Here is a 55,151-nt window from a genome sequence, read left to right on the forward strand (position 1 = left end):
CATCAGCTCGGCCGGGATCACCGCCTTCGAGCGGCGGTTCTGGGTGGTCTGCCACTCGATCGCGGTGTCGGCGGCGCGCCGGCGCGTCGCGTCGAAGCCGAAATCCACCGTCTTGCGGGATTGCGGGCCCCAGTACTCGACCTTGCCGAGGTCGTAGAACTTGCGCTCGAATCCCGCCTTCAGGAACGCCTTGAGGCAGCCCAGCAGGTAGCGGCGGCGCGCGCCGGATCCCGACCAGGGATAGGAGAACAGCGCCTTCCTGAAGTAGAACCGGCGGTAGTTGTTCATCACGCGGTCGAGCAGCTCGCCGCGGTCCATGGCCTGCGGCTTGATGATCGGCGTGACGAAATTGTACTTCTCGTAGTCGAAGATCTCGACTCTGTCGCCGAGGTCGCGGAACAGGTCCGAGAACGGCCAGGGCGTGTACATCGACCAGTTCGCGAGGTCGGGCGCCCAGTCGCGGGCCATCCGGTAGGTCTCCTCCAGCGTCTCCGCCGTCTCGTTCTCGAGCCCGACGATGAACTGGGCCTCCACGACGATGCCGGCCTCGCGAAGCAGCTGGATGGCCTTCTTGTTCTGGGCGACGGTGGTCTCCTTGTTGAAGAGGTCGAGCTTCAGCTGCGCCGCCGCCTCGGTGCCGAGCGAGACGTGGATCAGCCCCGCCCGCCGGTAGAGCGGCAGCACGTCCTCGTCGCGCAGGATGTCCGTCACCCGCGTGTTGATGCCCCACAGGATGTCGACCTCGCGCTCGATCAGCTCCTTGCAGAAGGCGATGAACTTCTTGCGGTTGATGGTCGGCTCCTCGTCGGCGAGGATGAAGAAGCCGACGCCGTATTTCTCCTTGAGCTCAACGATCTCGTCGACGACCTTCTTGGGGTCGCGGATGCGGTAGTCGCGCCAGAATTTCCACTGCGAGCAGAAGGAGCAGGTGAACGGGCAGCCGCGGGCCATGTTGGGGATGGCGACGCGAACGCCGAGGGGGATGTAGGTGTACTTTTCCCATTCGAGCACGCTCCAATCCGGGGACAGCGCGTCGATGGCCTTGACGGTGGGGGCGGCGGGGGTCGCGACGACGCGGCCCTCCTCCAGGTAGGCGAGGCCCCTGATCGCGGCGCGCGCGGCCGGCCAGCGTCCCTCGGCCACGGCGCGGGCGACCTCGACCATGATCTCCTCGCCCTCGCCCCGCACCACCGCGTCGATCCAGGGCGCCTCCGGCAGGACTTGGCCGTACATGAAGGTGGCGTGCACGCCGCCCAGCAGCGTCACGGCGCCGGGGCGGACCTCGCGGGCGATCTGGAGCACCCGCTCGGCCTTGTAGATCGAGGGCGTGATGGCGGTCGCCCCGACGATGTCGGGCGCGAGCGCGGCGATCCGGGCCCGCAGGACCTCGTCGTCGAGGTCGTTCGTCATGGCGTCGATGAAGTGGAGGTCGTCGAAGCCCGCCGCGCGCAGCGCCCCCGTGAGGTAGGCCACCCAGGCCGGAGGCCAGTTCCCCGCGATCTCGGCGCCGCCCGAATGGTAGTTGGGGTGAACGAAGAGGATGCGCATGGGTCGACACTCCCGAGTGTCAAGTTAGATTGACACATGCGCGCCGCCGCGATTTGCGCTGGATCAAGGCGGCCGGGATCCCGGCCCCGGCGCGGCCGGGCCGGACGCGGAATCGGGCGAACTCGCCGGCGCCCGCGGGAGCGCCGGACCCGCCCCGGGGCGCCCCCGCTCAGGCGCCCGGCGGCACCGCGTTCACCCACAGCACCACGGCCTCGTCGGTCTCCGAGGGATTGCCGTAGCGGTGGGGCCGCCGGCTGGCGAAGCGGAAGCTGTCGCCCGCGGCCAGGGACAGGGCCGCGTCCTCCACCCACAGCGCGAGCCGTCCCTCCAGGACCAGCCCCGCCTCCTCGCCGCCATGGGTCAGGGCCTCGTCGCCCGTGCTCGCGCCCGGCGCCAGCCGCATCAGGAACAGGCTGAGATGCCCGTCCGCCCCCGGCCGGGTGAGCAGCTGCTTGGCGATGCCGGAGCGCCACAGCGTCAGCTCCGCGCGCTCGTGCGGCCGGGTGACGATCGGCTCGGCGGGCCCGGGCGCCGCGCCGAACAGGCTCGCCAGCCCGACCTCCAGCAGGTCGGCGAGCTGCGTCAGCACCCGCAGGGACGGGGAGGACAGGCCGCGCTCGACCTGGCTCAGGAAGCCGATCGACAGGCCGGTGCGCGCCGCGATCGCCTTCAGCGACAGGCCGCGGGCCTGGCGCAGGGCGCGCAGGCGCCGGCCCATCGCGAGGTCGGCCGCCCGCTCGCCGGCCCGCGGCGCGGCCTGCCCGTTCCCTCGACCCGTCCCGGCCTGTTTCATGTGCGTGAAATCTGGTTGCGCTGCGCGGCGCATTATGCCCAGATGTTCACGTTCATGAAATCCGCCGCGGAAGCCCGCGCGACGGCGCGTCCGCCCCTCAGAGGAGCACCGAGATGAAGCGTCTCGTCCAGGCGGCCTGCGCGGCCCTCGCGCTCGCCCTCGCGGGGCCGGCCGGGGCCCAGACCGCCCTGAAGGTCGGCTCGACGCCGACCGGCATCCCCTTCACCTTCCTGGACACCAAGACCAACTCCATCCAGGGCGTCATGGTCGACGTCATCACGGCCGTCGGGCGCGAGGCCGGCTTCACGGTCCAGGTCGAGCCCCTGCAATTCTCCACCCTCATCGCCGCACTCAACGCCAAGAAGATCGACATCATCTCGGCCGCGATGTTCATCACGCCGCCCCGCAAGGAGGTGATCGACTTCTCCGCCCCGGTCTACACCTACGGCGAGGGGATGATCGTGGCGAAGGGCGACACCAAGGACTATACCGGCTTCGCCGACCTGAAGGGCGAGACGGTGGGGGCGCAGGTCGGCACCGCCTTCGTGGAGCCCCTCAAGAAATCCGGCCTGTTTTCCGAGGTGAAGATCTACGACACGATCCCCGACATCCTGCGCGACGTGAATTCCGGCCGGCTCAAGGCCGGCTTCGCGGACGGGCCGATCCTGGCCTACAACCTCAAGCTCGGCCTGTTCCCGAACGTGCGCCTGGTCGACAGCTACAAGCCGACCGTCGTCGGCTCGGTCGGGATCGGCCTGCGCAAGGAGGATAGGGACCTGCGGGAGAAGATCGACGCGGCCCTCGCCAGGATCAAGGAGAGCGGCGAACTCGCCCGGATCCTGGACAAGTGGGGTCTGAAGCCGTCCGCGAACCCGTCCTGAGCGGCCGGGCGCCATGGACAGCTTCCTGGCGGATGCCCGCGAGTTCGTTCCGATCCTGCTGCAGGGCGTGCAGCTGACGATCCTGATCACGCTCGGCTCCCTCGTGGTCTCGACCGTGCTCGGGCTCGTCTGGGCGATGATGCGGGTCTCGGGCGTGCGCTCCCTGGCCTTCGCGAGCGCGCTGTTCATCAACGTGATCCGGGGCATCCCGATCATCGTCCAGCTGTTCTACATCTACTTCGTGCTGCCGGATTTCGGCATCGCGCTCACGGCCGTGCAGGCGGGCGTGCTCGGGCTCGGGCTCGCCTACTCGGCCTACCACGCCGAGAATTTCCGGGCCGCCATCGAGGCGATCGACGGGGGCCAGATCGAGGCGGCCCAGACCATCGGCATGGGCTGGGGCCTCACCATGCGGCGCGTGGTGCTGCCGCAGGCCCTGCGCATCGCGCTGCCGCCCTACGGCAACGTCATGATCATGATGCTGAAGGATTCCTCGCAGGCCTCGACCATCACGGTCGCGGAACTCGCGCTTCAGGGCAAGCTGATCGCCTCGGCGACCTTCAAGAACACCAGCGTGTTCACCCTGGTGGCGCTGATGTACCTGGCGCTCAGCCTGCCCCTGATCCTGATCGTGCGGCACACCGAGAAGCGGGCGGGGCGGCGGTGATCGAGCTCGACGGCGTGCGCAAGGCCTACGGCGCGGTGCCGGTGCTCAAGGGCATCACGGCGCGGGTGGCGCGCGGCGAGGTGGTCTGCATCATCGGCCCCTCCGGCTCGGGCAAGTCGACGCTCCTGCGCTGCATCAACGGGCTCGAATCCTACGACGGCGGCGAGATCCGGGTGAACGGGCGCCGGGTCGACCGGGCGAGCCCCACGATCCGCGCCGTGCGCATCCAGGTCTCGATGGTGTTCCAGCGCTTCAACCTGTTCCCGCACCGCACCGCCCTGGAGAACGTGATCGAGGGGCCGGTCTACGTGAAGGGCGAGGACCGGGCCGAGGCGACGGAGCGCGGCCGCGCCCTGCTCGCCCGCGTCGGCCTGTCCGGCAAGGAGGAGGCCCGCCCGCCGCAGCTCTCGGGCGGGCAGCAGCAGCGGGTCGCCATCGCCCGCGCCCTCGCCATGCGGCCGGACGCGATCCTGTTCGACGAGCCGACCTCGGCGCTCGATCCGGAACTCGTCGGCGACGTGCTCGGGGTGATGCGCGGCCTCGCCGAGGACGGCATGACCATGCTGGTCGTCACCCACGAGATCGGCTTCGCCCGCGAGGTGGCCGACCGCGTCCTGTTCCTCGACCACGGACTCGTCGTGGAGGAGGGGGCGGCCCGCGCGGTGCTCACCGCGCCCGAGCATCCCCGCACCCGCGACTTCCTCCGCCGCGTCCTGCATCCCCTGTAGGCTTCGATGACCGAACCTTTCCCGCTCGCCCCCTCGCTCTGGGCCGCCACCGCCGCGCCCGCCCCCGCGACGGCGCCCCTCGCCGCCTCGGGGCGGGCCGACGTGGCGGTGATCGGGGCGGGCTATGCCGGCCTCTCGACCGCCCTGCACCTCGCCGAGGCCGGGCTTCGCCCGGTCGTGCTGGAGGCGCGCGAGATCGGCTTCGGGGGATCGGGCCGGAACGGCGGCCAGGTGATCCCGGGCCTCAAGTACGATCCGGACGAGCTGGTGGCGAAGTTCGGCCCCGAGCGGGGCGAGCGGCTCGCCGCCTTCGCGGGCGCCACCGCCGACGCGGTGTTCGACCTGATCGCCCGCCACCGCATGGAGGTGCCGCATGTCCGCGCGGGCTGGATCCAGGGTGCCCACACGGCGGCGGGGCTGGCCCAGGCGGAGCGGCGGGCCGCCCAATGGGCGCGCCGGGGGGCGCCCGCGCGGCTGCTCGACCGGAACGAGGCGGAGCGGCTCCTCGGCAGCCCGCGCTACCTCGGCGGCTGGCTCGACGGCCGGGGCGGCGCGGTCCAGCCGCTCTCCTACGCCCGCGGCCTCGCCCGCGCGGCGCTCGGGGCCGGCGCGACGATCCACACGGACACGGCGGTCACCGGCATCGCGCGGCGGGACGGGGCCTTCGTCCTGCGCACCGCGCGCGGCCCGGAATTGCGGGCCGAGAAGGTCGTGATCTGCACCAACGGCTACACGGGCGGGCTGTGGCCGGGCCTCGCGCGCACGATCATCGCGGCGAACTCGTTCCAGGTCGCCACGGTGCCGCTCTCCGACAACCTGCGCCGCACGATCCTGCCGGAGGGGCAGGTCTCCTCGGACACCCGCAAGCTCCTGCTCTACTTCCGGCTCGACCATACGGGCCGGCTGCTGATGGGCGGGCGCGGCCCCTTCCGCGAGCCGCGCGGCCCGGCCGACTGGGCGCATCTCGAGCGCATCGTCGCCAAAGTCTTCCCGCAGGCGGCGGATGTCGGCTTCGACCATCGCTGGTGCGGGCGGGTGGCGATCACCCGGGACTTCCTGCCCCACCTGCACGAGCCGGTGCCGGGCCTCGTGATCGACATCGGCTGCCAGGGGCGGGGCGTCGGCCTGCAGACGAGCATGGGGCGGGCCATCGCCGCCTACCTGGCCACGGGCGACGCCGCGGCGCTGCCGCTGCCCTTCGGCCCGGTGCAGCCGCTGCCGCTCCACGGCCTGCACCGCCTCTACGCCTCGGCGGTGATCGCGTGGTACCGCATCAGCGACGGGGGTCTGTGAGGGCGCCCGGGGGCGCCGCTCAGGGGCCGAGCATCGCCGGGTCGAGCCCGTTCGCGCGGGCGAGCCGCAGGAGGTCGGCGCGGGTGTCCTCGGGCAGCAGCACGCCCTCGCGCAGGTTCTCGGCCTCGGCCCGCGCCTCGATCTCGCCCGGGTAGAACACCGCCTCGGCGCCCTCGGCGAGGGGCACGGCCCTCATCTCGGCGATGAAGCGCTCCATGCGGGCCTCGAACTCCGCCAAGGGCTGGATCCGGGCGATGTCGATCGCGAGCGCGAGGTGGCCGGCGCCGCTGCGCCGCTCGGCCTGGTAGGGGCCCGCGACGCCCGCCCCGAAGGCGCTGCCGGTGAGCACGCCGGAGAGCACGTCCATCACGGCCGAGATCGCGGAGCCCTTGTGCCCGGCCATGGGCAGGATCAGGCCGTCGATGGCGGCCTGCGGGTCGGCGGTCGGCCGGCCGGAGGCGTCCATGGCCCAGCCGAGGGGGATCGCCTCGCCGCGCTGGCGGGCGAGGTAGATCTTGCCGCGGGCGACCGCCGTGTTGGCGATGTCGAGGACCAGGGGCGCGTGCCGGCCGGCGGGCGCGGCCCAGGACCAGGGATTGTTGCCGAGCGCCTTGCGGCGCCCGCCCCAGGGCGCCATGGCGGGGCTCGCATTGGTCGACAGGAAGCCGATGCAGCCCGCCCGCGCCGCCATCAGGGTGAAGTACATGGCGGTGCCGAAATGGTTGGAGTTGCGCACCGCCACCGCGCCGATCCCGTGCGCCGCCGCCCGGGCCATTGCCTCCGCCATCGCCTGCGCGGCCACGACCTGGCCCATCGCCTCGCGCCCGTCGATCACCGCGAGGCCGCCGGCATCGACCACGCTCTCCGGCACGGCGCGGGGATCGCAGACTCCCGCGGCGAGGCGGGCGGCGTACCAGGACAGGCGCATCATCCCGTGCGACTGATGGCCCCACAGATCAGCCTGGACGAGGCTGTCGGCGCAGAGAGCGGCATCCTGCGCGCCCATCCCGGCGGCGCCGTAGACCGCCGCCGCGAAGGCCCGCAGGGCCTCGGCGGGGATGCGCGGACCGGTCACGCCGGATTCCCCGGCGGGCGCGTGCGGAAGGCGAGGTGGCGCCCGAGGAAGTCGGCGCGGATCTCGGCCGGCCCCTCGACCGTGAAGGGCCGCGACACGGTGCCGGTCGAGACGATCTCGCCCGCCCGCAGCGCCAGGCCGCGCTCGCCCGCCACCGCGATCAGGTCCGCGAGGGCGGCCGCCGGGTCGGTGGCGTCGTCGCCCGCGAGCGCCCGGGCGCGCAGCTCGCCGTCGACGGCGACGCGGAGGTCGGCGGCGAGCGCGGCGAGCGCCTCCGGGTCGACCGCCTCGCCGACCACCAGCGCCTCGAAGCCGGCATCGTCGGCCGCGAAGCTCGGCCAGCCGGCGGCGCGGCAGTCCACGAAGCGCGACAGCACCACCTCGAAGGTCACGCAGGTCTCCGCGACGAGGTCCCGCAGGGGCGGGGGCGGCGCGCCCGGAGCGACGTCGCGGGCGAGCCGGAAGGCGATCTCGCACTCGATCGTCGCGGGCGCCGCGTGCGACAGGGGCACGACGGCGTCGGGGCCGTGGCAGCGGGCGGCCAGGACGCGTCCGGCGACGGAGCGCCCGATGCCGAGGTCGCGCTTCTGCGCCCGGCTGCCGAGGCCGAGCTTCCAGCCGCTGCAGGGCTCGCCGAGCACGGCGATCAGCCGGTCCTGCACCGCGTAGCCCTCGGCCAGGGTGGCGGGCCGGATCTCCGGCGGCAGGGCGGTGATCTGGCGCCCGCCGCGCCACGCCTCGGCGAGGAGCGCGGCGGCGGGTTCGGGATCGAAACTCATCGGTGCTCGCTCCTGCCGGCTCCGGACCCGTCCCCCTCGCGCGGAATCGCCGCGGCCGCAAGGGCGCGGAGCCGGCCGGTGCGGCGACCGCCCTATTTCTGCCCGGCCGGCGCGGGGTCGCCGCCCCTGAGGACCCGCATGGCGTTCAGGATCACGGAGGCGTCGATCGCCTCCTGCAGCAGGGCGCCCTGGATGGGCGAGAGGTAGCCCAGGGCGGCCGCGACCATGCCGGCGAGGGAGAGGCCGAGCCCGACCCAGACGCTCTGAAGGGCGATGGCGCGGGCGCGGCGCGCGATGGCGATCGCCCGCGGCAGGGGCGCGAGGCTGTCCACGAGCAGCACCACATCGGCCGCCTCCGCCGCCGCGGCCGCGCCGCGGGCGCCGAGCGCCACCCCGAGATCGGCCGCCGCGAGGGCGGGCGCGTCGTTGACGCCGTCGCCCACCATCGCCACCGGGCCGTGGCGGCGCTCGGCGGCGATGATGCGGGCCTTGCCCGCCGGGTCGAGATCCGCCGCCACGGCGTCGATCGGCAGCCCGGCCGCGAGGTGCTCGGCGATCGCCCGCCGGTCGCCGGTGGCGAGCACGATCCGGTCGATCCCGCCGGCGCGCAGGGCCGCGAGCGTGCCGGCGCCGTCGCCGCGCAGCGGGTCCTCGACGTGCAGCGTCGCGGCGGGCGCCCCGTCGATCGCCACCAGGACGCGCGCCCCGCCGGGCGCGCCGCCGCGATCCGGGGGGAAGGCGATGCCGAGGCCGCGCATCAGCCGCGGACCGCCCACCGCCACGGCGCGGCCCTCGACCGTGCCGGCGATGCCCTCGCCCGGATACTCGGTGACGGCGGCGGGGGGCGCGAGGGAGAGCCCGCGCGCGCGGGCCGCCTCGCCGAGCGCCCGCGCGGTCGGGTGGGCGGAGGCTTGGTCGAGGGAGGCGGCGAGCCGGAGCGCCTCGGCGGCCTCGGCGGGGGGGACCGCCTCGATCCCGGCGAGGCGGGCGCTGCCATGGGTGAGCGTGCCGGTCTTGTCGATGACGAGGACGCGCAGCGACGCGAGGCATTCGAGGGCGCCGCCGCCCTTGATCAGGACGCCGATCCCGGCCGCGCGCGACAGGCCGGAGACGAGGGCGACCGGCACCGCCAGGATCAGCGGGCAGGGGGTCGCGACCACCAGGACCGCGAGGGCGCGCAGCGCATCCCCGCTGGCGAGCCAGGCGGAGCCGGCGAGCAGGATCGTGCCGGCCAGGAAGGCCACGGCGTAGCGGTCGGCGAGGCGGCTCATCGGCGCCTTCCGGGCGCGGGCCTCCGCGACGAGCCGCAGGATGCCCGCGTAGGTGCTCTCGGCGGCGCGGCGCTCGGCCGTGAGCGTGAAGGGCGTGCCGACATTCACGGCGCCGCTGAGCACGCGCGCCCCCGGATCGTGCGCCACCGGGAGGGCCTCGCCGGTCAGCGTCGCCTGGTCGAGGACGGCCCGGCCCTCGGCGACGCGGCCGTCGACCGGCAGGACGTCGCCCACCCGCACCAGGATCGCGTCGCCCGGCTCCAGGGCGGCGAGCGGGACCTCGCGCACCACGCCCCCCGCCTCCCGGCGCAGCGCGCTGCGCGGCTGGCGGGCGAGGAGCGCCGTCATCTCCCGCGAGGCCCGCGCCGAGGCGAAGCTCTCCAGCCCCTGGCCGCCCGCGTACATCAGCGCGATGATCACGCCGGCCAGGGGCTGCTGCAGGGCGAGGGCGCCGCCCATCGAGAGCAGGGCGACGAGGTCGAGCCCGACATCACCCCGGGCGAGGCTGGTCACCACCTCCGCCACCAGGACCGCCAGCACGATCAGGGTCGGGACGGCCCAGGCCCAGGCGGCCATCTGGGGCGCGCCGAGGGCCTGGGCCGCGAGGCCGAGACCGAGACCGAGGAGCGGCAGCCCGACGAGGCCGCGCCGCAGCACGCCCCGCCACGCCGCCGGCGCTTCGGGGACCGTTTCGGGGGAGGACCGCGCCGCCCCGCTCTCCGACACTGCCTGCATGGCTTGCCCTCGCCCGCGCCCCGCGCGGCCCGCCCCATCAGCCCGGTTCCGGGAGGGCGGGCCATGATCCGTGTCAAGACCGCCCGCGGCCGCTGCCCTCGAGCCCGCCTCGGAGCAATTGATCAGGCACAAAGACCTCCAGGGGCCGGCGCGCCACATTTCCGGGGAGACGCCGAGGCGATCAAGTTTCGGGGAGCGAGGGAGAACGCCGATGACCACGATCTTCGACGAGCGCGAGACGATGTTCGAGCAGGAATTCGCCCATGCCGAGGAGGTGCGGTTCCGGGAGCGCGCGCATCGCAACCGGCTGCTGGCGGGATGGGCCGCCGGGCGGATGCGCCTCGACGGCGCGACGGCCGAGTCCTACGTCGCCGCCTTCGTGGGCGGCAGCGTGCTGGCCACGGACGAGGAGGTGCTCGCGCGCCTGCAGGCCGATCTCGCGGCGGCGGGCGCCGCCGAGGCGCTGCCCGGCCTGCGCGCCCAGCTGGAGCGCTGCGCCGCGACCGCCCGGGCGGAGCTGATCGTCGGCGAGGCGGTCGACGGGGGCCAGTAGGGTTCCGCGCGAGGCCGCGGCCTCCGCACGGAGGCGGACGCGGATCGACTCCGAGGGGCGGGTGCGGCCGGACCCGCCCCTCGCGCGCCGGGAATTCATGCGACATCCGATCGATGGCTTCGCCATCTCCGATTTCGGCGATGCGGAAGTCGGCTTCGCTCAGGCGCCGCTCAGGCGCCGCGCGGGCTGGTGATCCGGGATCCGCTTCGATCAAGCGGGTCCCGGATCAGGCGGCGCGGGCGTGGGCGGCCACGCGCGCGACCCGGAAGGTGTGGAGCTCCTCCGTCTCGGCATCCCGCAGCGAGACGTACTCGCCCTCCACGAAGCGGTGGGACCCGAGCCGGTAGCCGGGCTCGTCGTCCTGCGTGCTGCGGTCGTCGTAGTCGATCAGCCAGGTGGCGCCCCCGCTCCCGCCCGCCCGGTGGATCAGGCGGCCGTGCCGGTCGGGCTCTCCCGTCCAGAAGCGGCGCACCCGGCAATGGTCGCGCCGCGCCTGCCACTGCGCCGCGTCGAGGTGCCCGTCGGCGTCGAGGGGCGCGACGATCTCGTAGCCGCGCCCCGCGCTGCCTTCCGGGAAGTCCGGGCAGCGGGCGAGCGTCAGGGTGATGGTCGAGAGCATGGCATCCTCCTTCGGGGGCCGGGCCGTTCCGGCGGCCGCTCGGGGCCCTCCTCGCCCCAGCACAGGCCGGCGCGCCGCCCGGGGCCTTGAGCGAGATCAATCCGGTCGCCTCGATCGGGGCGCAGGATGGTCGGAATTCAGCGGAATTGCATCGGGCAATTCGGCCGATGTCTTGTTACCGCATCATGTTTGCCGCCGAACCGGTGACCGTCTCGGCGAATGATGCGTCGTTCAACCTTGGCTCAAGCCGGAGGTATGCCATGCGCGCGCGCGACATCATGCACCGCGACGTCTTCACCGTGCGGCCCGAGACGCCGCTGGGAGCGCTCGCCCGGATCTTCGTGGAGAAGCGGATCAGCGCGGCCCCCGTGGTCGACGAGTCGGGCGCCCTCGTGGGAATCGTGAGCGAGGGCGACCTGCTGCACCGGGCGGAACTGGCGACCGATCGCCGCCGCTCGTCGTGGCTGAGGTTCTTCGCCTCGATCGAGACCCTCGCCCATGAGTACCGGGAGGCCCATGGCCGCACGGTCCGGGACGTGATGGCGAGCCCGGTCGTCACCGCGACGCCGGACACGCCCCTGCCGGAGATCGTGGAGATCCTGGAGCGCCGCCACATCCGCCGCGTGCCGATCGTCGAGGCGCGGCCCGGCCTGCCCGAGCGGCTCGTCGGGATCGTGACCCGCAGCGACCTCGTGCGGGCGCTGGCGACCCTGCTCCCGGCGGCGCCCGAGCCGAGCAGCCCGCGCGATCTCACCGATCAGCGCATCCGCGACATGCTGCTCGCCGAACTCGGCCGGCAGCCCTGGACGGAGAAGGGCGAGAGCAACGTCACGGTGCTCGACGGGGTGGTGCATCTCTGGGGCATGGTGAGCCACGAGGCCGAGGCGAAGGCCCTCGTCACAGCGGCCGAGACCATCCCGGGCGTCGTGGCCGTGCGCGACCACACCTTCGTTGGCACGGTGGGCGCGGAGCCGGTGATGCTGTGAGGCTGGCCCGGGCGGCCCGGGCGGCTCCCTCGGGGGCCGCGCGGGGGCGCGGCCCCGATGCCGCCGCGGCCGGGCCCCGGCCGGGGCCTCACCCGACCAGCCGCTCCAGCGCCGGGGCGAGCGGCAGGTCGAGCAGCGTGATCCCGGCATCGTCCAGGAAGCGCCGCTCGTTGCGGGTGAGGTCCGCCCCGGTCATCACCGCGAAATGCGGCCCGGCCGAGCGCTTCATGATCTGGCGGGCATAGGTCCGCAGCATCTGGTCGTGGAAGCGGCAGCCGAGGAACAGGAAGCCCCGGCTCACGCGCCGCGCGCGCACCTCGACCGGGATCGGCGTCTGGATGTCGATCTCGGTCATCACCTCGACGTAGTCGCTGTCGGCGACCAGGGCCTGGCCCGGCGGGCGGGCGGCGCCGTGGGGCTTGTAGAGCAGAGTGACCCAGCCGCGCGAGGCCGCCTCGTCGACCGGCGTCCCGGCCGCGTCGAAGCCCCGCGTCCAGACGTCCCGATGCGCCCCGGCCCGGGTGATGCCCTGGATCTCGCCCCAATCCGTCCGGCCGCTCGCCGCGAAGGCCGCCCGCAGCGCGCCGTCGTACCAGGTGTCGACGATCAGCCCGAGGCCGCGCCCCGCCAGCGCGGTCTGGAACGGGGTCGGGGCGAGCGGGGGCGCGAAGATCTCGGCCATCCAGGCGGCGAGGGTGCGGCGGTGGCGGCGCTGCTCGATGAACTGCGCCACGGCCCAGAGGTTGGTGCGGATCCGGCCCGGCGCCGCCTGCCGCTGGCCGAGCGCCGCCGCGAGCGCCTCCGGGCTCAGCGGCACCGTGCCGCCCGCGCCCGCGGCGGCCTGGAGGCCGGGCCCGAGATAGGGCACGAGCCGGTCGTCCGCGAGCAGCGCCGCGGCCTCCCGCAGCGGCGCGAGGCCGTCCGGCGCGGCGAGGGAGCGGGGCGCGGCGAGCGGGGGCGGCGCCTGGATCGACGGGTCCATCGGGTCACTCCTCCTCGTCGCCGAGCTTGCGGGCGTTGACGGTGATCGGAAGGCGGGTCTCGGCCGGCAGCGCCGGCAGCACGAAGGTCCAGCCGTTCTTCAGCCGCACCCAGCCGCCCCAGAGGGCGTCGTGCTCCATGGCGACGATCGGCTCCTCCAGGTCCTTCTTGGGCGCGTAGGCCGAGAGGCCGCCGCGGGGCGATCTGCGGATCATCAGCTTCACGGGCGGGCCTCCTCGCTGGCGGCGCGCGCCGGCGCGGCGCCGGACGCCGTCGGCCGGTCGAGGCTGACCAGCTCCTTGCCGCGCATGCCCACGATGGTGCCGCGGTCGACCCACTCGACCGCGTAGATGTAGAATTGCTGCAGGAAGACCCCGATGTCGCGCACGTAGCCGGTGTCGCCCTTGCGCACCAGGGTCTCGCCGATCTCCCTGTGCGGATAGGTGCCGTCGTTCTTGACGTGCTTGGTCGCGCGGACCTTCTCGCCGGGCCGGAAGGCGGGCTCCCGCCGGATCTCGATCTCCTGCTCGCGTCCCAGTCCCATGCTCTCCTCCTCATCCCCCATCCGCTCGATCCCGTCGGGATGGCGGAATGGGGCTTCGCTCAGGCGCCGCGCGGGCGCGCGATCCGGGATCCGCTTGGATCAACCGGGTCCCGGATCACTCGGCGAGGCGGCGGGACGCCGTCTCGCGGATGGCCGGCACCTCGTCCGCGAGGAGCGGCGCGAGGTGCCGAGGATCGATGCGCTCGGCCACCGCGTGGCGCACGCGCATGTCGGGGTCGCGGATCAGCGCGACGAGGCGGGGCGCAGGCAGCCGCCCGGCCGCCGCGCGCCGCACCAGCGGGTCGGGATCGGCCGCGAAGGCCATCAGCGCCTCGGGCACGACCCGCGCGGCTGCCGCGCGCCGCACCTCGGCCTCGGGGTCGCGGGCGAGCAGCAGGAGCGCGGCCGGCGGCGCCCGGCGGGCCGCCGCGAGCCGCACCGCGTAGTCCGCGTCGCCGAGCAGGGGCACGAGGTCCCGGCCCGAGAGCCGCTGCGCCACCGCCATCCGCACCCGCCGGTCGGGATCCTCCCGCATGGAACCGGCCCGGGCGAGCGGCAGCTGGAAGGCCACCATCGCGCGCACCTCCGGCTCCGGGTCGTCCCGCAGCCGCCCGATCAGGAACACGCTCGCGTGCTTGGCCGCCAGCGCGCGCACCTCGAAATACGGGTGGTCGAGATAGGCCGCCGCGAGGTCCGGGTTGCGGGAGAAGAAGCGGTCGATGCGCTTCCCCCGCCGGTCGAGCACGCAGGCCCGGCCGAGGTCGCAGCGCCCCTCGGCCTGGAGATCCTCGTGGGGGCAATCCTGGCAGCGCAGCGGCCGGCCCTGCCAGTCGAGCGCCTCGGGACCCGGCTCGGCTCCGCCCGCCATCGCCGCCTCCTTGGCATGAAGAGACCAAGCAGAATTGCCCCATGCCGTTCTGCTTTGGCGCATCCCGCGCCGGAGCGTCCGCCGCGCCCGCGTCGCCGAGGGTGAGGGCGAGGGTGAGGGCGAGGGTGACGGACCCGCGACGCCCGGCAGACCCGCCCGGCGGCCCGCTCAGGCCGCCGGGGCGGCCTTGACGCAGGTGTTCGGCACCGGGCAGACCGCCGCGCATTGCGGCTCGTCGAACTGGCCGTCGCATTCCGTGCACTTCTTGGGATCGACGATGTAGATGTCGCCCTTCATGCGGATGGCGCCGTTGGGGCATTCGAATTCGCAGGCGCCGCAGACGGTGCATTGCGAGGCGATGATCTTGAGGGCCATGGCGGTCTCCTGGTGGAAGGGCCGGGCGCGCCCGGCGGGGAAGAGGGGAGGGCGAGGGGAGACGGGGACGGCGCGGGCGGCCCCGCGCCGGGCGCCGCGTCAGGCCGAGAGCATCAGCGGCGCGTCGGTGACGCGGCGGCCGAACTGCTCCGCGTAGACCGCGCCGATCGCCGCCTCGATGTAGTCGAGGGCGTAGCGGTCGGTGGCGCGGATGCCGGCGGCCTCCAGGCTCTCCTTCGGGCAATCGCCGATCTTGGCGCAGAGGACGACCTCGACCCCCTCCAGCGCGGCGATTACGCCGTCGAGCGTCGCGTCCTCGCCGAATCCGCCCAGGCAGTAGGAGTCGACCTTGCGGTGGCCGACGAAGGTCACGCCGCCCGGGCCCGCCTCGTAGACCTGGAACTCCTTGGCGTGGCCGAAATGCTCGTTGATCCGGCCGCCGCCCTTGGTGGCGACCGCGACGAGGAGCGTCTGCTCCGCCCCGAGCGCCCTGAGCTGCGCCACCACGGCCTGCTTGTTGACCTGGTGGTCGCCGCGCTCGTGCGCCACGACCTCCCGGTAGGCGGCGCGCTTGCTCGGATCGTAGCGGATCTGCGCGGGCAGCTGGTCGAGGGTGAATTCCTGGCCGCGATCCTCGCCGAGGAGCCCGACCGCGTCGGCCCGGCACTGGCGGCAGTGGCGCATCAGCTTGGCGCCGCCCTCCAGCTTGTCCTGCAGGGCCTTCAGCTCCATGGCGGTCGGGCCGCGCTGGCCGGTCAGGCCGAAATGCGTGCCGTGCTCGGGCGCCGAGATCAGCGGCATCACGTTGTGCAGGAAGGCGCCCCGCTCCTTCACCCACGCGTTCACGTCGAGCAGGTGCTCGTCGTTGATCCCGGGGATCATGACCGAGTTCACCTTCACCAGGATGCCGCGGTCGCGCAGCATCTCCAGGCTCAGCATCTGCCGCTCGTGCAGGATGCGGGCGGCCTCGACGCCCGTGTAGCGCTTGTGCTGGTGGAAGATCCAGGGATAGATCTTCGCCCCGATCTCCGGATCGACCATGTTGATGGTCACCGTGACGTGATCGACGTTCATCTCGGCGATCTCGTCGACGTGGTCGGGCAGGGCGAGCCCGTTGGTGGAGAGGCAGAGCTTGATGTCGGGGATCTCCCGGGACACCGCGTCGAAGGTGGCCTTGGTCTTCTTCCAATCGTAGCAGCTGTCGCCGGGGCCGGCGATGCCGAGCACCGACAGCTGCGGCACCTCGTTGGCCACCGTCACCACCTTGCGCAGGGCCTGGTCCGGCGTGAGCTTCTCCGACACCACGCCGGGCCGGCTCTCGTTGGCGCAATCGTACTTGCGATTGCAGTAATTGCACTGGATGTTGCAGGCCGGCGCCACCGCGACGTGCATGCGGGCGAAGTAGTGATGCGCCTCTTCCGAGTAGCAGGGATGATCCTTGATCTTGTCCCAGACGTCCTCGGGCATCTCGTCCGGCTTGGCCGAGGAGCCGCAGGACGTGGACGAGCAGCCGCCCTCCTGCAGTTTCGCCCGCATCGCGTCGACCGAGATCGGTGCCGAGACGAGGGCCTCGAGGGAGAACACCGGGGAGGACATGTCTTCACCTCTGCGTCAGTCCGGTGAAGGTTCCGCAAGCGCCGTGCCATCCATCAAGTCATTGTAGTAGTTGGAAAATCGACGATCCGCGGCGGGTACACGGATGTCTCGTCCTGTCGGATTCGCGACATCGCGCGTCGGGCCCCGACGCGCCCGCGCGGCGGGCCGGGGCGGCGTGCGCCGGGCGCGGCTCAGCCCAGGGCAGGACCCAGGGCAGGACCCAGGGGCGGACCCAGGAGCGGGCCCGGGGCGCGGGCGGCCTCGCCGGGCGGCGACAGGAGCGGCATCGGCCGCGCGAAGCTCCGGCGCCCGTTCTTCATGCCCTGGAGCGGCCAGGCCAGGGTGCAGACCGCCTCGGCGGGGCTGCGCGCGTCGAGCACGACGAGGTCGGCCCGGCGGCCCGGGGCGAGGCCGTAATCGGCACACCGCATCAGCCGCGCCGCCTGGTCGGTGACGAGGTCGAGGCAGAGGGCGAGGTCCGGCTCGGACGAGACCTGGGCGACGTTGGCGTAGAGGTTCGCCATCCGCAGCAGCGAGGCGTCGCCGTAGGGCGTGAACGGGTTGAGGACGTTGTTGGTGGCGATCGAGCAGGTGACGCCGGCCCGCGCCAGCCGGTGCGCCGCCGCCACGCCGCGCGGCACGTTGCAGGCGGCCTCGCGCCCCATCAGGAACAGGTCGGTCGCGGGCAGGACCGTGACGGCGACGCCCGCCCCGGCGAGGCGCCGCGCCGCCCGTCCGAAGGCCTCCGGTGGCAGGGCCGAGAGCTTGGTCGCGTGGCCGATGGCGACGCGCCCGCCCCAGCCGGTCCGGTCGGCCCAGCGGCAGACCTCGTCGAGGCGCAGCCAGGTCGGGTCGAGGTCGAAGTCGAGGTGGAAGTCGATGTCGACGTCGAAGCGCCGGGCGAGCGCGAAGATCCGCGCGACGTGGCCGTCCGCGTCCCGGTCGATGTAGGGGACGCCGCCGACGAGGTCCGCCCCCTCCTCAAGGGCCGCGACCAGCACGTCCTCGCAGCCCGGATCGTCGAGCAGTCCCTCCTGCGGGAAGGCGCAGAGTTCGAGATCGACCGCCCAGGCGTAGTCGGCCTTGAGGCGCCTCAGCGCCCGGAAGCTCGTCAGCCCGATGCGGGGATCCACCTCCACGTGGGTGCGGATGCGGGTGGTGCCCTGCGCGACGGCGCGCTCCAGCACCCGGCGCGCCCGCTCGTAGACGTCCGCCTCGGTGAAGCCGCGCTTGGCCGCCGTGACGGCCGCGATCGCCTCCCCGACGCTGCCGGCGCCGCAATCGCAGCGCCCGAGGAGGCAGGCCTTGTCGAGGTGGAGATGCGTCTCGACGAAGCCCGGGATCACCAGCCGCCCGCCGAGATCCTCGCTCGGCCCGTTCGGCGGCAGCCCGGGCTCGACGGCCGCGAAGCGCCCGTCCCGCACCGCGAGGTCCACGAGGCCGTCGCGCCCGGGCAGGCGGGCGTTGGTGAACAGGTGATCGAAGTCCATGGCGGTCAGGCGCCGAGGCTCGGGTCGAGGATGCGCTCGGCGCTGTCGTTCCAGACCTCCTGGCTGACGATGAGCCCGTCGCGCACCACGAAGCGGTCGACGTAGCGGTTGCCCTCGAAGGGGCGCCCGTCCGGCCACGCGCCGTAGAGCGTGCCGAGATTGTACACGACGGTCTCGCCGTCGCCGGGCACCACGTCGTTGCGCAGGATGCGCTTCTTCACCCAGCGATAGCGGCCGGCATTGAAGGCGGTGGCCTCCCCCGGATGGCCCAACACCCGCCCGCCCGTGAAGACGATGCGCACGTCCGGCGCCATGAAGGCGGCGGCGGCGACGGGATCGGGGCGCATCGAGGCCTCCAGGAAAGCGTCGACGATGCGGGCCGCCTCGGCGGGATCGGATGTCGGCATGGCGGGTCTCCTGAGCGGGCGGCGGCGCGCCGCCCCGGCCCGCGGCCGACGCGGCGGCGCCGAGTGTAAGGCCCTGTCCCGGCAAATCGTATACCGTTTGTGCGGCAAATCGTGCTCGAAAATTGACACAAGTGCCGCTTCGGCGAGCGGACCGCCCGCTTTCCAAGCCCAAGCTTGGCCGCGCGCGCGGCGGAAGACCGGCCTGCGCCGCACCTCGATCGTATACGCTGGCACGGAACCTGCCTTGCCGGCGGCATGAACGCGACCGCCTCGCTGCCCCGGCCCCCCGACGAGACGTCCTTCGCGCCCGGCCGCGTCAAGGCGGTCGAGCTGGAGGACGCGTCCGTCACCTTCGGGCAGGGGGCCTCCGCGGTCGCGGCGCTGGCGCCGACCAGCCTCGACATCCGCGAGGGCGAGTTCGTCGCCCTGGTCGGCCCCTCGGGCTGCGGCAAGTCCACGATCCTGCGGCTCGCCGCCGGCCTGATGCGGCCGGGCGCCGGCGCGGTGATCGTCGGCGGCCGGGAGGCGAGCGCCAAGGCGCTGCGCATCGGCATGGCCTTCCAGAACCCGACGATGCTCCCCTGGCTCACGATCGAGCGGAACGTGATGCTGCCCCTGCGCATCGTCGCGCCGTACCGGTCGGAATTCCGCGCCAAGCGCCGCGGCGCCTTCCGGGACCGGGTCCACGCCCTCCTCGACCAGGTCGGGTTGAAGGACTTCGCCGGGAGCTACCCCTGGCAGCTCTCGGGCGGCATGCTCCAGCGCGCCAATCTGTGCCGGGCGCTGGTCCACGAGCCGCGGCTCCTCCTCCTCGACGAGCCCTTCGGGGCGCTCGACCAGTTCACCCGCGAGGAGCTTTGGGGCATCCTCCAGGACCTCTGGATGGCGCGGCGGCCGACGGTGATCCTCGTCACCCACGACCTGCGCGAGGCCGGCTACCTCGCCAGCCGCATCTGCGTGATGAGCGCGCGGCCGGGCCGGATCCTCGACGATTCGCCCGTAGCCTTCCCGCGCCCGCGCAGCGTCGCCATGACCTACGAGCCGGGCTTCGTCACCCTCACCCACCGCCTGCGCGACCTCATCGTGAGCGCCCGGGCGGCCCCGGCCGGGAGCCCCTGACCATGCCGGCCCTCCGCCTGCGGCAGCGCGGTCTCGCGCTCCTGATGATCCTCGGCTTCTTCGCCGCCTGGGAGGTGCTGTGCGTTGCCCTCGGCGTGTCGGACCTCGTCCTGCCGCGCCCGAGCCAGATCCTCGCCACCTTGGTCGCCCGCGCGCCGGTGCTCTGGCCGCACATGCTCCAGACCCTCGGCACGACGATGCTCGGCTTCGTCCTCGGCGTGCTCACCGGCCTCGTCATCGGGGCGGTGATCGGCGTCTCGCGGCTCGCCTACGACACCGCCTACCCGCTGCTGATCGGCTTCTCGTCCATCCCCAAGGTCGCGGTGGTGCCGATCTTCGTGCTGTGGTTCGGCTCCGGCACCGTCCCGGCGGTGCTCACCTCGCTGGTGATCTGCTTCTTCCCGATCGTCGTGAACATCGCCACCGGCCTCGCCACCACGGAGCCGGAACTGGAGGACGTGCTGAAGGCGCTCGGCGCCTCGAAGCTCGACATCCTGTGGAACGTCGGCCTGCCGCGCACGATGCCGTTCTTCTTCGCCTCCCTGAAGGTGGCGGTGACCTACGCCTTCGTGGGCACGGTCCTGTCCGAGACCGTCGCGTCGAACCGCGGCATCGGCAACGTGATGATGGCCGCCTCCTCGAATTTCGACGTGCCGCTCGCCTTCGCGGGCCTGTTCATCCTCGCCGGCCTCGGCATCGCCCTCTACGCCGCCTTCTCGCTGGTGGAGGCGCGGGTAACCGGCTGGGCGACGCGCAAGCGCGAGATCGCGGTCTGAGCGGGGCGGGCCGCCGCGCCGCGGCCGGCCCCGCCACGGCAACACGGCGCCGGGGAGCGCCCAGAGGGGAGAGCCGACGATGATCCGACGTCTTGCCGCAATCCGGTATCTTGCCGCAATCCGATACTTTGCCGCCACGCTGGCCCTGTGCCTCGCCGCCGGGACGGCGCTGGCCGACACCACGATCAAGTTCACCCTCGGCTGGAAGACGCAGGGGAGCGACGCGGCCTTCTTCCTCGCCCGCGACAAGGGCTACTTCAAGGAGGAGGGGCTCAGCGTCGTCATCGATCAGGGCGAGGGCTCGGGCGCGACCGTGACCCGCATCATGGGCGGCGCCTACGATGCCGGCTTCGGCGACATGAACGCCATCATCCAGAACGCGGCGACCCGCCCGGCCGACGCGCCCGTGATGGTCTACATGCTGTGGAACCAGCCGCCCTTCGCGATCGTCTCGAAGGCGGCGAGCGGCATCCGCGGCCCCAAGGATCTCGAGGGCCGGACGCTCGGCGGCGCCCAGGGCACCCCGACCACCCGCATGCTGCCGGTCTTCGCCAAGACCAACGGCCTCGATCTCGCCAGGATCAAGGTCAGCAACATGGCCCCGAACCTTCAGGAGCCGATGCTGCTCCAGGGCCAGATCGACGCCGCGCTGGTCTTCACGATCACGAGCTACTTCAACCTCGTGCTCAACCGGCAGGATCCGGACAAGGATTTCAACTGGATCTCGTTCGGCGATCACGGGCTCGATCTGTACTCGAACGGGGTGATGGTGTCGCGCAAGCTGCTGAAGGAGAACCCGAAGGCGGTGGCCGGCCTCGTGCGGGCGATCAACCGGGCGGTGGTGGAGATCGGCCGGGACCAGGATCTCGGCATGCAGGCCGTCGTGGCCTTCGACAACCTCGTCAACGCCGCGGTCGAGAAGCGCCGGCTGCAATTCTCCTACGAGACGCTGATCGTCTCGCCCGAGATGAGGGAGATCGGGGTCGGCGACCTCAAGGACGACCGGCTCGCGCGCGCCATCGCCCTGGTGGCGGCGGGCTACGACCTGCCGCGCCGGCCCGAGCCGGCCGAGGTGTTCAGCCGCGGCTTCCTGCCGCCGCGGGCCGAGCGGAGCCTCGACTACGTGAAGAAGTGACGCGCCGTGCGGATCGCGGGCGACGCGCTGCTCGGGCCGGACCTCGCCGCGGCGCCGGCCCGGGCGATCCGCATCGCGGGCGACCGGATCGCGGCGATCGCCGCGATCGCGGCGGATGCGCCGGGCGCAGCCGTCGGGCCGGGCGGGGAGGGGGCCCGGCAGTGCCGGGCCGGCGCCTGGTGATGCCGGCGCTGGTGAACGCCCACGACCACGCCCGGCCCCTGTCCCTGACCTCCTTCGGCGCGGCCTTCCTGCCCCTGGAGACGTGGCTGCCGCGCTCGGCCCTGGCGACCCCGCCGGACGCCTACCTCGCCGCAGCGGCGCCCCTCGCCCGGGCGGCGCGGGCCGGCTGCGCCGCCGTGATGGTGCACTACACCCGCCCGAGCGGCCGGCTCCCGCTCCTCGACGAGGCCCGGGAGGTGGCCCGCGCGGCCCGCGACGTCGGCGTTCGCATGACCTTCGCGCTCGCCGTGCGCGACCGGAATCCCCTCGTCTACGGAGCCTCGGACGAGGTGCTGGACGACCTCCCGGCGGGGACCCGCGCGGCGATCGAGGCGGCCTTCCTGCGGCCGGCCCCGTCCCCGGCGGAGTACGTCGCCCTCACGGAGGCGATCGCGGCGGCGATCGAGGGGCCGACCGTGGCGGTCCAGTTCGGGCCGGCGGGGGTGCAATGGTGCAGCCGGCCGCTCCTCGAAGCCGTCGCGGAGCGCTCCGCCCTGACGGGCCGGCGCGTGCACATGCACCTCCTCGAAACCGCCGCCCAGCGCGACTGGGCGCGGCGCGAATACCCCCAGGGGATCGTGCGCTTCCTCAAGGAGATCGGCCTCCTCTCGGCGCGCCTGACCCTCGCCCACTGCGTCCATGCCGATGCCGAGGAGCGGGCGCTGATCGCGGAGGCCGGGGCCATGATCGTCACGAACTTCAGCTCGAACCTGCACCTGCGCTCCGGGATCGCCCCCTTCCGCGAGGCGCGGGCCCAGGGCTGCCGGGTCTGCCTCGGCCTCGACGGCCTCGCCTTCGACGAGGACGACGACATGCTGCGCGAGCTGCGCCTCGTGCAGGCGGTCCATGGTCCCTGGGGCTTCGCGGATGCGGACGACCGCCGCCGGTTCCTCGCCGCCGTGATCGCGGAGGGCCGCGCCAGCCTCGGGGCGCCGGGCCCCGGCCTGCTGGAGGCGGGCGCGCCGGCCGACCTGATGGTGCTCGACCTCGACGCCCTCGACCGGGACGCGATCCTGCCGGTCGACCCCCTCGACCTCGTCTTCGCGCGCGCGACCGCCGCCCATGTCCGCGACGTGGTGGTGGCGGGCCGCCGCGTCGTCGCCGACGGGCGGGTGACCGGGATCGACCTCCCGGCCGCCGAGGCCGAGCTGCGGGCGCGCTACCGCCTCGCCGTGCCGCGGGATCCGCTGCTGCGGGCCTGGCCGCGCTACGAGCGGGCCCTGCGCGCCTGGTACGCGCGGCGCATCGGCTGCGCCTGATCCGGTCGATGGCTTCGCCATCTCCCATTTCGGCCATGCGGATGTCGGCGTCGCTCAGGCGCCGCGCGGGCTCGCGATCCGGGATCGCTTGGATCGAGCGGATCCCGGATCACTCCTGCGCGTAGCGGCGCAGGATCTCGCTCAGGTCGCGGCTGCGCGCCGGCGGGCCGATCAGGGCGCGGGAGACCACCGCCGAGAGGTGCCCGTCCATCACGGCGACCGCGCGGGCCTCGTCGCCCGCCTCGAGCGCCGCGATGATCTCCCGGTGCTCGTGCACGCCGCATTCCGAGGAGTGCGGGCGGCTGTAGAGGGTGAGCGTGAGGCCGCAGCGCCACGCCGCCTCCCCGACGTAGCGCGCCAGCACCTCGCTCCCGGTCATCTCGGCGAGCAGCACGTGGAACTCGGTGGCGAGCCGCACCGAGTGCGGCTCGGATCCTCCCCGGGCGGCGTCCTCGCGGTCGGCATGCTCCTTCAGCCGCGCCACCTGCTCGGGCGTCAGCCGGCCGGCGAGCCGGGCGATGACCAGGCGCTCCAGGGCGCGGCGGATGTCGAAGATGTCCCCCGCCTCCTCCCAGCGGGGCCGCGCCACCCGCGCGCCGCGGTTGCGGCGCATCTCCACCAGCCCCTCGGCCGCCAGCTGGTGCAGGGCGTTGCGCACGATGGTGCGGCTCACGCCGAAGCTCGCTCCGATCGCGTCCTCGGGCAGCTTCTCGCCGGGCTTGAGCGCCTGCTCGATGATCGCGCGCCGCAGCGCCGCGTAGATCGCCGCTCCCCGGTCGCCGGCCGCGGCCGGTCTGCCGCGCGGAAGCCGCACGATCCGGGCCGCCGCGCCCGTTCTCTTTCCCGTCACGCCGTTCTCCGGGCTGAGGGCCGCCCACCGCCATGATCCGGAAGCTCCGGCGGGTTTTCAAGGACGAAGCGGCCCGCCGCGCCCGGAGGATCGCTTCCCGCCGACGCTCTCCGCGCCGATCCGGGCGGGCGATGCCGGCCGGGGCGCGGACCCTGCCGCCCCGGTGCCGCGGCCGGTTGCCGGTCAGGGGAGGCCAGCCATGCGGCCGCGGCCGGCGGCGGGCGGAGCTGTCGCGATCCCGCTCGTCGGACCCGCGGCGGGGGCTGCGGTGGGTCGCCACCGAGACGGAGGCCGCCTTCGCTGCGCGGCGATCGCGCGGACGAGCTTTCACCGGATTTAACCCCAGGCGAACGAACCAACGCGTGACCAGGGTCATTCGAACAGGCAACGCAACCCGTCGCGCGTTGTCATGGACCAAGTCAAACCTTTCAAATTCGCGACCAGATGGACTGGCGACCCGGAGCAGGCGCAAGAGAAGCGCTTGAGCGGCAGGGATTCTTGCTTCCTCCACATTGACTCCATGAGCCGGTCGGTCGAGGCGCTGGCCGTCTCGCGCGAGCTCCTGGCGCGGCCGCTCTTCGATGTGCCGACGGGTCGCGTGGTGCGTCGCCCTTCTCTCGCCCCCCCCGAGGGCTGCCGCGATGGGGTGGCTGCGCAGCCGGCAGCTCCTCCACCTTTCCACCCAGACCGGGAGGCGAGCATGTCCCACGATGCGAGAAAGCCCGACCCTGAGGTGCCCCCAGCCTCGGATCCGACCGGGGCAGGGCCACCGCCTCCGGGGGCCAAAGTCCGCCCTGACGGCAAGGTCACCTCGGGGGTTGGAACCCCTCGGGCCAAAACTCAATCAGCATGACTTGTGATCCGGGATCCGGCTGATCACAGCGGATCCCGGATCACGAGCCCGCGCGGCGCCTGAGCGACGCCCACTTCCGCCATCCCGAAGGCATCGAGCGGATCGGGGAGGAGCGCGACGGCGACCGAGAGCGCTCCGGCCTCGGCCTCGGCAGGCCCACCGCCGTGCCGTCAGTGCCCGTCATCTGCATTCAGCCCCGGGGCTGGCGGCGGGAGACACACCATGGCGGCCTTCGATCCCGATCTGCCTGAGGTCTGTCCGCCGCCCTGACCGGGACATCGTGCGCGAGCATCACCAGCCCTCGCGCTGCTGCGCGCTTCCGGAGGGCTGTTGCTGCACGGACAAGCAGACGCGGGACGGTAAGCGCCAGATCATGGCTCTGCTTGCCTGGGCCGGGCCGGAGCCCCTGCCACGCCCGGCCGCCCGTCGCGGCCCGAGCGCGACGGGAGAGCCGGCTGGCTGGCGACGTGGCCTGATCAGCAGATCTCAGGCCCGCCGCGCCGGCGGGATGGCCGTCCGGATCGCCTTTCGCCTCCGGCCCTCAGGTCTGATCCGCATACGGAGGAACCTCGACGAGCGTTCCGATCAAGCGAAGCAAGGCTTGCTGTTCCGGCTTGCCCGTTCCGTCCGCCAAGAAAGCTCCCAGCTCGATATGACTGCGCTTTCCTCCGGAGGGCCCGTTAGGCTGGTGAATGATGAATGCCCTGCCGTTCTGCGGCTCTCGGCCAAGGTACCAAGTGTCCCCGCTCGGGCTTCGGTAGAGTTCTCGGCGTTCCGACATCAGAAGTGCCTCCTGGCTGGTCCCGAGCGTATGCCAGCCGGCGTCGGATCGCGAGGGAACGGCAGGGGAACGGCCGCGGCGCGCGCGGCTCCACGAGGCGGATCGAGACGCTGCCGGATCGGAGCAAGAGGATGGCAGGGACGGCGCGCGCCGTTCACCCGGCGGGGTTCTTCGGCCGGTCGGACGCGGCCTGCGCGCCCGTCCGTCGAAGTCTTCCAGCCACTCCTCGCAGCCGAGCGGGCAGGGGCACGCATCTCGGGGCTCGCCACGCTGGCGGGCCCGGGCCCCTTCCGCGGGGCGATCGGGCAGGGAGCCCAAGGATCGGGACCGCTGGTCCGCATGCATGCGCTCGACGCGCGCAAGCTACCGGGAGCTCATCGACCCTCGGTCGAGGCTTCTGTCCCGTCCCGCCTCCGGCGCAAGGACGTGCGGGTCGCGCGTGACCAGAGCGCCGGCAGCGGCCGACATTTGCAGCGCTTTGATCCGCAACGCGCGGCCCACGCCGCTGATCGCCTCAGCCCTGGAGGCATTCCCGCAGCCATGCAACTGCCGGGCGATGTCGGCGCACTCGCCGGCAAGGGCGTTACCGAGCGCCGCGGCCTCGACCAGGGCAGCGTGCAAGTCGCGAACGTTCTCGTCCATCAGCGCCACCAAGCCCGCGGGATCGCGCCCCGGTGGCCAACGCTTGAACTCCCACACCCGGGTCCGATGATGTCTCCCCACCGTCCGCCTCAACGCGTGGCGACGGCGCAGACCGGCGGCTCCGGAGCCCCTTCCTGCCGCGCCGAGCGGGCCGCTGGCGGCTGTTCTCTTCGCATAAGGGAACGCGTCGACGCTCTACGGACGGCGTCGACCACGCCTCAGCGCCGCCCATCCTCGACGAGCGAGATCAGCGAGACTGAACCACACGAGGATGACGCCCAGTCGCAGAAGCCTCCGCCAGCGCGGCGCCTGCGATGGCGTGGGAAGATCGGTCGGCACGTGGGGGTACCTCTGTGCCGCACTCCGCGTGCCCTCCATCCGTAACACCGAGATCACCGGAAACCTAATGCGCAGCCCCCGGCACATTCCGCGCAGCGTGACCGTGTGCGAGCCCAGCCGATCGGCCTCGGGCCCGAACGCGTCCCCGGAGCGATGGTGGTCCTCCGGGGTGGTTGCCCACTCGTCAGGCCGGAAGCCGGGGCAGGGCGGCTGGCCGGGCGAGAGGCCGGCCAGGCCGCGGGACCACGCGCGGAGGGTGGGGCGAGGGACGCGGACTCGGACCTTGCGGCACGGTCGCGGCGCGGCCGACCGGGGGCGAGCCCAGGTAGCGGATGCCCACGCCTTGGCCTATCGCCTTGTTCCCTGGCCCATCCGGCGGCCGGAGGGCGAACGAGAACGGCCATGCGTGAATCCTGGCGCCCGAAATCCGGGGTTTCCGGCGGAAGAGACGGCGCCTTTCGGGCCTACGCGCTCCTCACGCTCACCGCCCTGATCTGGGCCGGCAACGCCGTGGCGAGCAAGTGGGCGGTGGGCGAGGTCTCGCCGCTCGCGCTGACCAGCCTGCGCTGGCTCGTCGCCTGCGCGGTCCTGGCGCCCTTCGCGGCCCGGCGGGTCGCCCGCGAGTGGCGCCTGCTGCGCCCGGCCTGGCTGCGCATCCTGCTGATGGGCGGCTGCGGCTTCACGGTCTTCAACGCCCTGTTCTACGCGGCGGGCGCCGCCACCACGGTCACCAACATGGCCCTGTTCCAGGGCGCGATGCCGGTCGTGGTGCTGGCCTGCAGCTTCCTCGCCTACCGCACGCCCGTCACGCGCATCCAGGTGCTCGGCGTCCTCGTGACCTCCCTGGGCGTGGTCGTCGCGGCGACGCACGGCGACCTCGCGGTGCTGCGCACCTTCGCGTTCAACCGGGGCGACCTGCTCCTGCTCCTCGCCTGCCTGCTCTACGGCGGCTACACGGTCGCGCTGCGGGCGCGGCCGGCCGTGTCGGGGGCGACCTTCTTCGCCGCGCTGGCCCTCGCCGCCCTGCTCACCTCGTTGCCGCTCCTCCTCGCCGAGTGGGTGGCCGGGCGCCTGATCTGGCCGAGCGCCGCGGGCTGGGCGATCATCGCCTTCGTCGGGCTGGGGCCGTCGCTGATCTCGCAGCTCTTCTTCATGCGCGGCGTCGAGCTGATCGGGCCGAACCGGGCGGGCATCTTCGTGAACCTCGTCCCGGTCTTCGGGGCGGCGCTGGCCGTCACCGTGGCCGGGGAGCCGTTCCGGCTCGACAACGCCGTCGCCCTCGCCCTCGTCCTCGGCGGCATCGTCATCGCCGAGCGGCTGGGGCGCGGCCGCGGGGCGTGAGCCCCGGGGACGGCATCGCCGCCCCCCGCCCGGCACGGGTCCGGCGCCTTCGGGCCTCAGCGGTGGCAATGGTCGCCACCGCTGAGGCCCGAAGGCGCGCCGAAGCGGTTATGCTCCCGGGCGCCCGCCCGGGCCGAGAGGAGCAACGATGAGCATTCGCGCGCAGCTGGTCGAGCGGTTCTTCCGCTATGTCGCGGTTCCGAGCCAGAGCGACGCCGCCGCGGCGACGCTGCCGAGCACGCCGGGCCAGCGCGACCTCGCGGCCCTGCTGGCCGCGGAGCTGCGCGAGATCGGGCTCGCGCGGGTGACCCTCGACGACGCCGCCATCGTGACGGCGCTGAAGCCCGGCACCCGGCCGGGCGCCCCGCGGATCGGCTTCGTCGCGCATCTCGACACGGTCGATGTCGGGCTCTCCCCGGTGATCCGCCCGCAGGTGCTGCGCTTCGACGGCCGCGACCTCTGCCTGAATGCCGAGCGGGACATCTGGCTGCGCGCCGCGGAGCACCCGGAGATCCTGCCCTGGCGGGGCCAGGACGTGATCGTCGGCGACGGCACCAGCGTGCTGGGGGCCGACAACAAGGCCGCCATCGCGGTGATGATGACGCTGCTGGCGACGCTGGGCCCGGCGGACGCGCACGGCGACATCCTCGTCGCCTTCGTGCCCGACGAGGAGATCGGGCTGCGCGGCGCCAAGGCCCTCGACCTCGCGCGGTTCGCCTGCGATTTCGCCTACACGATCGATTGCTGCGAGGTGGGCGAGGTCGTGCTGGAGACCTTCAACGCCGCCAACGGCGAGGTCGTGTTCACCGGGGTCAGCGCCCACCCGATGGCGGCCAAGGGCGTGATGGTCAACCCGCTGCTGATGTCGCAGGACTTCATCGCGCAGTTCGACCGGGCAGAGACGCCCGAGCGCACCGCGGGCCGCGAGGGCTATTACTGGTTCAGCGGGATGGTGGCGAACGACAGCGAGGCGCGGCTCCAGGTCCGGATCCGGGACTTCGACCGGGACGCCTTCGCGGCCCGCAAGGCGCGGGTGGAGCGGGAGGCCGCCCGCGTCGCCGCCCGCTACCCGACCGGCCGCGTGGCCTGCCGCCTGGACGACGTGTACGGCAACATCCGGGACTCGCTCGGGGACGACCGGCGGGCGGTGGACCTGCTGTTCTCCGCGCTGGCGGCGCTGGAGATCACCCCGAAGCTGATCCCGATGCGCGGCGGCACCGACGGGTCGGCCCTCTCGGCGCGGGGCGTGCCGACGCCGAACTTCTTCACCGGCGCCTGCAATTTCCACTCGCGGTTCGAGTTCCTGCCGGTTCCCGCCTTCGAGGCCTCCTTCAAGGTCGCGCGCACGATCTGCCGGCTCGCGGCCGCCTGAGGGCCCCGGCGGCCCTGGATCGGCCCGCATCCCACCCCGGCCTCGCGCGGCGTCGGACATGAACTCGCGCGCCGGGTGATGTATCGGGAGCGCGCTGCGCCCGCGGCGCGACCCGACAGGAGCCCGATGCCCTCGTCCCGACCCGGCTTCTGGATCGCCGCGCCCGCGCTGGGGGCGCTGGCGGGCCTCGCCTACGCGGCCCTCTCGGGCACCGGCCCGCTCTCGGAGCCGGCGCTCCGGGGCGCCCTGATCGGGTCGCCGATCCTGTTCTACGAGCGCGGGCTGCTGCTCGCGGCCTGGCGCGACCGGGTCCGCCGGGCCGCCACGCCCCTCTTCGCCGCGGCCACGGTCGCGACCTACGTGGCGATGATCGTCCTCGGCAACGCGGCCGCCGGGACGCTGCTGCACCACGTCTTCGGCCTGATACCGAGCGCCCGCGCCGCCATGATGATGTCGCGGACCGGCTTCCTCTACGCGCTCGCGATCTCGGTGCTGATCGCCTTCGTGTTCCGCGTCCGCGACCTGATCGGCCCGCGGGTCTTCGCCAACCTGCTGATCGGCCGCTACCACCGGCCGATCAGCGAGGAGCGCATCTTCCTGTTCCTCGACGTGTCCGGCTCGACGCGCTTCGCCGAGGAGCGCGGCGACCTCGCGGCGCAGCAATATCTCGGCGAGATCTTCAGCGCGCTCGCCCTGCCGGTCCATCGCTCGCGCGGCTCGATCGACGACTATGTCGGGGACATGGCCCTGGTGAGCTGGACCCTGGCGCAGGGCAGCCGCGACGCCGCCTGCCTGCGCTGCGTCTTCGATTTCGCCGCCCGCCTCGCCGCGGACGCCGCCTCCTGGGAGTCGCGGTTCGGTCAGGTGCCGGGCTTCCGCGCGGCCCTGCATTGCGGCTCGGTCGTCACCGCCGAGATCGGCCTGGAGCGGCACAAGATCGCGTATTTCGGCGACACCCTGAACACGACGAGCCGCCTCGAGGCGCTCGCCAAGGAGCTCGGGGTCACGGTGCTGGTCTCCGGCGACCTGCTCGACCGGCTCGGCCCGCTCCCGCCCGACCTCCTGGCCGAGGATCTCGGCGCGCATGCCCTGCGCGGCCGCCACGAGCCGCTCCGGGTCGCCTGCGTGCGCGCCCGGCCGGCGTGAGGCCGCGGATCCGAGAAAGGCACCCCGATGAACCCTGAGACGGCGGACCGAGTCCTGATCGGCGGCGGCGGCATCGCGGGCCTCGCCGTCGCGCGGGCCCTGCACCGGCGCGGCATCCCCTCGCTCACCCTGGAGCGGCGGGACGAGCCGGCCGCGGCCGGGCTCGCCATCAACCTGCCGGGCAACGCGGTCCAGGCCCTGGACGCGCTCGGCCTCGGGGAGGAGCTGCGCGGTCTCGGCCAGCCCCTGGCGCGGCGCGAGTACCGCGACGCGGCGGACCGCCTGATCTTCCGCGTCGACGAGGAGGCGTTCTGGGGCGCGCGGGCGCGGCCCCGCTGCCTGCGGCGCGCCGACCTCCTGCGCGTGCTGCGGCGCGGCCTGCCGGAGGAGGCGGTGCGGCAGGGGCGCGGCCTCGCGGCGGTCCGGCAGGATCCGGGCGGCGTCGCGGCGGTGCTGAGCGACGGCACGGCCGAGACGGGCGGCCTCCTGGTCGGGGCGGACGGCGTGCACTCGACCGTCCGCCGCGCCGTGTTCGGGGGCGCGGCCCCCGAGGCGGCGCGACTCGCCGGGGCGAGCTGGCGCTTCATGATCCCCAATCCGGGGGTCGAGGCCTGGACGCTCTGGAGCGGAGGCGGCGGCCTCTTCCTGCTCATCCCGGTCGACCGGGACGAGGCCTACGGCTGGGTCGCGGTGACCGGCGCCGCGCCGGCGGGCGACGCCCTCGGATCCGTCGCGCCCGTCTTCGCCCGCTTTCCCCGGCGGGTGCGCGAGGCGCTCGCGGCCGCGCTCGCGCGGCCGTCCTCCCTCCATCACTCGCCGCTGGAGGAGGTGCGCGCGCCGCGCTGGCACGCCGGCCGGGTGCTGCTGGCGGGGGATGCGGCGCACGCGACCGCGCCGGTCTGGGCGCAGGGGGCCGCCCTCGCCCTGGAGGACGCGCTGGTCCTGGCGCGGGTGCTGGACCGCCCGGCGGCGGCGTGGGGCGAGGCCGGCGCCGCCTACGAGCGGCTGCGGCGCCCCCGCGTGGCCCACGTGCAGGCCATGACCGACCGGATGTCGCGCGCGGCCCGGATGCCGGACCTGGCGAGGCGCCTGCTCCTGCCCTTCCTCGGGCCGCGCAGCTACCGGGCGACCTATGGGCCCCTGCGCCGGCCGGTCACCGGCTGAGCGCCGCCGCGCGGCTGTCGCAACCTGCGACAGCCGCAACAGCTGTCGCAGGTTCGGCCGCGCGACCGCCCCCGACCCGGCCGGGACCCAACCCGGGTCTTGCCCGGCACGCTCCCCGCATGACCCCGCGGCCGTGAAGCATTGCCAGGGACTTACCGCGTCGCAAGATCCGGCGGCGGGGCGGCGGCGGCGGCCTGGCACGCGGGCTGCTCAGGACAGGACGGCTCGCCCCGCACCCGACGAGGGCGACGATCCTGGGAGGACACCATGAACAAGCCGGAATTCCTGCGCGGCCAGACCGCCTCGCCGTTCGCGGCGCGCTACGACAACTTCATCGGCGGGCAGTGGGTGGCGCCGGCGGCGGGCCGCTACTTCGAGAACACGTCGCCGCTCACCGGGCGGCTGATCTGCGAGGTCGCCCGCTCCGACGCCCAGGACATCGAGCGCGCCCTCGACGCCGCCCACGCCGCCAAGGACGCCTGGGCCCGCACCGCCCCCGCCGAGCGCGCCCGCATCCTCACCAGGATGGCCGACCGCATGGAGGACAACCTCGACCTGCTGGCGCTGGCCGAGACCTGGGACAACGGCAAGCCGATCCGCGAGACCACCCACGCCGACATCCCGCTGGCCATCGACCATTTCCGCTACTTCGCCGGCTGCGTGCGCGCCCAGGAGGGCTCGCTCTCCGAGATCGACCACGACACCGTCGCCTACCACTTCCACGAGCCGCTCGGCGTGGTCGGCCAGATCATCCCGTGGAACTTCCCCATCCTGATGGCGGTCTGGAAGCTCGCCCCGGCCCTGGCGGCCGGCAACTGCGTGGTGCTCAAGCCCGCCGAGCAGACCCCGGCCTCGGTCCTGGTCCTGGCCGAGATCATCGGCGACCTGCTGCCGGCCGGCGTGCTCAACATCGTCAACGGCTTCGGCCTGGAGGCGGGCAAGCCGCTGGCCTCCTCGCCGCGCATCGCCAAGATCGCCTTCACGGGCGAGACCTCGACCGGGCGGCTGATCATGCAGTACGCCAGCCAGAACCTGATCCCGGTGACGCTGGAGCTGGGGGGCAAGTCGCCCAACATCTTCTTTGAGGACGTGATGGCGCGGGACGACGCGTTCCTGGACAAGGCGCTGGAGGGCTTCGCGATGTTCGCCCTCAACCAGGGCGAGGTCTGCACCTGCCCGAGCCGGGCGCTGGTGCAGGAATCGATCTACGAGCGCTTCATCGAGAAGGCGGTGGCGCGGGTGGAGGCGATCCGGCAGGGCTCGCCGCTCGACCCGGCCACGATGATCGGCGCCCAGGCCTCGGGCGAGCAGCTGGCCAAGATCCTGTCCTACATCGACATCGGCCGCCAGGAGGGGGCGCAGCTGCTGACCGGCGGCGAGCGGGCGGTGCTGGCGGGCGAGTTCGCCGAGGGCTTCTACTTGAAGCCGACGGTGTTCCGGGGCCACAACCGGATGCGGATCTTCCAGGAGGAGATCTTCGGGCCGGTGCTGTCGGTGACGACGTTCAAGGACGAGGCCGAGGCGCTGGCGATCGCCAACGACACGCTCTACGGGCTGGGCGCCGGGGTGTGGACGCGGGACGGGACGCGGGCCTACCGCTTCGGGCGGGAGATCCAGGCCGGCCGGGTGTGGACGAACTGCTACCACGCCTACCCGGCCCACGCGGCCTTCGGGGGCTACAAGCAGTCGGGCATCGGGCGCGAGACCCACAAGATGATGCTCGACCACTACCAGCAGACCAAGAACCTCCTGGTCAGCTACTCGCCCAAGGCCCTCGGCTTCTTCTGAGACCCCGCTCCCCCGCCGGCCTTCGGGCCGGCGGGGATTTCGGGGAGCCGCGCGCCCGCGCGGCTCCCCCTTCCACGCCTTGGCAATTCCTCTCAGGTGAGCGCACCGATGGCGTTCCGGCCGAGCAATCCCTCCATCCCGACGAAACTCGAGCGCAAGGCCCTCCGCGCGCTGCTGCACGCGGAATGGGCGTCCATCGCGCAGGTCTATTCCGGCCCCAAGACCCACGCCGACCTCGTGGCGAAGGGCTGGATGGAGTACCTGCCCGGGTCCACCGACCGGGTGCGGATCACCGGCCCGGGGCGGGCCGCCTACAACCGCCCGATCCCGGCCCGCGGCCAGCGCCGCCTCGACCGGCCGGCGGAGGGCGGGGCCTTCGCGATCCCGGGGCTCTGACGGCCGACGGCCCTTCGGGCGGGTCCATCAGCCACTCGGCCGGGGGGCGCCGCCCCGCGCCCCGTCACATCCGGCCGATCGCGATCCCCGTGAAGGTCTGGTTGAGGTGGGTCGATCGGTACTGCTCCCCGAACGTCTCGAAGCCGACCACACCGTACTTCCGATAGAGTTCCGAGATCGGGTGTCGGATCTGGTGCATCTCGGCGTCGAGCCGGCGCAGCACGCACTCGAAGCCGATCACGAGGTCGAGGCCGCCCAGGCGCGCGTCGAGGTCGACCAGAGCCTCCTCGGTCGAGGCCAGGAGGTCGCGCTGGCGCGCCAGGGTCAGCACCACCCCCTCGTCGATCGCGCAGAACAGGCCGAGCGAGCCGTCCGGGTTGAGGCGGCGGATCGCGCGGCAGAAATAGTCGCCCCCCACCCGCACCACCAGCGGGTGGGTCGCGAAGGTCATCGGCGAGAGCTCGCCCGGGCGCAGGCCGACCGCGCGCGCGTACTCGGCGGCCGCCGGCTCGGCGTTGAGCTCCCGCACCGTGCGGTTGGCCGCGTCGGTCTCGGTCACCACGAACTTCACCGGCGTCGGCTCGAAATTGTCGATCTTGAAGATCTCGACCGGGTAGGTCGTCTCCACGACCGCCACCACGGCGGCGTTGCGGTACGCCTGCCCGTCGTGGATCAGCGCGGTGCGCGAGAAGGTCAGGGCGTCGCCGGCCGAACCGCCCACCAGGGGGATGGCGTCGAGGCCCCAGGCCACCGCGGAGATGACCCTCTCCTCCGCGTGGGTGCGGCCGTCGATCAGCGACAGGGCGAAGCGGTGCAGCGGGACGGGGGCGGCCTGGCCGAGCCGCGCGCGCAGCCCACGCATCGCCGCGACCGTCGCCTCCCCGTCGAGGCAATCGATGCCGGTGAGGACCGTCGAGACCACGCGGAAGCCCTCGCGCGGGAAGGCGACGGCGACGAGACCCCGCTCCAGGCCGCCCGCGGCGCAGATCTCTCCCGAGGCGGTGCAGCCCGCGACCCCGATGCCCGGAAACCGGGTCCGCAGCGCCTCGGCCAGGGCGGCGGCGTCGTATTCCGCGGAGAAGAACACCAGGAGGTGGCCGACCTCGTCCCGGTCGAGGGCGGCGGCGATGGCCTCGGCCGCCTGCGCGGCCCCGTCCGCCTCGGTCCACGCCGTCTGCACGCCGCAGGCATGCGCCCGCATCGGTCGTCCCGTGCCCACCAGGCCCCTCCCTGACGGAACCGGCCCGGGCCGATCCCCGCCGCGCGCCGGCCCGTCGGCCGCGCCGCTTCCGGCTTCGCCACAGGCTGCGCGAGAACGGCGGCCGCCGCAAGCCGGGCATGATCAGTTAAAATCAGATCTTTGCAATGAAATGTCCTGAACAACCGGAGTAACGGGCGAGCAGGGCCCGGGCCCCCGTCTCGCCCAGGACCATCGCGGCGGTCGACAGCCCGTCCGCCAGCAATCCCGACGGGGCCAGGACGGTGACCGAGGCGAGGTCGGGGGGCGAGGCGCGGGTGGCCGGATCGACGATGTGGTGGTGGCGGAAATCCGGCGTGAAGGCGGTGGCGTAGTCGCCCGAGGTCGCGGCGAAGCCCGCGAAGGGCGCGACCGTCGCCGCGAGGGTGCGGGCGCGCCGCGGATGGGCGATCCCGAGCCGCCACGCCGACCCGTCCGCCCGGTGGCCGGCCGCGCCCAGCTCGCCCGTGTCGATGAGGGCGTCCCGCACGCCGCGGCGCGCCAGGGCCGCCATCACCCGGTCGGCGGCGTAGCCCTGGGCGATCCCGTTCAGCGTCAGGGCCGCGCCCGGCCGGAGCAGGCGCAGGCTGTGCCCGTCGATCCGGACCTCGCGCCAGTCGACGAGGGCGCCGGCCCGCGCGAGGGCGGCGGGGGTCGGGCGCGCCCCGCGCGCCGCCGCCTCGGCCCAGGCCTGCCAGAGCGGCTGCACGGTCGGGTCGAAGGCCCCCGCGCTCGCCGCCGCGAGGTCGAGGGCGAAGCGCGCGAGCGCGAGCAGGTGCGGGTCGGCCCCGTCGAGCCGGCCCTCCCGGTTGAGCCGCGACAGGGCGCTGTCGGCGCGAAACAGGCTCGCGGCGCGCTCCACCGCCCGGATCTCCGCGAAGCCCTCGGCGAGGGCCGCCTCGAGGGCGGCCGCGTCCGGCCCCGCGAGCGTGAGAGACACGGTGGTCCCGAAGGCGAGCCCGGCCCGGCTCGCGGTGCGCAGCCCCCGCGCCCGGGCGAGGGCGAGGAGGCCGGCCCCGCCGAGCCCCGCGAGGGCCCCGGCGGCGCCGACGAGGAGGCGGCGCCGGCCCGGCCTCACGCCGTCTCGGCCGGGGCCGGCCGGGGCCGCGCCGGGTGCTTGTGGCCCGGGTACTTGCGGGCCGGATGCTTGCGCGCCAGGATCGCCGGCACGCATTGCCGGGGATCCTGGATGATCGTGACGCAGTCCATGCACTGGAAGCACTCCGCGTAGTCGATGCGGCCGCTCGGCGCGATGGCGCCGTAGCGGCAGCGCACGCGGCAGAGCTGGCAGGGGCTGCCGCATTCGGGCCGGCGCGGGATCCAGTCGAGGAGCCGCAGGCGGCCGAGCAGCGCGAGGCCCGCGCCGAGCGGGCACAGGTAGCGGCAGAAACCCTTGTAGACGAAGAGGTTGAGGAGCAGGAGGGCGGCCGCGTAGGCGCAGAAGGGCGCGCCCCGGACGAAGCCGAGCGTGATCGCGGTCTTGAACGGCTCGGCCTCGGCCAGGGCATCCGCCAGGGGGGCCGAGAGGGCGGCGCTCGCCAGGATGGCGGCGAGGAGGAGGTGCTTGAGCCGGCGCAGCGCCCGGTCCGCGGCGGGGCCCGGGACGCGCGGGCGCAGGCGCAGGGGACGGGCGGCGGCGGCCGCGAGTTCCTGCAGCGCCCCGAAGGGGCACAGCCAGCCGCAGAAGGTGCCGCGGCCCCAGACCGCGAGCGTCGCCAGGGCGAAGCCCCACAGGAGGAGCGAGGGCGGGTCGTAGAGGAGGAAGCTGAGGTCGCCCGTGACCGTCGCGGCGCGCACGAGGCCGATCAGGGTGACGACCGAGAGCTGCGCCTGCGCCACCCAGCCGATCACCACGAGGGTGAAGGCGAGGTAGGCGAGGCGGAAGGCCGCGAAGGGCCGGGGACGGGCCGCGAGGCCGCGCGGGCGCGCGAGCACGGCGACCAGGAGGGCGAGGGCGGCGCCGATCAGCGCGAGGTCCGCCGCCCGCGCTCGCCACGGCTCGGTCCAGGTCGCGGGTTCCTCCGGCGCCTCCCGGACGAAGAGGTCGGGCGGCAGGGCGTAGTCGGCGGCGACCTCCCGGGTCGCGCGCTCGGGGAAGATCTGGCCCTTCTCGCGGGTGATCCGCAGGGTCAGGCTCCAGGGCGCCGAGGGGTCGAAGCCCGCCTCGGGGGCGATCCTCAGGATCGACCAGGGCCCCTCCGGCATGCCGGGCGGTCCGGCGCCGCGGCGCTCGATGGCGAGGTCGCGGGCGGTCACCCCGAGCCCGCGCTGGCCGAGGCCGAAGCGCTCCGGGATCGCGCCGAGCACGAAGTCCTCGCCGAGCGCGCTCCAGGCCCCGGCCGACAGGACCAGGACCGCGTGGGCGCCGGGGCCGATCTCGGCCATCAGCGCCGCGTGCCGCGCCTCGCCGAGCAGCGCGCGGCCGATGGTCGGCAGGTTGAGATAGGCGAGGTAGATCTCCGCGAAGGGCGCGTCGGGCGCGGCCGGCGCCGGGCCCTCGAAGCCCGATCCCGCGAAGGCCGCCTCGACGGCCCGGTGCGTGGGCGCGAAGCGCCGCACGAAGCCGCGGGCGAGGAGCGCGTCCCAGGTCAGGCTCTCGACGGGGCCGGGCCGCGCCTCGACGCGCAGGGCCGCGCTCTGGCCGGCGCCGAAGCCGAGCTTGGCGCGCGCCACGGCGAGGGAGGCGGCGAGCAGCGATTCGTTGATGACCCGGGTCGAGGCGGTCGCCATCGACACCCCGTCCACCGTGGAGGCGGGCGGGGCGCCGTTGGCCCGCGCGTTGGCGCGCCCGACCCGGATCGGCCGCCGGGCCGACATCCCCCCATATTGCGCGACGAAGGCGAAGAGCGGCCCCTCGCCGAGCCCTTCCAGGAAGACCGGCTCGCGGTGCGAGAGCACCCGCACGTCCCGGAAGCTGCCGTCGGGCGCCAGCGCGACCAGCAGGTTCGGCGGCGTGCCGCCGAAGCCCGGGATCGGCGCGAGGTCGGCCGATTCGTACGCGTAGGCGAAGACGTCGTAGCGGCCCGCCTCCTGCTTGAGGATCGGCCAGACCGGCAGGGCGTCGTCGCGCTCGCCGACCACGAGGGGAGGGGGGAAGAGCCGCTCCAGCCCGGCCCGGTCGAGGGTGCCGGCCCCGGCCGCGGCGGGGAGCCAGAGGGCGAGCAGCGGGGCGAGGAGGCGGATGGCGCGCCGCGCCGCCCTCACGGCCCGTGCGGGCCACGGCGGCGCCAGGGGGAGGCCGGCTGAGCCCCCCCTCACGGCGCGGCCCCGGTCGGGCGCACGGCGGCGCCCCAGGGATAGCGCCCGACCTTGACGCTGCGCAGGGCCCGGCGGGTCGCCACGTCGATCACCGTCACGTCGCCCGAGACGCCGTTGGTGGTGAACAGGCGGCCCTCTTCCTGCGTGAGCGCGAGGTGCCAGACCCGGCGCCCGACCAGGATGAAGCCCAGCACCTCGAAGGTCGCGGCGTCCACCACCGCCACGCGGTCGGCCGCGCCGAGCGCCACGAAGGCGAGGCGCCCGTCGCGGGTGAGCCGGATCCCGACCGGCTGGATCCGGTCCGGCGCCACGCCCCTGATCTCGAACCCGATCGTGCGGCGGACCCGGCGGGTCCCGACGTCGATCACCGCCACCGTGCCGCCGACCTCCGAGGAGACCCAGAGCGTCGCGCCGTCCGCCGTGAAGGCGGCGTAGCGGGGCCGCTGGCCGACCGGGGTGGCGTCGACGGCGCGCAGCGTCGCCGCGTCGATCCAGTGGACCATGTTGGTGGTCTCCGAGGTCGTGACCGCGAGGGTCCCGTCCGGGCTCACCGCCATGCCCTCCGGCTCGATGCCGACGTCGATCTGGGCCAGCACCCGGCGCTCGGCCGCGTCCACCACCGTCGTGGTGGCGTTCTCCTCGTTGGCGATGAAGAGGCGGCGCCCGTCCGGGTGCAGGGCGAACTGCTCCGGGTCCTGGCCGGAGGGCAGGTTGTCGAGGAGCCGGCCGGTCTCGGGGTCGATCACCTGGACGGCGTCGGAATCGCTCGCGCAGACGAAGAGGCGGCGCCCGTCCCGCGAGAAGGCCACCCCGCGCGGCCGGCGCCCGACCGCGAAGGTGCGGACCACCTCGAGGCGCTCCGAATCGATCACCGAGACGGTGTTGTCGCGCTCGTTGGTGACGAAGACCTCCGCCCCGGGCGCCGCGCCCGCCCAGAGCAGCGCGAGGAGGCCTGCCGCGCGCCGCCGCATCAGCTGCCGCGCCGCGGGTCGCGCATCGCCCGGCAGGCGCTCTCGGGCTGGTCGAGGCCGAGCGTGTCGAGTTCGGTGCGCTGGTGGAGGAAGCCCGCGAGCGGCGCCGTCGCCGCGACGGCGCCGGGCCAGAGCAGGAAGACCGGCTGGCGCAACTCGCCGCTCCAGGGCCGGAAGCTCAACGCCCGCCCCTTGAAGCCGCCGAGTTCGAAGCGCCCGGACAGGAGCAGGTCGGCGATCGCGTCGGGATCGGCGCTGCGCAGTTGCGCGGCCGCCTCGCCGACCGCGTGCACGGCGAGCCAGCCCGCGTAATCGACCGCGTCCATCGGCCGGCCCGCGAGCTTGCGGAAGCGGGTCTGGAGCTGGGCCGCCGCCCAGGCCTCGACCGGCCGGCCCCAGGCCGTCGGGGTGAGCCCGTGCGTGCCGACGACGGGCCGCGGCGAGGCCGTGTTGTAGACGAGGCTCGCCCCGAAGGCGCCCGCCTCGTCGGCCACCGCCACCACGTCGTGCTCGGGCCCGCGCGAGGCGAGCGCCAGTTCCTGCGCGGCGGAATCGCGGATGTCGGCCCCCTGCGGGTCGAAGCGCGCCTCCGCCACCACCCGGGCCCCGAACTTGCGGGCGCTGCGGCGCAGGGACTCGGCGTAGAGCGCGTCCGCCGGGGCGGGCCCGGACAGGAGGAGGAGCCGGGTCCAGCGCTTGGCGACCAGGAACTGCACCAGGGCGTCGGTCAGCATCGCCCGGGAGGGCAGCAGGTGCAGCACCCGCGCCCGGCAATCCTGGTCGCGCAGGCGCGTGTCGGCGGCGCCGATGTTGAGGAAGACCGTGCCTCCCGCCGCCTCCGCGTCGGCCAGCGCCAGGAGGTCGCCCGCCGGGGCGTTCACGACCACGAAGCGCGGCGCCTGCGCGGCGAGGATGCGCGAGAGCGCCGCGCGGATGTCCTCGCCCGGCCCGACCACGGTGCTGTTCAGGGAGAAGCCCAGGCCCACGAAGCGCCCCGTCGCCTGCGCGTCGCGCAGACCGAGTTCGGCGCCGCGCAGACCCTGGTCCTCGGGGACCGGCTCCTCGTTGTTGAGCGGGACCGGGCGGTCCACCCGGCGCTCCAGGTAGTGGACGGCCACCACGGCCTGCGCGGCGGCGAGGCCCGTGGACAGGAAGGCGACGGCCCCCGCCAGCAGCAGGCGCGCCGCGCGAAGGCCGGTGCCTCGCATCGCTGCATCTCCTCGCGGCGGTCGTGCCGCCTCGTGCCCCGCAGGATAGGCCGCCCGGCCCAGACGAGCCACTTGGACCAAAGGTTAAACACTGAATTGTACCAAAGGTTGAGCAGTCTAGATTGCTATTGATTTGGTACATGAAAGCATTATGGTCGCAGCCAGGCCGCTTTGTCGGCCGGATGAAGACATCCAGCGTGCAGAACTGAGAATCAAGTGCGGTCCCGCCCGGCGCTCCCGGAGCGGCCGAGGACGGGCCGAAGCATGCGATCACGCTCCGTGGTCGCCGGGGATGAACTCACCAAGGAAGAGGTTGAGACCGATGCGGATTCCGCCGATCGCCCGCCGCACCCTGCTGGCCGCGGCCCTCGCGGCCGCGAGCGCAAGCGTCGTCCACGGCCACGGGGACGTGCAGCCGCAGCCGGTGGACACCAAGGGCCTGCCGGCGCTCGGGCCGGACCTGCTCGCCGAGAACCCCTACCGGGGCAATCCCAAGGCCGTGGAGATCGGCTACTCGGGCTACACCCAGAACTGCGCCCGCTGCCACGGCCTGGAGGTGATCTCCGGCGGCCTCGCGCCCGACCTGCGCAGGCTCGAGACGGGCAGCGAGGGCGATGCGTGGTTCATGGAGCGGATCCAGAACGGCGCCATGATCAACGGCACCTACAAGATGCCGCCGTTCCGGGACGCGCTCTCGCAGGAGGCGATGTGGGCGATCCGCTCCTACATCGAGTCCCGCCACGTGAACGAGGGGTGAGCGGGGCGATGCGCCGCCTCGTCCTCCTCGCCGCCCTGTCCGCCGCCCAGTCCGCCGCCCTGGCGGCGCCGGCCGCCGCCCGCCCCCTCGACGACGTGGTCGCCTCGGGCACGCTGCGGGTCGCGGTCTACCGCGAGAACGCCCCCTTCTCGGATGACGGCGCGGCCGGGCCCGCGGGGATCGAGGTCGACCTCGCCCGCCGGATCGCCGAGCGCCTCAAGGTCGCCCTCGACCTGCGCCTCGTCGAGGCGGGCGAGAGCGTCGACGGCGACTTCCGCCTGAACCTCTGGCGCGGCGACCTCGCCGGCTCGGCCCTGGCCGACCTGATGCTGCACGTGCCCACCGACCGGCAACTCGCGCTGCGCAACGAGCAGGTCTTCTTCACCGTGCCCTATTGCGAGCAGCGCGTCGCCTTCGCGTATCGCCGGGACAGGCTGGAGGCCTTCGATTCCCTGGCAGCGAGCGAGGCCAACCCGGTCGCCGTCGAGGGGACCAGCGCCGCAGACACGCTGCTGATGCTGGCCGAGGGCGGGCAGCTGCGCGCCCATATCCGCCACTTCCGCAGCTTCGCGGCGGCGGCGACGGCCTTCCTCGCCGGGGAGGCCCCGGTGCTCGGCGGCACGCGGGCGGCGATCGAGGGGGCCCTGCGCGCGGCCGGCCCGAAGGCCGAGGGCGTCGCCGTCACCGAACTCTCCGTGCCGGGGCCGGTGCGCACCCGCTGGGAGATCGGCGCCGCCGTGCGCCAGGATTCCCGCGACCTCGCCTACGCGGTCGGCGACGCGCTGGCCGCCCTCGCGGCGAGCGGGGAGATGCAGGCGCTGTTCGCCCGGCACGGCGTCACCTTCACGCCCCCGTCCGGCGACTGACCGGAGGGAGGGGGCACGGGCGGCCGCCGCGGCGGCCGCCGCCCAAGCTTCACTCGCCCTGCGCACGAGAACGGGCGGCAGGGTCTCGCGGAGGAGGACACGTCCATGAGATTGCGTACGACTTTGTGTGCGTCGGCGGGGGCGCTCGCGCTGATGCTCGGCGCCGCCCGGGCCGAGGGCGTGACGGACCATGACATCGCCAACGACGCCAAGACCCCGGGCGACGTCGTCACCTACGGGCTCGGCCTGCAGGGCCAGCGCTACAGCCCCCTCAAGGCCCTGACCCGGGACACGATCAAGGGCCTCGTCCCGGCCTACTCGTTCTCGTTCGGCGGCGAGAAGCAGCGCGGCCAGGAGAGCCAGGCGCTGGTGCACGACGGCGTGATCTACGTGACCGGCTCCTACAGCCGCGCCTTCGCCATCAACGCCCGCACGGGCGAGAAGATCTGGGAGTACAACGCCCGCCTGCCGGAGGGCATCCTGCCCTGCTGCGACGTCGTCAACCGCGGCGGCGCGCTCTACAAGGACCGGTTCTACTTCGGCACCCTCGACGCCAAGCTGGTGGCGCTCGACGCCAGGACCGGCAAGGTGATCTGGCGCAAGGACATCGACGATTACAAGGCCGGCTACTCCTTCACGGCGGCGCCGATGATCGTGAAGGGCAAGATCATCACGGGCGTCTCGGGCGGCGAGTTCGGCGTGGTCGGCCGGGTCGAGGCGCGCGACGCCGAGACCGGCGAACTCGTCTGGTCGCGGCCGGTGATCGAGGGCCACGTCGGCACCCTCCACGGCAAGCCCTCGACCATGACCGGCAAGGTCAACGAGAGCTGGCCGGGCGACACCTGGAAGTTCGGCGGCGGCGCGACCTGGCTCGGCGGCACCTACGACGCCGAGACCAACCTGATCTACTACGGCACCGGCAATCCCGGCCCGTGGAACAGCGCGACGCGGCCGGGCGACAACAAGTGGTCGTCGTCGCGGCTGGCGATCAACCCGGATACCGGCGAGATCGTCTGGGGCTTCCAGACCACCCCGCACGACGGCTGGGACTACGACGGCGTCAACGAGTTCATCCCCTTCGACCTGCACAAGGACGGCAAGGTGGTGAAGGCGGGGGCGACCGCCGATCGCAACGGCTTCTTCTACGTGCTCGACCGCGCGAACGGGACGTTCCTGAGCGCGATGCCGTTCGTGGCGAAGATCAGCTGGGCCAAGGGCATCGACGGCGACGGGCGGCCGATCTACGACCCGGCCTTCCGCCCCTCCGACCCGTCGCAGTCGCAGGACGGCAAGAAGGGCAGCACGGTCTTCGCCGTCCCGAGCTTCCTCGGCGGCAAGAACTGGATGCCGATGGCTTACAGCCCGGACACCAAGCTGTTCTACGTGCCCTCGAACGAGTGGGGCATGGACCTGTGGAACGAGCCGGTGGCCTACAAGAAGGGCGCCGCCTATCTGGGCGCCGGCTTCACCATCAGGCCGGTCTTCGAGGACCATATCGGCTCGCTCAAGGCGATCGATCCGGCGACCCAGAAGGTAGTGTGGGAGTACAAGAACAAGGCGCCGCTGTGGGGCGGCGTGCTGACCACGGGCGGCGACCTCGTCTTCACCGGCACGCCGGAGGGCTACCTCAAGGCCTTCGACGCGAAGACCGGCGAGGAGGTCTGGAAGTTCCAGCTCGGCACCGGGGTCGTGTCCTCGCCGATCACCTGGGAGCAGGACGGCGAGCAGTGGATCGGCGTCGCGGCGGGCTGGGGCGGCGCGGTGCCGCTCTGGGGCGGCGAGGTGGCGAAGTCCACGGCCGGCATCACCCAGGGCGCGAGCTTCTGGGCCTTCCGCCTGCCCAAGCAGCTCGCCGCGCGCTGAGGCCGTGGCGGGAGCCGGCCGGGCGGCCGGCTCCTCCGCCGCGCGGGAGCAGCGATCCCGCGCGGCCGAACGCGCTCACCGCGCGACGACGGGTCCCGGATAGACGACCCGCACCGCGCGCCGCGGCTCGCCGGAGGGCATCGCCTTGGGCCCGGCCGCGCGCGGTGCGGCGACCGGGCGGCTCACCGCGGCCGGCGCCGAGGGTGACGAGATGGCCGGCTCGGGGGCGAGGGTCAGGCCGGCCAGCAGCGCCGTCACGGCACCGACGGCCCCGAGCAGCCCGATCGAGATCGCCGAGCGGCTCGGGCCGGGAATCGTGAGGGCGATGCGGGTCATGGAAGCCTCCCAGGGCCACATTGGAATTGTACCGTTTGCAATAGACATCTAATATTTCGTGCACAAGGTTTCCCGGCGACCTAGGCCGTTGGGCCGAGCGCCCAACCGGATCGCGCCCTGGAGCAGAGGCTGCCATCCGCTCCCTTTGGTTGCGGGGCGTCGTTTTCATGACTTCTTGGTTGTAGGGCTCCTTGGCTAATCGCCGGGAGAGCGATCGCGACGGCGACCGAGGCGGCGAGTCCGCCAGGCTACTCCAGGACCCGCTCGCGGAGGAGCGAGCTCACGGAACGTCGGCGGGACAGCATCGCAAAGCAGATCCCTTGTCCGTCGGCCGACGAGATCGATCGATCCCGGTCACTTGCGGGGCGGGAGGCCGAGATCGTCTCGGATGCGACTTATCGTCGGTCGGCGCGGCTCGACGGCGGCGCTCGGTTGACAGCAATCCCGCTCTGGCGTCGAACTGCCGGCCACGCTGCGGCCGGCGGGAGGCTCCGGATGCGCGATGGTCCTCGGCGTGAGCGCGGAAATGGGTGTGCATCCTTGCGTCATGAGCGCGAGAGCGCCGGGAGCGGCACGTGGCCGTACGGCGGCGGCGAGATGGGCGGGTGCATCCGCGCCCACGCCTGGGACGCGACGCCGCTCGGGCCGCTGGCGGGCTGGCCGCGGGACCTGCGCACCACCCTTCAGCTGGTGCTCGCCATGCGCCAGCCGGCGGGCCTCTGCTGGGGGAAGGAGGCGGCGCTGCTCTACAACGACGCCTACCGGGCGATCCTCGGCGACAAGCATCCGGGCGCGCTCGGGGCGCCGCTGGTGCGGGTCTGGCCGGAACTCGCCGATTTCCTGCGCCCGGCGGTCGAGGCGACGCTCGCCGGGACGTCCCAGCTCTGGGACGACACCCCCTTCGACCTCTGGAGCCGCGGCGACGGCCCGCGGACCGGATGGTTCACGGCGAGCTGGACCCCCGTCCGGCTGGAGAGCGGTGAGGTCGGCGGCTTCCTGATGGTGGCGGTCGAGACGACGGCCCGCCGGTTGGCCGAGCGCGCCCTGCGCAGGAGCGAGGAGCGCCAGGCCTTCCTGCTGACGCTGAGCGACGCGCTGCGCGACCTCGACGACCCGGTCGCGGTGCAGCAGGCGGCCCAGCGGGCCCTCGGGGAGCACCTGGGCGCCGACCGGGTGGCCTACGCGGAGGATGTGGGCGACGGCGCGCATGTCGACCTGAAGCAGGACTGGACCCGGGGGGGGCCCAGCATCGCCGGGCGCTACCGCTACGCCGATTACGGGCGCGAGCTGATGGAGGCGCTGCGGGCGGGGCGCCCCTGCGTGCGCCCCGACATCCAGGCCGATCCGCTGATGACGCCGGCCGAGAAGGCCGCGCATGCCACGCTGGGGGTCGGCGCGACGCTCTGCGTGCCCCTGGTCAAGCAGGGCCGGCTCGTGGCGATCCTCACGGTGCACTATGCCGGCCCGCACGATTTCCGGCCCGACGAGGTCGCGATCACCGAGGAGACGGCGGAGCGCACCTGGGCGGCGGTGGAGCGGGCCCGTGCCGAGGCGGCCCTGCGCGGCAGCGAGGAGCGCTTCCGGCACTTCGCCAACGCGTCCTCCGACATCCTCTGGATCCGGTCGGCCGACACGCTCGCGCTGGAATTCCTGAGTCCCGCCTTCGAGCCGATCTACGGCCTGCCGCGCGAGGCGGTGGCGGGCGACCCGCGCCGCTGGGGCGCCCTGATCGTGCCGGACGACCGCGAGGCGGCGCTGCGGCGGCTCGACGAGGTGCGGCAGGGCCGTTCGGTGACGCACGAGTTCCGGATCCGCCGGCCGGCGGACGGCGCCTTCCGCTGGATCCGCAGCACCGACTTCCCGCTCTTCGGCCCGGAGGAGCGAGTGCAGCGCCTCGCCGGCATCGCCAGCGACGTCACCGAGGCGAAGCAATCGGCCGAGCACCAGGCGGTGCTCCTGGCCGAGCTGCAGCACCGGGTGCGCAACATCATGGCGATGATCCGCTCGGTCACGGCGCGCACGGCGGACACCGCGATGCACGTGCGCGACTACGCGGAGCTCCTGTCGGGGCGGCTGATGGCCCTCGCCCGGACCCAGGCGCTGCTGACCCGGGCGGCGAATCTGGGCGTGGAGGTCGACGCGCTCGTGCGGGCCGAACTCGAGGCCCAGGCCCAGGACCCGGGGCAGTACGACCTCTCCGGCCCGCCCGTGACGCTCGCCCCCAAAGCCGCCGAGGTGCTGTCGCTGGCCGTCCACGAACTCGCGACGAACGCCCTGAAGCACGGGGCCCTGGCGGGGTCCCGGGGGCGGGTCGTCGCGCGCTGGCGCCTGACCCGTCCCGACGGACGGCCCTGGCTGCGGCTCACCTGGTCCGAGACCCGCCCGCCCGAGCCCGACTGGGCGCCGCCCGCCCACCGCGGCTTCGGCACCAGCCTGATCGAGCAGCGGGTCCCCTACGAACTCGGCGGCCGCGGACGCCTCGCGGTCACCCGCGAGGGCGCCGAGGCCAGCATCGAGTTCCCCTTGGGGCCGGCGCCCAGTATCCTCGAAACCGACGCGCCGGTCCGCACGGGCGTCAGCGGAGGTGCCCTCGACATGATCGGTGAGCCCAGCCTCGTCGGGCAGCGCGTCCTGGTGGCGGAGGACGATTTCTTCCTCGCCAGCGACGCGGAAGCCGCCCTGCAGGCCGCCGGTGCCGTGGTGGTGGGACCCTTCCCGCGCGAGGAGGCCGCCCTCGCGGCCCTGCGCGCGGGCGGCGTGACCGCCGCCGTGGTGGACATCAACCTGGGCGCCGGCCCCTCCTTCGAGACGGCCCGCGCGCTCTTCCAGGCCGGCACGCCGTTCATCTTCCTCACCGGCTACGACCAAGCCGTCATCCCGGCCGAGTTCGGGGACGTCGTGCGGCTCCAGAAACCGATCGAGCCGCGGCACATCGTGCGGGCGATCGCGCGGCTCGTCGAGGGCCGCCGCGGCTGACGGCCCCGCGTGGCGCGAAGCCCGAAGGTGGGCGCGGCGGCTCCGGTCAGAGGGTGCCGGGCCGCGCGATCTCGATGTCGCGCGGGTCGGGCACGTAGGCGCACCAGCCGCAGCGCCCGGTCGGCTCGGCCTGGGGCGAGTTCTTCTGGGAGCAGAGCGGGCAGACCTTCAGGAGGATGCGTCCCTGGATGCGGGAGGCGTGGCCGCGCCCCTTGAAGGTGATGGTCTTGGCTTCTGACACGATGGACGGAGGGGATTTGCGCCGGGAGGAGTGCCGGGAACGCTCCCGTCCGATCGGAGTTCGGCCCCCGCGCGCAGCTGACGGTTAAATGGCGGCGGATCCGGCGGCGCCGTCCCGGCGCGAGAGCTTGGCCGATGTGAAAGAAATTAACATTCCTTGGAACAGCTCCGCCCCGCCCTGGGTTCTCCCGCCGAGCAGGTGGCGGACGATGAAACCAAGCTCTGACCCGATCAGCATTGCTGAAGGAAACGATCAGGCGAGCTCTGATCGTCATGCGGAACGGCATTCCGAGACGTCTGTGAGGTCGACTGCAGCGGTAGAGCTGTCGGAGTCCTCCCAGACTATCCCGATTGCGGAAGAAACCGCCCGGATCGACAAGCGCGTGGTCGAGACGGGGCGGGTGCGGGTGCGGACCCACGTCGCGCTGAGCGAGCAGGTGCTGCGCGAGACCCTGCGCAGCGACGCCGTCGGGGTGAGCCGCGTCCCGATCGACCGCGTCATCGCCGAGGGCGAGCCGGCCCCTCAGGTTCGCACCGAGGCGGGGGTGACCATCATCCCCGTCCTGGAAGAGGTCCTCGTGGTCGAGAAGCGCCTCATCCTCAAGGAGGAGGTGCATATCCGCCAGACGACCCGGGGGGAGGACGTGGAGCTCCCCGTCACCCTGCGCCGCCAGCACGCGACCATCGAGCGTCTCCGGCCCGATGGCACCCCCAACCCCGATTCCCCCACGGAGGAGTAGAGTATGTCGCAGACCATCACGGCCCTCTTCGACAGCCGCCGCGAGGCCGAGGCCGCCATCGAGCGCGTCGTCGCGCTCGGCGTGCCCCGCACGAGCATCCGCCTCTCCCCGGAGACGCAGAGCAGCACCACGGCGACGGGCACGTCCTACGACCATCGCCGGGACGAGGGCGGCTTCTGGGCGTCCCTGAAGGACATCTTCATGCCCGACGAGGACCGCTACGCCTACGCCGAGGGCATGAGCCGGGGCGGCACCATGGTGATCGTCACGGCCGAGCCGGGCGATGCCAGCCGGATCGCGGACGTGCTCGAGGGCGCGGGCGCGGTGCACATGGACGAGCGCGAGGCGGCGTGGCGCCGCGAGGGCTGGACCGGCTACCCCGCCGCCGCCTCGGGCACGACCGCGACGGCGCGGGGCGCCACCGCGTCGGGCACCGCGACCGCCCGCACCACCGCGGCGACCGGCGCCGCGACCGCGCGCGGCGGCACGGCGACCGGCGCGACCGTGGGCCGCGACGAGACGATCCCGGTGGCCGAGGAGCGGCTGCGGGTCGGCAAGCGGGTGGCCGAGGCCGGCCGCGTGCGGGTGCGTTCCTACGTGGTCGAGACGCCCGTGCAGGAGCAGGTGGGCCTGCGCGAGGAGCGCGTCCATCTCGAGCGCCGGCCGGTGGACCGGGCGCCGACCCAGGCCGACGAGCGGCTGTTCGCCGAGCGGACGATCGAGGCCGCCGAGCGGGCCGAGGAGGCGGTGGTCTCGAAGGACGTCCGCGTGAAGGAGGAGATCGGGCTGCGCAAGGACGTCGAGCAGCGCACCGAGACCGTCTCCGACAAGGTCCGTCGGACCGAGGTCGAGATCGAGGACGAGCGCGGCAAGGTCACCCGCACCGGCACGACGGACACCCCCACCACGCCGCGGCGCTGACCGGCCCGTTCGCGATCCCGCTTCCCGCCCGGGCCGCGCCACGGCGCGGCCCGGGTGTGGCCGCGCCACAACGGTGCCGCCCGCGCGCGCGCCGACGCCTCGTCCGCTCTGGGCGAGGCGTTTCGCTGCCGTTAACCAGCGTGACAGCACGATGACACGGGCGGCGGGATGAACGGGGATGCGCCACATCCAGGTTGAGGACGGATTGCGCCTGCGCTTTCCGGGGCGGGACGCGAGCTTCCAGGAAGGCGTGGAGATCGGGCTGCTGGTCGCGCAGCTCGCGCAGCAGGGCGGCCGCAGCTTCACGCGCCTGCTCTCGAGCGCCAGCCTCGATCAGGCGCGCAGCGTGGCGCGCGGCTTCGGCTGCGCGATCGAGGTCGTCGCGGAGCAGGACGGGGTGAGCGAGGTGGTGGTCTCCTCCGGGCGGCGCCGGCCCGTCCTGACCGTGGTGCCGGGCGGCCTGCGGACGGCGTAGGAGCCCGCGCGACGGGTTCGGGCGCGAGCGCCGGATCGGACAAGACGCCACCGCTCGGATATCCTCCGCATCGACGCGCGGGAGCGTCCACGGCCATCCGGTCCGCGCGGTCGTCGGCGCCGGCCTCACGGCGAGCTTGACCATTCCCCTGCGTCGCCGGACAACCGAGCCGGGACAGGAGACAGGTCATGATCTCACGCCGGGATATCGCCTCCCTGGTCGGCATGGGCGCCCTCGCCGGGGGAGCGGCGGCCGTGGCCGCGCCAGCCGCCGCCCAGCCGACGGCCGGAGAGACCACCTTCGAGCGCGTCCGCCGCACCCGGAAGCTGCGCATCGGCGCGGTGAACGGCGGCGCCCCCTACTATTACAGGGACCTCGCCAGCGGCCAGTGGAAGGGCTTCTACATCGACATCTGCAAGGCCCTGGCCGACGAGCTCGAATGCGAGCTCGACGTCACCGAGACCACCTGGGGCAACTCCGTCCTCGACCTGCAGGCCGGCAAGACCGACGTGTTCTTCGGCCTGAACCCGACGCCGAAGCGCGCCCTGGTCGTGGACTTCTCGGTCCCGGTCTTCGCCAACGCCTTCACGTTCATCACCCGGAAGGGCTTCGAGAGGAAGACCTGGGCGGAGATGAACGATCCGGCCGTGCGCATCGCGGTCGATGCCGGCTCGTCGCACGACGCGGTGGTGACGCGGCTCGCCCCGAAGGCCCAGATCACCCGGCTCAAGGGGGCGGACGACGCCACCGCCGCCCTCCAGGCCGGGCGGGTCGACGCCCAGTGCCTCGTCTTCATCCTCTCCCTCACCGTCCTCAAGAAGAACCCCGCCCTCGGCCAGTTCACGCTGCCGACGCCGATCTTCTCGACCACCTCGAACGCCGGCTTCCGGCGCGAGGCCGACAAGACGTGGCGCGACTACGTCAGCACCTGGATCGAGTTCAACAAGGGCATGGGCTTCATCCGCTCGGCGATCATCGGCAACCTCGAATCCGCCGGGGTGACCGAGGCCGATTTCCCGCCGGGCGTGTCGATCTGAGCGGCCGGCCCGGGGGCGCGGCATGTACGTGTGGGATTTCGGCGTCCTCTGGGGCTACCGCTGGCTGCTCCTCAACGGGCTCGCCGTGACGGTGGCCTTCACGGCCGGCATCGTCGCCCTCGGTCTCGCCGTCGGCCTCGTCGGCGGGCTCGCCAGCCTGTCGCGCCTCGCTCTCGTGCGCGGCCTCGTCCTCGGCTTCGTGGAGATCTTTCGCTGCACCCCGGTCCTGGTGCAGCTGATCTGGTTCTACTACGCCCTGCCGATCCTCACGGGCCTCGAGATGTCGCCGGTCACGGCCTCGCTCCTCGCCCTGTCCTGCTACGGCGGCTCGTTCTACGCCGAGATCATCCGGGCCGGCATCGTCTCGATCGATGCCGGCCAGGGCGAGGCCGGCGCCGCCCTCGGCATGACCCCGGGCCAGACCATGCGCCGGATCATCCTGCCGCAGGCCTTCCGGCGCATGGTCCCGCCGCTGATGAACCAGTCGATCATCCAGCTCAAGAACACCTCGCTCGTTTCGGTGCTGGCGGTGCCCGACCTCGTCTACCAGGCGCAGGTGGCGGCCCATGACAGCTACCGGCCGCTCGAAACCTACACGGCGGTGGCGGTGGCCTATTTCGTGATCCTGTTCCCGCTGACCGTCCTGGTGCGGATCGGCGAGCGCCGGCTCGGAGCGGGCGCGTGACCGCCGCGCCCAAGATCGAGATCGCCGGGCTGCGCAAGAGCTTCGGAGCCGTTCCGGTGCTGAGGGGGGTCGACCTCGCAGTCCCGGCCGGCGGGGTCGTCGCCCTGATCGGCCCCTCCGGCTCGGGCAAGTCGACGCTCCTGCGCTGCATCAACCTCCTGGTGGTGCCGGATGGCGGGACGATCCGGGTCGGCGAGACGCGCTTCGCCTTCGGGCCCGGCGCGACCCTGCCGGGCGCGAGGCCGCTGGCGGCGTTCCGCGCCCGCACCGGCATGGTCTTCCAGCACTTCAACCTGTTCCCGCACCGGACCGTGCTCGGCAACGTGACCGAGGCGCTCGTCACGGTCCGGCGCCTGCCGAAGCCGGAGGCGGAGGCGCGGGCGATGGCGCAGCTGCGCAAGGTCGGGCTCGCCGAGCGGGCCGCGCAGCATCCGGCCACGCTGTCGGGCGGCCAGAAGCAGCGCGTCGCCATCGCCCGGGCGCTCGCCATGGAGCCCGAGGTGATGCTGTTCGACGAGGCCACCTCCGCCCTCGATCCCGAACGCGTCGGCGAGGTGCTGGGCGTGATCCGGGACCTCGCCGCGGAGGGTATGACGATGGTGCTGGTCACGCACGAGATCGCCTTCGCGCGGGAGGTGGCCGACCGCGTGGTCTTCCTGCGCGACGGCGTCGTGGTCGAGGAGGGCCCCGCCCGCGAGGTCATCGACGCGCCGCGGGATCCCGCCACGCTGAGCTTCCTCGGCCATTTCCACCGAGGGCGCCTGCCCTTCCCGGGGGCGGGCGCGTGACGCCGGCGGTGACCCGCGCCACCCTCGTCACCGGGGCCGCGAGCGGCATCGGCCGGGCGACGGCCCTGCGCCTCGCCGCTCCCGGCGCCGGGCTGCTCCTCGCGACCCGGGCGAATGCGGAGGGGCTCGCCGCCGTCGCGGCGGCGGCCCGCGCCGCGGGGGCGGCCGTCGCGACGCGGATCGCCGACGACGCCGCGCCGGAGACCGCCGCATCCCTCGCCCGGGCGGCGGCGGACGCGTTCGGGCGCCTCGACGCCCTGGTCGCGGTGGCCGGGAGCGCCCGGCGCGGGCGGGTCCTCGACCTTCCGCCCGCCCTGCCCGGGCGCGACGAGGCGGACGCCTTCCTGCGGCTCGTGGCGGCCTGCCGGCCGCTCCTCGCCGCCGCCGCCGCGCCGCGGGCCGTCGCCGTCTCCTCCTTCGTGGCCCACGCGATCCGCCCCGGGCTCACGCCCTTCGCGGCGACGGCGCTCGGCCGGGCGGCGCTGGAGACCGCGGTGCGCCTGCTCGCCCTCGAACTCGCCCCGGAGGGGATCTGCGTGAACGCGGTCGCGCCCGGGCTGATCGCCAAGGACGACCCGGCCGCCGGCAAGCTCGGGGCGGAGGCGAGGGCGCGGACCATCGCGGCCGTGCCGCTCGGGCGCGTCGGGCGGCCCGACGAGGTCGCGGCCGTGCTCGCCTTCCTGGCCTCGGAGGCCGCCTCCTACGTCACCGGGCAGGTCTGGCACGTCGATGGAGGCTTGGCGTGAGCGCGCCCGTGATCGACCGCATGCGGCTGTTCCCGATCGAGAGCCCGATCCGCATGGCCCGGCTGCAGGGCGTCGGGACCGTCGAGGGCGCGGTCACGCGCGTCCTCCTCGACCTCACCGCCAGCGACGGCGTGGTCGGCTGGGGTGAGGCGGCGCCCTGGGCGGTCTTCACCGGCACGCCCGAGGCCGCCTTCGCGGCCCTCGACCGCTACCTGCGCCCGCTGGTGCTCGGCGCGCCCGTGCGGCGCATCCGGGCCCTCGGCGCGGCGATGGACCGGGCCCTGGTCGGCCATGCCGAGGCCAAGCTCGCGGTCGAGACGGCCCTGTTCGACATCCTCGGCCGCCAATCCGGGCTCTCGGTGGCGGACCTGCTCGGGGGCCGCGTCCGCGACACGATCCCGCTCTCCTTCTCCATCGCCGATCCCGACTTCGCCGCCGATCTCGACCGGATGCGGGCCATGGTCCCGGCCGGCGCCCGCATCGTCAAGGTCAAGACCGGCATGCGGGAGCACCGCCGGGAGATGGCGCGGCTGGAGGCGATCCGGGCCGAGTTCGGCGCCGCCCTCGACCTGCGCGTCGACGACAACCAGGCCCTCGCGCCCTTCGGGGCGATCCGGCTGCTGCGCGACGTCGAGACGCTGGCGCCGACCTTCATCGAGCAGCCGGTCGCCCGCGGCCACCTCGCCGCGATGACCTCCCTGGCGGCCGCCCTCGACACCCCGATCCTGGCCGACGAGAGCTGCTTCGACGCGAGCGACCTCGCGCAGATCGTGCGGCTCGGCGCGGCGGACGCGATCTCGGTCAAGCTGATGAAGACCGGCGGCCTGCTCAAGGCGCAGGGGCTGATGGCGCTCGCCGACGCGGCAGGCCTGCCCGGCTACGGCGGCACGCTGTGGGAGGGCGGCGTCGCGCTCGCGGCCGGGACCCAGTTCATCGCCGCGACCCCGGGCGTCTCGCTCGGATGCGAGTTCTACATGCCCCACCACGTCCTCATCGAGGACGTGCTGGAGACGCGGGTGGAGAATCGCGGCGGCGAGGTCGTCGTGCCGGACGGCCCGGGCCTCGGCATCACCGTGTCGGAGCACGCGGTGCGGGCGAATGCCCGCGTGCGCGCGCAGGCCTGAGCGCGCGATGTCCCTCCACGTCGCCGTCATCGGCGCCGGCATCGTGGGTGCGGCGACCGCCCTCGACCTCGTGCGCGCCGGCTGCCGGGTCACGCTGATCGAGCCGGGCGAGCCCGGCGGCGCGCAGGCGGCGAGCTACGGCAACGGCGCCTGGATCAGCCCCGGCTCGATCGTGCCGATGGCGCTGCCGGGGACCTGGCGCAGGGTGCCGGGCTACCTCCTCGACCCGGCCGGCCCGCTGACGATCCGCTGGGCCGACCTGCCCCGTCTCGCGCCCTGGCTGGCGCGCTTCCTCCTCGCCGGGCGGAGCGTGGCGGCGGTGGAGCGGACGGCGCGGGCCCTGGCGCCGCTCCTGGCGGACGCGCCCTCCCGCCACGCGGCCCTGGCCGCCGGGATCGGCCGGCCCGACCTGATCCGGCGCGAGGGGCTGCTCTACGCCTATCCGGACCGCGCCGCCTTCGCGGCGGAGGCCCTGGCCTGGCGGCTGCGCCGCGACAACGGCCTGTCCTGGGTCGAACTCGGCCCCGAGGACCTGTCCCGGCGCGTGCCCTGCCTGTCCGGGCGCTACGGCTTCGGCGTCCTGATCGAGGAGGGCGCCCACTGCGTCGATCCGGGCGGCTACGTCGCGGCCCTGGTCGCCGAGGCGGTCGCGCGGGGCGCCGTCCTCGCCCGGATCGCGGCGCGGGATTTCCGCGTCGCGGCGGGCCGCCTGCGGGCCGTGATGACCGAGGCGGGCGAGATCCCCTGCGATCGGGCGGTGATCGCCGCGGGGATCGGGGCGGGGCGCCTCGCGCGCCTCGCCGGCGACCGGGTGCCGCTCGCGAGCGAGCGCGGCTACCACGTGGTGGTGCCCGCGCCGCGCGCGGCCCCGCGCATCCCGATCATGCCGAGCGACGGCCGGATGGCGAACACCTTGACGACGCAGGGCCTGCGCCTCGCCGGACAGGTGGAGCTCGCCCGCGTCGAGGCGGCGCCGGACTGGCGCCGGGCCGCGATCCTGCTGCGCCACGCGAACGCCGCCTATCCGGACCTGCGCGCCACGCCGGAGGAGAGCGCGCGCTGGATGGGGCATCGCCCCTCCACTCCCGACGGCCTGCCGGTGATCGGCCCCGCCTCTTCCACGCCCGACATCGTGCACGCCTTCGGGCACGGCCATGTCGGGCTGGCCGCCGGGCCGATCACCGGCCGGGCCGCCGGCGCCCTCGCCCGCGGCGCGGCGCCCCCGCTCGACATCGGTCCCTACGCGGCGCGGCGCTTCCGCCGCTGGCCGGGGGCCTGATCCGGGATCCGCTCGATCGAAGCGGGTCCCGGATCCGGCGCCCGCGCGGCGCCTGAGCGCGGCGCTTGAGCGACGCCGACACCCGCATGGCGAACCAATCAAACGGATGGCGTATGAGGCGCGGGCGGCGAGCCGGCCGGTTTGCGTCCTCGCGCTCCCCGCCTGCCGGGCCCGTCTCCGGCCCGCGCGATTGAGCCAGCGGGGCGGGGGAGATCCGGGGCAGCGGGGCGCGTCCCTCCGGCGAGTGCGAGGATGAGCGGCGCGCCGTCCCG

General features: G+C 73.8%; 53 protein-coding genes (1 of these 53 only partly in view). 30 read left to right on the plus strand and 23 right to left on the minus strand.

Annotated features, from left to right (window positions below):
• A protein-coding gene (gene bchE / locus QA634_RS18165) for a magnesium-protoporphyrin IX monomethyl ester anaerobic oxidative cyclase (protein WP_012333365.1) crosses the window boundary here: on the minus strand, positions 1 to 1,548 show its 5' portion. 99 nt of this gene lie to the left of the window's left edge; only the first 1,548 of its 1,647 coding nucleotides appear in the window; it begins with the start codon at positions 1,546 to 1,548; its stop codon lies beyond the left edge, outside the window.
• A 169-nt stretch (positions 1,549 to 1,717) separates the two neighbouring features.
• Positions 1,718 to 2,341: a cupin domain-containing protein gene (locus tag QA634_RS18170; RefSeq protein ID WP_012333366.1), complete on the minus strand. Its 624-nt coding sequence runs from the start codon at positions 2,339 to 2,341 to the stop codon at positions 1,718 to 1,720.
• A gap of 113 nt (positions 2,342 to 2,454) precedes the next feature.
• On the opposite strand from QA634_RS18170, the gene QA634_RS18175 reads away from it, so the two are divergent.
• The 4 genes from QA634_RS18175 to QA634_RS18190 are packed head-to-tail and all read left to right on the plus strand — an operon-like array spanning position 2,455 to position 5,910.
• On the plus strand, positions 2,455 to 3,222 hold the full coding sequence (locus QA634_RS18175; protein WP_012333367.1) for an ABC transporter substrate-binding protein: 768 nt from the start codon (positions 2,455 to 2,457) through the stop codon (positions 3,220 to 3,222).
• A 13-nt stretch (positions 3,223 to 3,235) separates the two neighbouring features.
• Positions 3,236 to 3,889 carry an amino acid ABC transporter permease gene (locus QA634_RS18180; RefSeq protein ID WP_012333368.1) on the plus strand — a complete coding sequence of 218 codons (654 nt, stop codon included), beginning with the start codon at positions 3,236 to 3,238 and terminating at the stop codon, positions 3,887 to 3,889.
• Positions 3,886 to 4,617, plus strand: a complete 732-nt coding sequence (locus QA634_RS18185) for an amino acid ABC transporter ATP-binding protein (RefSeq protein ID WP_012333369.1) — start codon at positions 3,886 to 3,888, stop codon at positions 4,615 to 4,617. The genes QA634_RS18180 and QA634_RS18185 overlap by 4 nt, the downstream gene beginning before the upstream one ends.
• A 6-nt stretch (positions 4,618 to 4,623) precedes the next feature.
• The gene (locus QA634_RS18190; protein WP_012333370.1) at positions 4,624 to 5,910 is read left to right on the plus strand and encodes an NAD(P)/FAD-dependent oxidoreductase; all 1,287 of its coding nucleotides are present in this window, start codon (positions 4,624 to 4,626) and stop codon (positions 5,908 to 5,910) included.
• A 19-nt stretch (positions 5,911 to 5,929) separates the two neighbouring features.
• Here QA634_RS18190 and QA634_RS18195 read toward each other — a convergent pair whose 3' ends face one another.
• From QA634_RS18195 to QA634_RS18205, 3 genes are all read right to left on the minus strand, one after another.
• Entirely contained in the window at positions 5,930 to 6,985 is a 1,056-nt protein-coding gene (locus QA634_RS18195; RefSeq protein ID WP_012333371.1) for an Ldh family oxidoreductase, read from the minus strand.
• Entirely contained in the window at positions 6,982 to 7,764 is a 783-nt protein-coding gene (locus tag QA634_RS18200; protein WP_012333372.1) for a 2-keto-4-pentenoate hydratase, read from the minus strand. The genes QA634_RS18195 and QA634_RS18200 overlap by 4 nt, the downstream gene beginning before the upstream one ends.
• A gap of 92 nt (positions 7,765 to 7,856) precedes the next feature.
• Positions 7,857 to 9,770: a heavy metal translocating P-type ATPase gene (locus QA634_RS18205; protein WP_012333373.1), complete on the minus strand. Its 1,914-nt coding sequence runs from the start codon at positions 9,768 to 9,770 to the stop codon at positions 7,857 to 7,859.
• A 211-nt stretch (positions 9,771 to 9,981) separates the two neighbouring features.
• Between QA634_RS18205 and QA634_RS18210 the strand changes: the two genes are divergently transcribed.
• On the plus strand, positions 9,982 to 10,323 hold the full coding sequence (locus QA634_RS18210) for a DUF1476 domain-containing protein (RefSeq protein ID WP_012333374.1): 342 nt from the start codon (positions 9,982 to 9,984) through the stop codon (positions 10,321 to 10,323).
• 226 nt (positions 10,324 to 10,549) lie between these two features.
• On the opposite strand, the gene QA634_RS18215 is transcribed toward QA634_RS18210, so the two are convergent.
• Positions 10,550 to 10,942: a hypothetical protein gene (locus QA634_RS18215; RefSeq protein ID WP_012333375.1), complete on the minus strand. Its 393-nt coding sequence runs from the start codon at positions 10,940 to 10,942 to the stop codon at positions 10,550 to 10,552.
• A 260-nt stretch (positions 10,943 to 11,202) separates the two neighbouring features.
• Here QA634_RS18215 and QA634_RS18220 point away from each other — a divergent pair, with 260 nt between their 5' ends.
• The gene (locus tag QA634_RS18220) at positions 11,203 to 11,928 is read left to right on the plus strand and encodes a CBS domain-containing protein (RefSeq protein ID WP_012333376.1); all 726 of its coding nucleotides are present in this window, start codon (positions 11,203 to 11,205) and stop codon (positions 11,926 to 11,928) included.
• 88 nt (positions 11,929 to 12,016) lie between these two features.
• Here QA634_RS18220 and QA634_RS18225 read toward each other — a convergent pair whose 3' ends face one another.
• The 8 genes from QA634_RS18225 to QA634_RS18260 all read right to left on the minus strand — a co-directional run bounded on the left by QA634_RS18225 (position 12,017) and on the right by QA634_RS18260 (position 18,189).
• Complete coding sequence (locus QA634_RS18225) at positions 12,017 to 12,910, minus strand: SIR2 family NAD-dependent protein deacylase (protein WP_012333377.1); 894 nt, start codon at positions 12,908 to 12,910, stop codon at positions 12,017 to 12,019.
• Positions 12,911 to 12,914: 4 nt separating this feature from the next.
• Positions 12,915 to 13,133 carry a putative nitrogen fixation protein NifT gene (nifT, locus tag QA634_RS18230; RefSeq protein ID WP_012333378.1) on the minus strand — a complete coding sequence of 73 codons (219 nt, stop codon included), beginning with the start codon at positions 13,131 to 13,133 and terminating at the stop codon, positions 12,915 to 12,917.
• Positions 13,130 to 13,453 carry a nitrogen fixation protein NifZ gene (locus QA634_RS18235; RefSeq protein ID WP_012333379.1) on the minus strand — a complete coding sequence of 108 codons (324 nt, stop codon included), beginning with the start codon at positions 13,451 to 13,453 and terminating at the stop codon, positions 13,130 to 13,132. Before QA634_RS18235 ends, nifT begins: the two co-directional genes overlap by 4 nt.
• Positions 13,454 to 13,568: 115 nt before the next feature.
• Positions 13,569 to 14,321 carry a 4Fe4S-binding leucine-rich repeat protein gene (locus QA634_RS18240; protein WP_012333380.1) on the minus strand — a complete coding sequence of 251 codons (753 nt, stop codon included), beginning with the start codon at positions 14,319 to 14,321 and terminating at the stop codon, positions 13,569 to 13,571.
• A gap of 168 nt (positions 14,322 to 14,489) precedes the next feature.
• Positions 14,490 to 14,696 (minus strand): 4Fe-4S dicluster domain-containing protein, encoded by a 207-nt coding sequence (locus QA634_RS18245; protein WP_012333381.1) that lies wholly within the window; start codon positions 14,694 to 14,696, stop codon positions 14,490 to 14,492.
• A gap of 99 nt (positions 14,697 to 14,795) precedes the next feature.
• Positions 14,796 to 16,292 (minus strand): nitrogenase cofactor biosynthesis protein NifB, encoded by a 1,497-nt coding sequence (gene nifB, locus QA634_RS18250; protein WP_012333382.1) that lies wholly within the window; start codon positions 16,290 to 16,292, stop codon positions 14,796 to 14,798.
• Between the two features lie 191 nt (positions 16,293 to 16,483).
• The gene (locus QA634_RS18255) at positions 16,484 to 17,782 is read right to left on the minus strand and encodes an amidohydrolase family protein (protein ID WP_012333383.1); all 1,299 of its coding nucleotides are present in this window, start codon (positions 17,780 to 17,782) and stop codon (positions 16,484 to 16,486) included.
• Between the two features lie 5 nt (positions 17,783 to 17,787).
• Entirely contained in the window at positions 17,788 to 18,189 is a 402-nt protein-coding gene (locus QA634_RS18260) for a nuclear transport factor 2 family protein (RefSeq protein ID WP_012333384.1), read from the minus strand.
• 255 nt (positions 18,190 to 18,444) lie between these two features.
• Here QA634_RS18260 and QA634_RS18265 point away from each other — a divergent pair, with 255 nt between their 5' ends.
• From QA634_RS18265 to QA634_RS18285, 5 genes are all read left to right on the plus strand, one after another.
• Entirely contained in the window at positions 18,445 to 19,308 is an 864-nt protein-coding gene (locus QA634_RS18265; protein ID WP_012333385.1) for an ABC transporter ATP-binding protein, read from the plus strand.
• Between the two features lie 2 nt (positions 19,309 to 19,310).
• Positions 19,311 to 20,084: an ABC transporter permease gene (locus QA634_RS18270; protein WP_012333386.1), complete on the plus strand. Its 774-nt coding sequence runs from the start codon at positions 19,311 to 19,313 to the stop codon at positions 20,082 to 20,084.
• A 79-nt stretch (positions 20,085 to 20,163) separates the two neighbouring features.
• Positions 20,164 to 21,219 (plus strand): ABC transporter substrate-binding protein, encoded by a 1,056-nt coding sequence (locus QA634_RS18275; protein WP_012333387.1) that lies wholly within the window; start codon positions 20,164 to 20,166, stop codon positions 21,217 to 21,219.
• A 6-nt stretch (positions 21,220 to 21,225) separates the two neighbouring features.
• Positions 21,226 to 21,402, plus strand: coding sequence for a hypothetical protein (locus QA634_RS18280; RefSeq protein WP_283026693.1), 177 nt, complete (start codon positions 21,226 to 21,228; stop codon positions 21,400 to 21,402).
• Positions 21,381 to 22,700 (plus strand): amidohydrolase family protein, encoded by a 1,320-nt coding sequence (locus QA634_RS18285; RefSeq protein ID WP_283026694.1) that lies wholly within the window; start codon positions 21,381 to 21,383, stop codon positions 22,698 to 22,700. Before QA634_RS18280 ends, QA634_RS18285 begins: the two co-directional genes overlap by 22 nt.
• Before the next feature lie 109 nt (positions 22,701 to 22,809).
• Here QA634_RS18285 and QA634_RS18290 read toward each other — a convergent pair whose 3' ends face one another.
• Together QA634_RS18290 and QA634_RS18295 are read right to left on the minus strand one after the other, a co-directional pair.
• The gene (locus QA634_RS18290) at positions 22,810 to 23,550 is read right to left on the minus strand and encodes a GntR family transcriptional regulator (RefSeq protein ID WP_012333389.1); all 741 of its coding nucleotides are present in this window, start codon (positions 23,548 to 23,550) and stop codon (positions 22,810 to 22,812) included.
• Between the two features lie 1,997 nt (positions 23,551 to 25,547).
• Positions 25,548 to 25,826, minus strand: a complete 279-nt coding sequence (locus QA634_RS18295; RefSeq protein WP_265576371.1) for a hypothetical protein — start codon at positions 25,824 to 25,826, stop codon at positions 25,548 to 25,550.
• A 741-nt stretch (positions 25,827 to 26,567) separates the two neighbouring features.
• Here QA634_RS18295 and QA634_RS18300 point away from each other — a divergent pair.
• The 6 genes from QA634_RS18300 (at position 26,568) to QA634_RS18325 (ending at position 33,372) form a co-directional block, all read left to right on the plus strand.
• Positions 26,568 to 27,506 carry a DMT family transporter gene (locus QA634_RS18300; RefSeq protein ID WP_012333391.1) on the plus strand — a complete coding sequence of 313 codons (939 nt, stop codon included), beginning with the start codon at positions 26,568 to 26,570 and terminating at the stop codon, positions 27,504 to 27,506.
• A 148-nt stretch (positions 27,507 to 27,654) separates the two neighbouring features.
• Positions 27,655 to 28,878, plus strand: a complete 1,224-nt coding sequence (gene pepT, locus QA634_RS18305; protein WP_012333392.1) for a peptidase T — start codon at positions 27,655 to 27,657, stop codon at positions 28,876 to 28,878.
• A gap of 126 nt (positions 28,879 to 29,004) precedes the next feature.
• Positions 29,005 to 30,024, plus strand: a complete 1,020-nt coding sequence (locus QA634_RS18310; protein ID WP_012333393.1) for an adenylate/guanylate cyclase domain-containing protein — start codon at positions 29,005 to 29,007, stop codon at positions 30,022 to 30,024.
• A 27-nt stretch (positions 30,025 to 30,051) separates the two neighbouring features.
• Positions 30,052 to 31,188, plus strand: a complete 1,137-nt coding sequence (locus QA634_RS18315) for an FAD-dependent monooxygenase (protein ID WP_012333394.1) — start codon at positions 30,052 to 30,054, stop codon at positions 31,186 to 31,188.
• 267 nt (positions 31,189 to 31,455) lie between these two features.
• Entirely contained in the window at positions 31,456 to 32,976 is a 1,521-nt protein-coding gene (gene adh, locus QA634_RS18320; RefSeq protein ID WP_012333395.1) for an aldehyde dehydrogenase, read from the plus strand.
• A gap of 108 nt (positions 32,977 to 33,084) precedes the next feature.
• Positions 33,085 to 33,372 (plus strand): hypothetical protein, encoded by a 288-nt coding sequence (locus QA634_RS18325; protein ID WP_012333396.1) that lies wholly within the window; start codon positions 33,085 to 33,087, stop codon positions 33,370 to 33,372.
• A gap of 64 nt (positions 33,373 to 33,436) precedes the next feature.
• On the opposite strand, the gene QA634_RS18330 is transcribed toward QA634_RS18325, so the two are convergent.
• From QA634_RS18330 to QA634_RS18350, 5 genes are all read right to left on the minus strand, one after another.
• Positions 33,437 to 34,573: an FIST signal transduction protein gene (locus QA634_RS18330; RefSeq protein WP_012333397.1), complete on the minus strand. Its 1,137-nt coding sequence runs from the start codon at positions 34,571 to 34,573 to the stop codon at positions 33,437 to 33,439.
• A 151-nt stretch (positions 34,574 to 34,724) separates the two neighbouring features.
• Positions 34,725 to 35,687, minus strand: a complete 963-nt coding sequence (locus QA634_RS18335) for an FAD:protein FMN transferase (protein WP_012333398.1) — start codon at positions 35,685 to 35,687, stop codon at positions 34,725 to 34,727.
• The gene (locus QA634_RS18340; RefSeq protein WP_050777494.1) at positions 35,684 to 37,813 is read right to left on the minus strand and encodes a 4Fe-4S binding protein; all 2,130 of its coding nucleotides are present in this window, start codon (positions 37,811 to 37,813) and stop codon (positions 35,684 to 35,686) included. Before QA634_RS18340 ends, QA634_RS18335 begins: the two co-directional genes overlap by 4 nt.
• A gap of 50 nt (positions 37,814 to 37,863) precedes the next feature.
• On the minus strand, positions 37,864 to 38,838 hold the full coding sequence (locus QA634_RS18345; RefSeq protein ID WP_012333400.1) for a PQQ-dependent catabolism-associated beta-propeller protein: 975 nt from the start codon (positions 38,836 to 38,838) through the stop codon (positions 37,864 to 37,866).
• Complete coding sequence (locus QA634_RS18350) at positions 38,838 to 40,046, minus strand: ABC transporter substrate-binding protein (RefSeq protein ID WP_012333401.1); 1,209 nt, start codon at positions 40,044 to 40,046, stop codon at positions 38,838 to 38,840. The genes QA634_RS18345 and QA634_RS18350 overlap by 1 nt, the downstream gene beginning before the upstream one ends.
• Positions 40,047 to 40,368: 322 nt before the next feature.
• On the opposite strand from QA634_RS18350, the gene pedF reads away from it, so the two are divergent.
• The 3 genes from pedF (at position 40,369) to QA634_RS18365 (ending at position 43,532) form a co-directional block, all read left to right on the plus strand.
• Positions 40,369 to 40,803: a cytochrome c-550 PedF gene (gene pedF / locus QA634_RS18355; RefSeq protein WP_012333402.1), complete on the plus strand. Its 435-nt coding sequence runs from the start codon at positions 40,369 to 40,371 to the stop codon at positions 40,801 to 40,803.
• 8 nt (positions 40,804 to 40,811) lie between these two features.
• Positions 40,812 to 41,669, plus strand: a complete 858-nt coding sequence (locus tag QA634_RS18360; protein WP_012333403.1) for a substrate-binding periplasmic protein — start codon at positions 40,812 to 40,814, stop codon at positions 41,667 to 41,669.
• A gap of 105 nt (positions 41,670 to 41,774) precedes the next feature.
• Positions 41,775 to 43,532, plus strand: a complete 1,758-nt coding sequence (locus tag QA634_RS18365; RefSeq protein ID WP_043701351.1) for a PQQ-dependent methanol/ethanol family dehydrogenase — start codon at positions 41,775 to 41,777, stop codon at positions 43,530 to 43,532.
• A gap of 75 nt (positions 43,533 to 43,607) precedes the next feature.
• On the opposite strand, the gene QA634_RS18370 is transcribed toward QA634_RS18365, so the two are convergent.
• Complete coding sequence (locus QA634_RS18370; protein WP_012333405.1) at positions 43,608 to 43,868, minus strand: hypothetical protein; 261 nt, start codon at positions 43,866 to 43,868, stop codon at positions 43,608 to 43,610.
• Between the two features lie 540 nt (positions 43,869 to 44,408).
• Here QA634_RS18370 and QA634_RS18375 point away from each other — a divergent pair.
• Positions 44,409 to 46,844: an HWE histidine kinase domain-containing protein gene (locus QA634_RS18375; RefSeq protein ID WP_265576372.1), complete on the plus strand. Its 2,436-nt coding sequence runs from the start codon at positions 44,409 to 44,411 to the stop codon at positions 46,842 to 46,844.
• A gap of 46 nt (positions 46,845 to 46,890) precedes the next feature.
• Here QA634_RS18375 and QA634_RS18380 read toward each other — a convergent pair whose 3' ends face one another.
• On the minus strand, positions 46,891 to 47,085 hold the full coding sequence (locus tag QA634_RS18380; protein ID WP_012333407.1) for a hypothetical protein: 195 nt from the start codon (positions 47,083 to 47,085) through the stop codon (positions 46,891 to 46,893).
• 208 nt (positions 47,086 to 47,293) lie between these two features.
• Here QA634_RS18380 and QA634_RS18385 point away from each other — a divergent pair, with 208 nt between their 5' ends.
• From QA634_RS18385 to QA634_RS18425, 9 genes are all read left to right on the plus strand, one after another.
• Positions 47,294 to 47,824 (plus strand): YsnF/AvaK domain-containing protein, encoded by a 531-nt coding sequence (locus tag QA634_RS18385; RefSeq protein WP_012333408.1) that lies wholly within the window; start codon positions 47,294 to 47,296, stop codon positions 47,822 to 47,824.
• A gap of 3 nt (positions 47,825 to 47,827) precedes the next feature.
• Positions 47,828 to 48,745 carry a YsnF/AvaK domain-containing protein gene (locus QA634_RS18390; protein WP_012333409.1) on the plus strand — a complete coding sequence of 306 codons (918 nt, stop codon included), beginning with the start codon at positions 47,828 to 47,830 and terminating at the stop codon, positions 48,743 to 48,745.
• A 178-nt stretch (positions 48,746 to 48,923) separates the two neighbouring features.
• The gene (locus QA634_RS18395) at positions 48,924 to 49,220 is read left to right on the plus strand and encodes a hypothetical protein (RefSeq protein WP_012333410.1); all 297 of its coding nucleotides are present in this window, start codon (positions 48,924 to 48,926) and stop codon (positions 49,218 to 49,220) included.
• A 188-nt stretch (positions 49,221 to 49,408) separates the two neighbouring features.
• Positions 49,409 to 50,257, plus strand: a complete 849-nt coding sequence (locus tag QA634_RS18400; RefSeq protein ID WP_012333411.1) for a transporter substrate-binding domain-containing protein — start codon at positions 49,409 to 49,411, stop codon at positions 50,255 to 50,257.
• Positions 50,258 to 50,279: 22 nt separating this feature from the next.
• The gene (locus QA634_RS18405) at positions 50,280 to 50,942 is read left to right on the plus strand and encodes an amino acid ABC transporter permease (RefSeq protein ID WP_012333412.1); all 663 of its coding nucleotides are present in this window, start codon (positions 50,280 to 50,282) and stop codon (positions 50,940 to 50,942) included.
• Positions 50,939 to 51,730, plus strand: a complete 792-nt coding sequence (locus QA634_RS18410) for an amino acid ABC transporter ATP-binding protein (RefSeq protein ID WP_012333413.1) — start codon at positions 50,939 to 50,941, stop codon at positions 51,728 to 51,730. Before QA634_RS18405 ends, QA634_RS18410 begins: the two co-directional genes overlap by 4 nt.
• Positions 51,727 to 52,476, plus strand: a complete 750-nt coding sequence (locus QA634_RS18415) for an SDR family NAD(P)-dependent oxidoreductase (protein WP_012333414.1) — start codon at positions 51,727 to 51,729, stop codon at positions 52,474 to 52,476. Before QA634_RS18410 ends, QA634_RS18415 begins: the two co-directional genes overlap by 4 nt.
• A gap of 20 nt (positions 52,477 to 52,496) precedes the next feature.
• A complete protein-coding gene (locus QA634_RS18420) occupies positions 52,497 to 53,600 on the plus strand; it encodes an enolase C-terminal domain-like protein (RefSeq protein ID WP_415926918.1) in 1,104 nt (367 codons plus the stop codon).
• A gap of 7 nt (positions 53,601 to 53,607) precedes the next feature.
• Positions 53,608 to 54,879 (plus strand): NAD(P)/FAD-dependent oxidoreductase, encoded by a 1,272-nt coding sequence (locus tag QA634_RS18425; RefSeq protein ID WP_012333416.1) that lies wholly within the window; start codon positions 53,608 to 53,610, stop codon positions 54,877 to 54,879.
• Positions 54,880 to 55,151 lie beyond the last annotated feature (272 nt).

Source organism: Methylobacterium sp. CB376, from assembly GCF_029714205.1.
Lineage (GTDB): Bacteria > Pseudomonadota > Alphaproteobacteria > Rhizobiales > Beijerinckiaceae > Methylobacterium.

Excerpts from the sequence above, each read along its gene's own strand:
- QA634_RS18170 (WP_012333366.1), bottom strand. The coding sequence starts at position 2,341 with ATGAAACAGGCCGGGACGGGTCGAGGGAACGGGCAGGCCGCGCCGCGG.
- QA634_RS18240 (WP_012333380.1), bottom strand. The coding sequence starts at position 14,321 with ATGGCGGGCGGAGCCGAGCCGGGTCCCGAGGCGCTCGACTGGCAGGGC.
- QA634_RS18225 (WP_012333377.1), bottom strand. The coding sequence starts at position 12,910 with ATGGACCCGTCGATCCAGGCGCCGCCCCCGCTCGCCGCGCCCCGCTCC.
- QA634_RS18360 (WP_012333403.1), top strand. The coding sequence starts at position 40,812 with ATGCGCCGCCTCGTCCTCCTCGCCGCCCTGTCCGCCGCCCAGTCCGCC.
- QA634_RS18200 (WP_012333372.1), bottom strand. The coding sequence starts at position 7,764 with ATGAGTTTCGATCCCGAACCCGCCGCCGCGCTCCTCGCCGAGGCGTGG.
- QA634_RS18275 (WP_012333387.1), top strand. The coding sequence starts at position 20,164 with ATGATCCGACGTCTTGCCGCAATCCGGTATCTTGCCGCAATCCGATAC.
- QA634_RS18265 (WP_012333385.1), top strand. The coding sequence starts at position 18,445 with ATGAACGCGACCGCCTCGCTGCCCCGGCCCCCCGACGAGACGTCCTTC.
- QA634_RS18220 (WP_012333376.1), top strand. The coding sequence starts at position 11,203 with ATGCGCGCGCGCGACATCATGCACCGCGACGTCTTCACCGTGCGGCCC.
- QA634_RS18330 (WP_012333397.1), bottom strand. The coding sequence starts at position 34,573 with ATGCGGGCGCATGCCTGCGGCGTGCAGACGGCGTGGACCGAGGCGGAC.
- QA634_RS18350 (WP_012333401.1), bottom strand. The coding sequence starts at position 40,046 with ATGCGAGGCACCGGCCTTCGCGCGGCGCGCCTGCTGCTGGCGGGGGCC.
- QA634_RS18215 (WP_012333375.1), bottom strand. The coding sequence starts at position 10,942 with ATGCTCTCGACCATCACCCTGACGCTCGCCCGCTGCCCGGACTTCCCG.
- QA634_RS18345 (WP_012333400.1), bottom strand. The coding sequence starts at position 38,838 with ATGCGGCGGCGCGCGGCAGGCCTCCTCGCGCTGCTCTGGGCGGGCGCG.
- QA634_RS18235 (WP_012333379.1), bottom strand. The coding sequence starts at position 13,453 with ATGGGACTGGGACGCGAGCAGGAGATCGAGATCCGGCGGGAGCCCGCC.
- QA634_RS18395 (WP_012333410.1), top strand. The coding sequence starts at position 48,924 with ATGCGCCACATCCAGGTTGAGGACGGATTGCGCCTGCGCTTTCCGGGG.
- QA634_RS18370 (WP_012333405.1), bottom strand. The coding sequence starts at position 43,868 with ATGACCCGCATCGCCCTCACGATTCCCGGCCCGAGCCGCTCGGCGATC.
- QA634_RS18385 (WP_012333408.1), top strand. The coding sequence starts at position 47,294 with ATGAAACCAAGCTCTGACCCGATCAGCATTGCTGAAGGAAACGATCAG.
- QA634_RS18365 (WP_043701351.1), top strand. The coding sequence starts at position 41,775 with ATGAGATTGCGTACGACTTTGTGTGCGTCGGCGGGGGCGCTCGCGCTG.
- adh (WP_012333395.1), top strand. The coding sequence starts at position 31,456 with ATGAACAAGCCGGAATTCCTGCGCGGCCAGACCGCCTCGCCGTTCGCG.
- QA634_RS18180 (WP_012333368.1), top strand. The coding sequence starts at position 3,236 with ATGGACAGCTTCCTGGCGGATGCCCGCGAGTTCGTTCCGATCCTGCTG.
- QA634_RS18190 (WP_012333370.1), top strand. The coding sequence starts at position 4,624 with ATGACCGAACCTTTCCCGCTCGCCCCCTCGCTCTGGGCCGCCACCGCC.
- QA634_RS18260 (WP_012333384.1), bottom strand. The coding sequence starts at position 18,189 with ATGCCGACATCCGATCCCGCCGAGGCGGCCCGCATCGTCGACGCTTTC.
- pepT (WP_012333392.1), top strand. The coding sequence starts at position 27,655 with ATGAGCATTCGCGCGCAGCTGGTCGAGCGGTTCTTCCGCTATGTCGCG.
- QA634_RS18210 (WP_012333374.1), top strand. The coding sequence starts at position 9,982 with ATGACCACGATCTTCGACGAGCGCGAGACGATGTTCGAGCAGGAATTC.
- QA634_RS18405 (WP_012333412.1), top strand. The coding sequence starts at position 50,280 with ATGTACGTGTGGGATTTCGGCGTCCTCTGGGGCTACCGCTGGCTGCTC.
- QA634_RS18315 (WP_012333394.1), top strand. The coding sequence starts at position 30,052 with ATGAACCCTGAGACGGCGGACCGAGTCCTGATCGGCGGCGGCGGCATC.
- QA634_RS18255 (WP_012333383.1), bottom strand. The coding sequence starts at position 17,782 with ATGGACTTCGATCACCTGTTCACCAACGCCCGCCTGCCCGGGCGCGAC.
- QA634_RS18300 (WP_012333391.1), top strand. The coding sequence starts at position 26,568 with ATGCGTGAATCCTGGCGCCCGAAATCCGGGGTTTCCGGCGGAAGAGAC.
- QA634_RS18400 (WP_012333411.1), top strand. The coding sequence starts at position 49,409 with ATGATCTCACGCCGGGATATCGCCTCCCTGGTCGGCATGGGCGCCCTC.
- nifB (WP_012333382.1), bottom strand. The coding sequence starts at position 16,292 with ATGTCCTCCCCGGTGTTCTCCCTCGAGGCCCTCGTCTCGGCACCGATC.
- QA634_RS18245 (WP_012333381.1), bottom strand. The coding sequence starts at position 14,696 with ATGGCCCTCAAGATCATCGCCTCGCAATGCACCGTCTGCGGCGCCTGC.
- QA634_RS18390 (WP_012333409.1), top strand. The coding sequence starts at position 47,828 with ATGTCGCAGACCATCACGGCCCTCTTCGACAGCCGCCGCGAGGCCGAG.
- QA634_RS18270 (WP_012333386.1), top strand. The coding sequence starts at position 19,311 with ATGCCGGCCCTCCGCCTGCGGCAGCGCGGTCTCGCGCTCCTGATGATC.
- QA634_RS18325 (WP_012333396.1), top strand. The coding sequence starts at position 33,085 with ATGGCGTTCCGGCCGAGCAATCCCTCCATCCCGACGAAACTCGAGCGC.
- QA634_RS18295 (WP_265576371.1), bottom strand. The coding sequence starts at position 25,826 with ATGGACGAGAACGTTCGCGACTTGCACGCTGCCCTGGTCGAGGCCGCG.
- QA634_RS18175 (WP_012333367.1), top strand. The coding sequence starts at position 2,455 with ATGAAGCGTCTCGTCCAGGCGGCCTGCGCGGCCCTCGCGCTCGCCCTC.
- QA634_RS18310 (WP_012333393.1), top strand. The coding sequence starts at position 29,005 with ATGCCCTCGTCCCGACCCGGCTTCTGGATCGCCGCGCCCGCGCTGGGG.
- QA634_RS18425 (WP_012333416.1), top strand. The coding sequence starts at position 53,608 with ATGTCCCTCCACGTCGCCGTCATCGGCGCCGGCATCGTGGGTGCGGCG.
- QA634_RS18420 (WP_415926918.1), top strand. The coding sequence starts at position 52,497 with ATGCGGCTGTTCCCGATCGAGAGCCCGATCCGCATGGCCCGGCTGCAG.
- QA634_RS18205 (WP_012333373.1), bottom strand. The coding sequence starts at position 9,770 with ATGCAGGCAGTGTCGGAGAGCGGGGCGGCGCGGTCCTCCCCCGAAACG.
- pedF (WP_012333402.1), top strand. The coding sequence starts at position 40,369 with ATGCGGATTCCGCCGATCGCCCGCCGCACCCTGCTGGCCGCGGCCCTC.